Raw genomic sequence first — 47,991 nt, 5'->3', positions numbered from 1 at the left:
GGGGATGGCATGAGCGAGCTTGCGAGCGAATCATCGGGCTCAGTTTCAGACTCATGCCAGCGCCGGAGCGTCAGCGGAGGGGATGGCATGAGCGAGCTTGCGAGCGAATCATCGGGCTCAGTTTCAGACTCATGCCAGCGCCGGAGCGTCAGCGGAGGGGATGGCATGAGCGAGGCGGGCGAGGGGTTGAGTGCCGGTGAGACGTTGTTGCTGGACCGGCTCACGGCGAGCCTGCGCGGCGTCGACCAGATCACCCTGCTGCTCGGCTCCGGCGTGACCGCGGGCGTCATCCCGCGGGTGCACGGCGTCCTGGAGATCGCGGACAGCTTCGCGGCGGGGCGCAACGACGACGGCGCACTCGAACGGGCGCTGGAGCAGGCGCGCGCCGAGCTGGTCGGCGCGCAGCCGATCGACGTCTACCGCGCGTACCGGCGGGTCTTCACGGACTGGGTGTCGGCCGGCGCGTTCGACGTGATCGCGCAGCAGGCCGTCCTGAAGGCGTACGCGGCGCCGGACCCGATGGAGTCGCCGCTGGCGACACACGGCCTCGGCCAGCGCGTGGAGCGCGGGGTCGGCGAGGGCGTCGAGAACGACCGCTTCTCGTGGCAGTTGCCGCGCGGGGTGCAGGCGCTGGGTCACCTGCTGGCCCAGGTGCCGGAGGCCTTCGACCACCGCGTGCTGACCACGAACTTCGACCCGCTGCTGGAGATCGCGATCCGGTCGGCCCGCGGCCGCGCGGTCAGCCTGCCGCTGGACTCGCGCGGCAACTTCGGCGACTCCGGCAGCGCCGACGGCGCGGTCCGGGTCTTCCATCTGCACGGCTTCTGGCGCCCGACCCTGCACGTACGCGGTCCGCGGCTGCTGCACGACCCGGCGCACATCTCGGAGAACAAGCACCTGATCGCCGCCACGGCCGACCTGATCCGCGGCGACACGATCTGTGTGCTCGCCAGCAGCGACTGGTCGGGCATGGTGTCGGCCGCCATCGCCGTGGTCGCCCGGAACCGGCCGGTGCGCGTGCTCTGGGCCCTGAACGAACCCGACGCGGCCACCGCGCTGAGCACCGCCGAGCGCCTGCGCGAGGTGATCGGCGTACCCGTCGAATGCTTCCCGGGTGTCGACTCCGAGCGGCTCTTCCCCGCCCTGGCCGAACGGGCCGAGGTGCCCGTCCCGCCGCGCGCGACCGGTCTGCGGCACCGGGTCCGGCACCACAGCTGGGAGCGGCAGCTCGTCTCGCAGGCCGGCGCCCAGCTGCCGCGCGACGTGCCCGGCCTGCTGTTGCAGCTCGAGCGCCGGTTCGGCTGGATCAACCAGCAGCGCGGCGCCGCCGGGCCGATCCGGCTGCTCTGGCCGGTCCGGCTGCGCTCGCGGGCCTCGGTGATCCACATGGTGCAGGCGTTCGTGGCCGGCGCGCTGGCGCGGCTCGGCGTCGAGGTGCGGGTCTGCATCGACGACGTCGGCTCCCGCGACATCGACGCGGCGGCCGAGTTCCGCGCCGATCTGGACCGCTGGATCGACCACACCGGGCACGGCGCGGTCCGCGAGTTCGTCAGCCTCTCCGAGTTCCTCGATCAGGTGCAGCGGCAGCCGGCGGACGTGTCCCCGGAGTCGCTGCTGCGCCCGACCGACCCGTGGTCGGTGGCGCGCACGTTCTACGGCGAGCACAACCCGTCGCTGTACAGCCTGCTGGCGGCGGTGAAGGCGGTACCGAACGTGACGTCGTGGGACGAGCTGGAGAAGAACGCCTGGCAGATCGTCCAGTCGGTGCTGCGCACGGACGCGAACCGGCTGCTGACGCCGCTGACGCTGTGGCCGTACCTGAACAGCATGCTGCTCGAGAGCGCCACCGGCGACGTCATGACGCTGGGCGGCCGCGACGAGGCGATCCTGTGGGCGCAGTGGCGGCAGACGTTCGGCTTCGGGCCGGGGCATCTCTACAACCCGTACATCAAGAGCCTGAAGCACGACGCGCACATGCTGCGCTGGTCGTCGGAGGAGGAGTTGCGCCGGCATTTGCACCGGACCCGCGACCTGCCGGGCTGGGACGTCGAGGGCAGCTATGTGCCGTGGCTGTTCCAGAACGCGCTGCTGCTGCCCGCGTACCTCAACGACGAACCGGTGCCGGAGACCGCGGACTTCGTGATCGACTCCTGGGCGGCGTTCGTTGCGGCGATCGAGGACGGGCGCCCGGTGCTCGACCTTCTGGCGGCCCGCGTATCGGCCCTCTTTTTGCGCTCCTGAGGGCTTCCCGCCCGCACCCGTCGCCACGATGGCCGGAAGGCGGTAGCGTTTCCGGTATGACCGCCGCGATTCTGGATCGTCCCGTATTCACGAATCCCGTCAGCGACGATGCGGATCTCTGTGTGACCACGCTGGGCCCGGAGCTCACGGCGTACCTGGCCGGTGCCGGCTCGGTGCGCGAGTTCGAGTCCTGGTTCGCGGCAGCACATCTGCCGGACCGGCTGATCCGGCGCCGGCTCGCCGCCGCGGCCGCCCTGGTCAGCGTCTTCGAGGCGGCCAACCAGACCGCCCTGGCCGCCGCCTGGCTCCGCGAGGTCGACCCCGCGGGCTACGTGCCGGCGCGGGTCCTGCGGATGTCCGAGGGGGACGAGGCTAGCGCGAAGGCGCTGCTCGAGGCCGCGATGGCCTGGACCTCCGCCGACAGGTAGGCGCTCTTCACCCCGTTCTCTGCTGTGTGAGGCGCGGCACGGCCGCGGCCTCGCCCGCCGGCACCTCGATCGTGCCCTCACCTCGCCTTGGCCCCGCGCTGCCCGGCTGCCTCGTGCGAACCGATCCAGATCGCGCTCTTCTCCGGTATCCCCGTGGCGGGTGACCCGGCCTTCTCACCATGCGGTTGGGGGTTGACGGCGCCAACCCACCTCGTCCACTATTCCCATCTATCAGATAGAGATGGCAGGGTAGCGCTGCGCCGGACCGAGAGGACATTCCCCCATGTACGTCTCGGCACGTACCGACTACGCCGTCCGCGCCATGCTGGCGGTCGCCGCCGACCATCCCCACCTGGTCAAGGCCGCCACCCTGGCCGCGGCCCAGGAGATTCCCCTCAGCTTTCTGCAGGGCATCCTGCTCGACCTGCGCCGCGCCGGCCTGCTGCACAGCCACCGGGGCGTCGACGGCGGCTACGCCCTGGCCCGCCCGGCCGAGGACATCACCGTCGGCGATGTGGTCCGCGCCGTCGGCGGGGCCCTCACCACGGTCCGGGGCCTGCCCACCACGACCACGACCTACCACGGTGTCGCCACCGGGCTCAAGGACGTCTGGCTCGCGGTGGAGGAGGCCATCAAGGGTGTCGTGAACCACCGCACGCTTGCCGAACTCACCGTCTCCGCGATTCCCACCACCACCTTGACGACGAACTAGGAGTGAGCATGAGCTCCCGCACGATACGTATGCTTGCCCTCGCCGCCACCGCGCTACTCTCCGCCACCGCCCTCACCGCCTGCGGCAAGAGCGACGACGCCGCCGGCTCCGCCTCGGACGAGGCCTCGGCGATCCGGCTCGGCTACTTCCCGAACATCACCCACGCGCCGGCCCTGATCGGGGTCAAGAACGGCCTGTTCCAGCAGTCCCTGGGCAGCACCAAGCTGGAGCCGAAGACCTTCAACGCCGGCCCGGCCGCCATCGAGGCGCTCTTCTCCGGCGCGATCGACGCGACCTACATCGGCCCGAACCCGGCCATCAACGGCTGGGCCACCTCCAAGGGCACCGCGCTGAAGATCATCGCGGGCAGCACCTCCGGCGGCGCCGGCCTGGTCGTCAAGCAGGGCATCAACACCCCGGCCGACCTCAAGGGCAAGAAGATCGCCACCCCGCAGCTCGGCAACACCCAGGACGTCGCGCTGCGCGCCTGGCTGAAGTCGAACGGCCTCAACGCCGACCAGCAGGGCGGCGGCGACGTCTCCGTGCTGCCGCAGGACAACGCGACCGCGCTGCAGGCGTTCGCGCAGGGCGCGATCGACGGCGCCTGGGTGCCCGAGCCCAACCTGAGCCGGCTGATCATCGAGTCCAAGGGCAAGCTGCTGGTCGACGAGAAGACCCTGTGGCCGAACGGTCAGTTCGTGACCACCCACCTGATCGTCAAGCAGGAGTTCCTGAAGAAGTACCCGGCGACGGTGAAGAAGCTGCTGCAGGGCCACCTCGCCGCGATCAAGGCCATCGAGACCGACAACGCGGGCGCGCAGAAGGCCGCCAACGAGCAGCTCGCCGCCCTGTCCGGCAAGCCCCTCAAGGACGAGATCCTGGCCGCCGCGTTCAAGAACCTGACCTTCACCACCGACCCGATCGCCTCGTCGCTGTACACCAGCGCCCAGCACGCCCAGGACGTCGGCCTGCTCAAGCCGGTCGACCTCAAGGGCATCTACGACCTCGGCCCGCTCAACGCGGAGCTCAAGGCCGCCGGCCTGCCCGAGGTCAGCGACGCCGAAGCCTCCTCCTGATCCGTACCCGGCCGGGCCCGCCACGCGGGTCCGGCCGGCCCCACCTGGGAGTTCCCATGAGCATTCTGGAAGCCACGGGCACCCGGACCGACCGGGACGCGGTCGTCCGCCTCGACAGCGTCTCCAAGCAGTACGGCTCCGGCGGAAACGCCCTGCTCGCCCTGGACCGGGTCTCCCTGACCGTGGCCAAGGGCGAGTTCGTGTGTCTGCTGGGCGCCTCCGGCTGCGGCAAGAGCACGCTGCTCTCGCTGGTCGCCGGGCTCGACCAGATCAGCGGCGGCACCCTCGACATCGGCGGCCGGCACGTCTCGCTGATGTTCCAGGAGGCGGCGCTCTTCCCGTGGCTGTCGGTCGCGGGCAACGTGGAGCTGCCCATGCGCCTGCGGGGCGTCGGCCGGGCCGAGCGCCGGAAGCGCGCCGAGGAACTGCTCGAGATCGTCCGGCTCAAGGACTTCGGCCACAAGCGGCCGCACGAGCTCTCCGGTGGCATGCGCCAGCGGGTGGCGCTCGCCCGCGCGCTGGCGCAGAGCGCCGACATCCTGCTGATGGACGAGCCGTTCGGCGCCCTGGACGCGATGACCCGCGACATCCTGCACGACGAGCTCGAGCGGATCTGGCGCGAGCAGCAGCTCACGATCCTGTTCGTCACGCACAACGTGCGCGAAGCGGTCCGGCTCGGCGACCGCGTCATCCTGCTCAGCAGCCGGCCCGGCCGGGTCATCGAGGACTTCGCCATCGAACACGAACGCCCCCGGCGTATCGACTCCCCCGAGATCTCCGGCCAGGCCGGGGAGATCACCGACCGGCTCCGCGCGGAGGTCGCCCGCCATGCCTATTAAGTACCCGTCGGCCCGTGCCGGCCTCGAGGGCATCACCCAGGACGCCCCGTCGCCGGTCGAGCGGGGCAGCGACGCCGCGGCGGACCGGATCACCGGCCTCGACGCCCTCGAGCTCGGCGGTCGCGAGCAGAAGGGCGCGCTCGGCCGCCGGGTCTGGCGGATCGCGTGGCCCAAGCTGCTGGCGATCGCGATCGTCGTGCTGGCGTGGCAGATCGTCGTCTGGGCGCAGTGGAAGCCCGAGTACGTGCTGCCCGGCCCGGGCACGGTCTTCGGCGAGCTGGGCACGCTGATCACGACCGGCGGTTTCTGGGACGGCGTACGCCTGACCATGATCCGGGCCGTGACCGGCTTCGGGCTCGCCGTCGTGATCGGCACGGTCGTCGGCGCCGCGGTCTCGCGCTTCGCGCCGCTGCGGGCGGCGATCGGCTCGCTGATCACCGGCCTGCAGACCATGCCGTCGATCATGTGGTTCCCGCTGGCGATCCTGCTCTTCCAGATCAGCGAGAGCGCGATCATGTTCGTGGTCGTCATCGGCGCCGCGCCGTCGGTGGCGAACGGCCTGATCAGCGGCATCGACTACGTGCCGCGGACCTGGCTGCGGGTCGGGCAGGTGCTGGGCATGAAGGGCTTCGGCAAGTACCGCCACCTGATCCTGCCGGCGTCGCTGCCGTCGTTCATCTCCGGCCTCAAGCAGGGCTGGGCCTTCTCCTGGCGCAGCCTGATGGCCGGCGAGCTGCTGGTCATCGTGCCGGGCGCGCTCTCCATCGGCGTACGCATGCAGCAGGCCCGCGACCTCAGCGAGGCCAGCCTGGTCATCGCGTTCATCATCGTGGTGCTGGTGATCGGCATCCTGATCGACGTGCTCTTCAACGCCGCCGACAACGCCCTGCGCAAGCGCTGGGGCCTGACCGGCAGCTAGAGCGGCCGGACCGACTTCAGTACGTCGTCGATCACGTAGTCGAACTGCTTGTGCGTGCCGGGGATCGATATGTACAGCACCGCCGCGCTCGGCTTGCCGACGTCGATGACCGCCACCGCCGAACGCTCGTCGGTGGCGGTCAGGCCGGCGGCCTGGAAGTGCAGCCGGAACTCGCTCAACCAGGCGGGCCGCCCGCCGAGCCGGGTCTGCTCGTCGCGCAGCGGCTCCATCGTGTTGGGCTGCGGGTAGTACTCCGCCCGCACGTCCGCCGCCACCTGCCGGCCGACGCACTCCAGATCGAAGGTCACCGCGTCGTTGTCACCGACCGGTACCGGCGCCGACAGGATCGAGGCGTGGTAGGAGCCGCCGCTGTACTGCTCCGTCACGAAGTGCTGGCCGACCCGGTAGGGCACCTCGAGCGTGCCGGCCCGCCACGTCGTGTTCCAGGCGACCCAGGGGCTGGGATATCTCCGGTACGAGATGCCCGATTCCTTGTCGGTCGTCCGCTCGCCGGTGGCCGGCGGCGCGGCGCTCGGCGGGACGACCGGAGCGGCGCTGGGCGGCACGGTGGGCGCCGGGCACATCTGGGCCAGCGGCGGCCGTAGGTCGGCCACGGCGGAGGGTTCGCCGCCGAACGGGTCGCCGTCCGAGGTCAGCACGACGGTCAGGATGACGGCCAGGCCGGCCGCGAGGATCCCGCCCGCGATGCCGCCGAAGATCAACATCTGCCGCCGGCGCCGTCGCGGTCCGTCTCCGCCGGGCGACTCCGGCGGGGCGGGCGGCGGCGGGACCAGCGGGGGTACGCCCGGAGCGGTCACGGTGCCCGAACCCCACGGGCCACCCGGCCGCGACCAGGCGACGGGTGTCTGGGTGTTCTCGGACATCACACCAGTGAACACCACCGATGCGCGCCGCGGGTCACCGACCGAGCGCGGCCCCCGCCTGCGGCTCATAGGTCCGCACCACCGTGGCACCGGCGTCGCGGCCGCCCGCGGGCACATACCAGGGTGCGAAGGCGACGATCAACACCAGACCGAGCCCCAGAACGGCCAGCGCGACCACGATTCCCAGCTCACGCCGGGCGGACACGGTCTGCATGCGGAGCCTCCCAGGGAGTGCCGATTTTCGGCGCAGTCATCTCTAAGACGCCGCGAACGCCAAATCGGTTGCACTCACCCAGCCAAGCTTCACCTAACCCCGGTACCGTAACCCGATGGAAATCGTTTATCCCCCCGTCGTCGGAACCGCCAAGGCGATGTTCCGCATACTCGACCTGCGGATCCAGGTCGAGGGAGCGGAGCACATCCCCGCAACCGGCGGGGCTGTGCTGGCGAGCAACCACGTCAGCTATCTCGATTTCATCTTCTGCGGTCTCGGCGCCCAGCCGGCCAAGCGACTGGTCCGCTTCATGGCCAAGAAGTCGGTCTTCACCCACAAGATCAGCGGTCCGCTGATGCGCGGAATGCACCACATCCCGGTGGACCGCAAGGCGGGCACCGCCGCGTTCCAGGAGGCCGAGACCGCGCTGCGGAACGGCGAGGTGGTCGGCGTCTTCCCCGAGGCGACGATCAGCGAGTCGTTCACGGTCAAGGCGCTGAAGTCGGGCGCCGCGCGGCTGGCCGCGGCCGCCTCGGTGCCCCTGATCCCGATGGCGGTGTGGGGGCCGCACCGGCTCTGGACCAAGGGCCACAAGAAGGAGCTGACGAAGCGGCACGTCCCGGTCATCATCGCGATCGGCGCGCCGATCGAGCCGGCACCGGACGGCAACCCCGACACGACCACGGCCGTGCTGCGCAAGCGGCTCAGCGCGCTGCTGGACTCGGCGCAGCGGGCATACCCGGAGAAGCCGTCGGGTCCGGACGACACCTGGTGGCTGCCGGCGCACCTCGGCGGCACGGCCCCGCGGCCGGAAGAGATCGGCGACGCCGCACCCGCAGGCGCCTGACCTGCGCTTGTGCCCGGTCGGCACGTTACCGCCGACCGGGCAGGGGTGCCCGGACCGGACAAACCGGGCCGGAAACGTCAACGGCGCCGATCCCCGAGGGGGACCGGCGCCGTTGGTCAGCGCAGGGCTGAGATCAGAGCGGCCGGATGTTGGCGGCCTGCGGGCCCTTCTGGCCCTGGGTCACCTCGAACTCGACACGCTGGTTCTCGTCCAGGCTGCGGTAGCCGGAAGTCTGAATGGCGGAGAAGTGGGCGAAGACGTCGGCACCGCCGTCGTCCGGGGTGATGAACCCGAAGCCCTTGTCCGCGTTAAACCACTTCACTACGCCGGTAACCATGCTCGTCTCCTCGACGGTCGATCGTTCCCGACCATTATGGACGGGAACGAGGTAGTAAGACCCGCACTTCGCGGGACTCGTGTCGCCGTACTGATCGCCCGTACCGGAGAAACCCGGGTTACGACAAAGAGCGCCTGGGGCAGAATCCCCACAGGCGCTCCTAGGTACTTGGGAACCAAACTGACAACGCGATGGAGCCTAGCACGACGGAGGGGGTCGGCCGGTGATAGGCGTGCAAGTGGCACAGCAGCTCAGGGACGCGGGGTTGATCTGGAAACCGGGGCCCGGCGACCGCTTCGCGATCCCCGACCGTGACCTGGACGATGCCGTCTTCGTGCTCAGCGAGATGACGATCGAGGTCTACCACGGCCGGGAGGGCCGGCTGATCGCCTTCAACGGCACCACGGAGTGGGCGCTCGACGACGTGGAGCTGGACGAGGCGCTCTGGCTGCCCCACGAGGGGCAGCTGCGCGAGCTGCTGGGCGGGACGCTGCGGGCCCTGCGCCGGGAGGAAACGGGCTGGGAAGTGGAGATCACCCTCCTGGGCGAGGACCGCACCTTCAGGGCCCGTACGCCGGAGGAGGCCTACGCGCGTGCCCTTCTGTACCTGCTTTCGGCCGCCACGTCCTGATCAGCCCGCGGGCTCCGGCACGTCCTCGATCAGAGACGTCAGACCTTCGGCGTCCGGCAGGTCGGCCGGGCGGACGGTGACGCCGTCGCGCACGTAGTGGAAGCCCGCCCGGACCCGCGAGACCTCCACGCCGGCGAGGGCTGCCCAGGCGATCCGGTAGGCCGCGAGCTGCACCGCCGCCGCGGCCGCGTCCGCGCCGGTGGGCCGGCGGCCGGTCTTCCAGTCGATGACGTCGAACCGGCCGCCCGGCTCGGCGAAGACGGCATCGATCCGGCCCCGCACCACCACGCCCGCCACCGTGGTCGCGAACGGCACCTCGACCTCGACCGGGGTCCGGTCGGCCCACTCGCCGGCCAGGAACGCCTCCTGCAGCGCCGCCAGCTCCTCGTCGGCGGCCGCATCGTCGTCGGCCGCGCCGGGCAGCTCGTCGAGGTCCAGGAGCCGCACCGAGCCGTAGCGCTGCTCGAGCCAGGCGTGGAAGGCCGTGCCGCGCCGGGCGTGCGGCGCGGGACGCTGCGGCAGCGGGCGGCGCAGCGACCGCGCCAGGGCCTGCGGATCACGCCGCAGCACCACGAGCTGGGAGACCGAGATGTGCGGCGGCAGGGACACCTCGAGGGGACCGTCGCGCCGGGCCCGCTCGTCGCGCTCCGCGAGCAGGATCGTCGCCTCCCGTCGCCACCGCGCCAGGTCCGGATCATCGAACCCCGCCGGACCGGGACTGTCGCCCGCGTCCGGGCCGATCCGGGCCGCATCCGGGGCAGTCCGGGCCGCGTCCTCGGCCGCGCGGCCGGTGCGTGGGTGGCGGGGCACCGGCGGATCGCCCTCGGTCGGCAGCCCGACCAGGTCGGCGGCCAGTCCGGCCCGGGCGGCGACCTCGGCGTCCGCCGCCGCCAGCTCCACGAAGGCGTCGGCCGTCGCGGCCTCCGGGCTGGCGATCATGCGCCGGATCAGGTCCGCCGCGGCCGCCATCGCCGGCCGCCGGGCGCCCAGCGGGTCCGACGGCCACTCCGCCGTCGCCACCAGCTCCGCGCTCGGGTTGGCCGCGTCCCCCGCCGGCTCCGGCTCCCACTGCTCGACCACCCCGGCGCCCGCCAGGCAGGTGCCCCGGATCTCCTCCAGGAAGACCGAAGGCCCGCGGGCCTTCTTGACGCCGTCGCCCCACCAGTAGCCCGAGCAGAGCAGCAGCCGCCTCGGCCGGGTCACCGCCACGTAGGCCAGGCGGCGCTCCTCGCGCTCGTCGTGCTCCCGCCAGGCCCGGCCGAAGGCGGCGAGCGCCCCCGCCACGTCCTTCTGGTCCTCGGCCCGCGACAGATCCAGCTCGGGAAGCCCGTCGGCGTCGCCCCGCAGCGGGAACGGCAGCACCCCGATACCCATCAGGAAGTGGTCCGACCCACGGGTCATCCCCGGCCAGACGCCCTTGGTCAGGCCCGCGACGGACACCACGTCCCACTCCAGGCCCTTCGCGGCGTGCGCGGTCAGCACCTGCACCGCGCCCTCGACCACGTCCACCTGGCCCGGGGTCAGCCCGCGTTCCTCCTCCTCGGCCGCCGTCAGGAAGGCCAGGAAGCCCGCCAGGGTGCCGCCGCCGGTGTCGCCCGCGTACCGCGCCGCGACGTCGCCCAGCATGTCCAGGTGGCCGCGGGCCAGGCCCGCGTCGCCGGCGCCCCAGCCGCGTACGGCCACCTCGACGTCGAGGCCGACGGTGCGCTCGATGTCCGCGACCAGGTCGGGCAGCGGCTGGTCCAGGCGGTGCCGCAGCTCGGCCAGCTCCCGGCTGTACGCCCGCAGCCGCGCGTAGCCCTCCTGCGAGTACTGCTGCGGCGCACCCAGGTCGGCCATGGCTTCGACCAGGGTGGCGTCGTCGAGCCGGTCCGCGACGATGTCCTCGGGCTGCTCCCCCGTGGTCCCGGCGACCCGGGCCGCGGCGATGGACCGGGCGCGCCGGTGCAGGGCGACGAGGTCGCGCGGCCCGATCCGCCACCGGGCCCCGGTCAGCAGCCGCAGCAGCGCCGCACCGTCCGTCGGGTCGGCGAGGACCCGCAGCGTGCAGACGACGTCGCGTACCTCCGGGGTGTCCAGCAGGCCGCCGAGGCCGACCACCTCGACCGGCAGGCCACGCGAGCGCAGCGCCTCCTCGATCGCCGGGATCTGGCTGCGGACCCGGACCAGGACCGCGCTGGTGGGTCGCTTCTCGATCGGGATGTCGCCGGGCAGGGCGGCGGGCAGCCCGGCGGCCGCGCGCCAGGCGGCGAGCATGGAATCGGCGATCCAGGCGGCCTCGTCCGCGTACGTGTGCAGCAGCGCGCACGCGACCGTGCGCCCGCCCACCCGGTCGGCCACCCGCCGCGCCGGGATCAGCTCGGCCACCCGGGCGCCGGCGGCCCGCAGCGGCCGGGAGAGCGCGTTGGCGACCTGGAGGATCTCCGGCCGGTTGCGCCAGCTGCGGGTCAGGTTGAGCACCCAGGCCTCGCGGCCCTGCGGCCCGGTGAACTCCGCCGGGAAACGGTCGAGGGTGCCGGCCGAGGCGCCTCGCCAGCCGTAGATGGACTGGCACGGGTCGCCGACCGCGGTGACCGGATGCCCGCCGCCGAAAAGCGCGTTGAGCAGCACGACCTGGGCGTGGCTGGTGTCCTGGTACTCGTCGAGCAGCACGATCTTGAAGCGGCCACGCTCGATGACGCCGACCTCGGGATGATCGCGGGCGACCCGGGCCGCGCGGGCCATCTGGTCGCCGAAGTCCATCGCCTCGATCGCGAGTTTGCGCTGGTCGTAGAGGCGGACCAGGGGAAGCAGGGTGAGCCGGTGCCGCTGGCGCAGGAGCATGTCGCCGACGTCCTTGTAGACCCGGCCCGGCAGCGCCTGCACCTCGGCGTAGAAGCGGCCGGTCCAGGCGGCGAGGTCGTCGGGGGTGACCAGGTGCTCGGCGAGTTCGCCGGAGAGGGCGAGGACGTCGTCGGTGACCGTGCCGGGCGCCCGGTTCAGCCCGGTCATCTCGCCCGTGTAGGACCGCACCAGCGAGTCGACGATCTGCCAGCGGGCGGCCTCGGTGAGCAGCCGGGCGGACGGCTCGTAGCCCGCGCGCAGCCCGTGCTCGGTGACCACGCGGGCCGCGTACGAGTGGTACGTGGCGACCGTCGGCTCGCCCGCGAGGGCGTCCTGCCGGCCCAGGCGGCGGACGAGCTGACCGAGCCGGGTGCGTACCCGGTGGGCCAGCTCCCCCGCGGCCTTGCGGGTGAAGGTGAGGCCGAGGATCTCGTCCGGATGGGCGTACCCGTTGGCGACCAGCCAGACCACCCGCGACGCCATGGTCTCGGTCTTGCCGGAGCCGGCGCCGGCGACCACCAGGACCGGCTCGACCGGGGCGGCGATGATCGCGGCCTGCTCCGGGGTCGGCGCGTGCAGGCGCAGCAGCCTTGCCAGCTCGAGCGGGGTGTAGCGCGGGCCGGAGTCGGCCCGGCGGCGGGGCTGTGCGGGGCGGTCGGCGAAGAGACTCGGCTGGGTCACGGCTCGACGACCTGCCGCCCCTGCCCGGAGATCGGGCAGCTGGTCCGGACCGGGCAGACCCGGCACTTCGAGTTGGCGACGGCCGAGAAGGTGGCCGCGGCCATGGTGTCGGCGGTGCGGCGGACCATCGCGTACGCCCAGTTCGGGTCGGTGGCCTCGGCGAGCGGGAGTTGCATCTGCTCGCGGGCCTCCTTGGTCGGGCCGAGCTGGACCAGGGCGGCGCCGCCGCTCTCGTCGCCGAACTCCCGGAACGCGCCGGCGTCGACCGCGGCCTGGTAGCCCGCCAGCTGGGCGTGCTCCTCGACGTCGCCGGCGGAGACGGTGGTGGTCTTGCCGGTCTTGAGGTCGATGACGACGAGGCGGCCCTGCTCGTCCACCTCGAGCCGGTCGACGCGGCCGGTGAGCTGGATCGGCCGGGCCGGATCGTCGAGCCGCACGGTGAACTCGTGCTCGATGGCGAGCAGCCGGCGCGGATTGCGGGCGAGCCAGCGCAGCAGCTTGTCGACCATGCCCTGGGCCCGCTCCTGCTCGGGGCCGGCCAGCCAGCGGGCGGCGAGCTCGATGGCGTCGAAGCGCGCGGCGACGTACTCGACGAGCCGCTCGCGGTCGGCGTTCGCGTCCTCGGCGAGCATCGCCGCGGCGTGCACCAGGTTGCCGACGCCCTGCGCAGGGCCGGCCGGCGCGGCTCCGCCGTGACGTTCCAGCAGCCAGCGCAGGCTGCAGCGCAGGGCGCTCTCCATCGAGGAGGGCGTCACCTTGACGGGCTCGCCCTCCTGCGCCAGCGGCCGGTCGTCGGAGAGCTGCCGCAGGCCCCACCACTCGTCGGGATGCGCGCCCGGCACGCCAGCGGCGGCGAGCCGGGCCAGCTCGGCCGCGGCGGCATGCCGCCGCTCGGGCGTCGCATCCGGCGCGACGACGGCGGTGCGGAGCTCGGCGACCAGCGCGGAGAGGGTGAGGGCCCGGGGCGGCCGTCCCATCGGGAGTTCGAGCTCGTCGTCGACGACCGCGTCGGGAACCGCGTCCGGGCCGTTCGGCGGGGTCTCCCCCGCGCCGGGATCGCCGGGGCCCGTCGCACTCGCGCCGCCGGGACCATCGGGGCCGCGGGGCCCGGGCACGCGGCCGCCGGGCCGATCGCCGGCCTCGCCGGGGCCGGGCTGATCGGGGCCGGGCTGATCGGCAGGGGCGGGCTGATCGGCAGGGGCGGGCTGATCGGCAGGGGCGGGCTGATCGGCAGGGGCGGGCTGATCAGAGGGGCCGGGCTGGTCCCATGGGTCCGGGTCGGGTTCGGTGGGGCCCGGGTCGTCCGGGTCTGTGTGGCCCGGATCCGGCGGGTTGTCGGGGCCGGGGCCGCCGCGCCCGTCCGGCAGGCCGAGTTCGGCCAGGAAGCGGCTCGGCTGCTCCTCGCCGTCGGAGCCGCCGACGCTGGCCGAGGCCACCGCCGTCACGATCAGGCGCTGCCGGGCCCGGGTCGCGGCCACGTAGAAGAGCCGGCGTTCCTCGTCCAGCAGCGCCGAGGTCTGCCCGACCACCGCCGCCGCGCCGGACGCCGCCCGTCCGGCCAGGTAGTCGACCAGGCGTTCCGAGCCGAGCAGGCTGCCCCGCAGCCGAAGGTCGGGCCAGATGCCCTCCTGGACTCCGGCCAGCACGACCACGTCCCACTCGAGGCCCTTGGCGGCGTGCGCGGTCAGCAGGCGCACGGCCTCGCCGCGGTCGGCGCTCGGCGCGATCGAGTCGGCCGGCAGGTCCTGGCCGAGGACGTGGTCGAGGAAGACCTCGGTGCGCGCGCCGGGCAGCCGGTCCACGAAGCGGGCGGCCGCGTCGAAGAGCACCACGATCGCGTCCAGGTCGCGGTCGGCCGCCTCCGCACGCCACTGCCGGGCCCGGCCGCCCTCGCCGCCGGGCTCGACCGGTGCGCCGCGGGTGCTGAGGCCGTACCAGCGTTCGGCGAGGCCGCTGGCCCGCCAGACCGACCAGAGCACCTGCTCGGCGGTCGCGCCGGGCACGGCCGCGGCCTCCCGCGCGGTGGCGATGAGCCGGGCGATGGTCTGCGCGGGCACGGCCCAGCGGCGTTCCACGACGGCGAGCCCGGCCGGATCGCGGAGCGAGTCCAGGAGCAGGTCGCCGGACGGGCGGCGGTCGCCGGCGGCCAGGGCGAGCGCCCGCAACCCCTGCCGCAGCCGCCGCTCGGCCAGCGGATCGGCGCCGCCCAGCGGCGAGTGCAGCAGCGCGACGGAGGCCTCCTCGTCGAGGACGTCGGGCTCGAGCGCGCAGCGCAGCAGGAGCAGCAGCGGCGCGACGGCGGGCTGCAGATGCAGCGGAAGATCCTCCGAATGGGTGACGGTCGGCACGCCGGACGCGGCGAGCGCCCGCTGCATGGAGGGCAGTTGCAGCGTCGTCGACCGCAGCACGACCGCCATCCGCGACCACGGCACGCCGTGCAGCAGATGCGCCTCCCGCAGCGCGTGTGCGACGTAGGAGGCCTCGCTGGTTGGCGACCTGAACGTCCGCACGACGGCCCCGGCCACCACGTGCTCCCCACCGTCGACGGAAGCCACCGGCGAAGCGGCGTCCACGGCGACCTCAGACCCGGCGGGCGGCGCGGCACGCGGACCGGCGGCCGGCCCAGCAGGCGAACCGGTGGGCGGCGCGGCGGGCGGCGGGTGCAGGTGGCGGTGGCGGGTCGCGCCGCGCATCCGCCGGGAGACCCGCCCGGTCGCGCCGAGCAGCGCCGGCTCGGCCCGGTAGCTCGTGTGCAGCGTGACGACCTCGGCCAGCGCCCCCGACGCGGTCCGGAAGCGCTGCGGGAAGGCGCTCACCGCCTGCGGGTCGGCGCCGCGGAAGCCGTAGACCGACGAGTCCGGGTCGCCGAACGCCACCAGTGGCGTGCCGCCCCCCGCCACCAGGGACAACAGCTCGATCTGCGCCGGGTCGGTGTCGGCCAGCTCGTCCACGTACACATACGCCAGGCGGCGGCGCTCGGCCGTGAGCAGCTCCGGATCGTCGGCCAGCAGGCCGGACGCCGCCCGCACCAGCTCCGCCGGGTCGTAGGCCGTCGACCCGCGGGTGGTCGCGTCGCGCAGCGCGAGCACGGCGACGTATTCGCGCAGGAAGCGGGCCGCCGCCGGCCAGTCGTCGCGGCCCAGCCGCTCGCCGAGCCGGGCCAGCTCGACCGGGCCGATCCCGCGCTCGGCCGCCCGCTGCATGAGGTCGCGCAGCTGCTGGGCGAACGCCCGGGTCGGCAGCGCCGGCCGCAGCGCCTCGGGCCAGCGCACGGCGTCCTCGATCTCGGGATCGCCGACCGCCTCGAGCAGCTCGCGGATGATGAGGTCCTGCTCGGGGCCGGTCAGCAGCCGCGGCGAGGGCTCACCGCGCTCGGCCGCGGCCCGCCTGAGCAGCCCGAACGCGTAAGCGTGGAAGGTGCGCACCAGGGGCTCGTGGAAGCTCGACCCGGCGATCCGGGCCTCGATCCGGTCCCGCAGGGCCGTCGCGCCGCGGCGGCCGAAGGTGAGCACCAGGATGCGTTCCGGGTCGACGCCGGAGGCGATCCGCTGCGCCACCGACTCGACTAGCACCGTCGTCTTGCCCGTGCCCGGCCCGCCCACCACGAGCAGCGGGCCGTCGGCGTGCTCGACCACGTAGCGCTGGAGCGGGTCGTCGCGCAGCGCCACCGCGGGGGCGGCGGCACGGCGGACGAGCCGGTACGCCGGCCGGCGAACCGCCCCGGGAGTCGAGGTCACGGCACCAATGAGACCACGCGGGTATGACGGATACCGATCAGGGCGTGCCTATGGAAGCGCGGGTGCGTACCGGCATCGGCAGCCGCCGCACCCCGGGTTGGCCGTGGCCCGCCGGGTCCAGCAGCAGCTCGACCGCCTGCCAGCCGAGCTGGTAATGCGGCAGCGAGATGCTGGTCAGCTGCGGGCGTAGCCAGGCGGCCAGGTCCGAGTCGTCGAACGACAGCACCGATACGTCGCCGGGGATGTCGAGGCCCGCCTCGCGCAGCGCCTGGTAGGTGCCCAGGGCCACCCGGTCGTTGAGGCAGATCAGCACCTTCGGCGGCGGCCCGGCGGCCAGGGCCCTCGTGACCGCCTCGTACGCCGAGTCCGGCCACCAGTCGCATTCGATCGTCCCGGACAGCCGGGTGCCCGCCGCCGCGAGGCCCTCGCGGATCCCGGCCAGGCGCTCGCGGCCGGCGAAGACGTGGCGTGCCGGGGTCCCGACCAGGTGGATGCCGTCGCGGTGGCCGTGTTCGACGACCAGCTCGGCCGCGCTGCAGCCGGCCGCGGCCTCGTCGGGGATGACCGAGTGGTACGCCGGTTTCGCGGCCCGGGTCAAACAGTTGAGCAGCACCACCGGGTGGCCCTTGAGCAGCTTCGGCACGCGCACGTAGCGGGTGAACATGCTCGCGTACACGAACGCGTCGACCTGCCGGTCCAGGAAGTCGGAGATCAGCCTCTCCTCGACGACCGCGTCACCCTCGGTCTCGCCGATGAAGAGCAGGTGGCCGTGCGCGACGGCGGCGGCGAGGCCGCCGTGGATCGCGCGGCCGGCGTACGGGTCGGACGCGAGCGTGTCGGAGACCAGCGCGATGGTCTTGGTGACCTTCGTGCGCAGGCTCCGGGCCATGAGGTTGGGCCGGTAGTCCAGCTCCTGGGCCGCGCGGAGCACCCGTTGCCGGGCGTCCTCGGAGATTCGCATGTCCACGTGGCGTCCGGCGAGGACGAACGACGCCGTGCTGCGGGACACGCCGGCCCGTTGTGCGACCTGGAGCAGGGTCGCCCGTTGCGGGGGCATGGGAGGAATTCTTCCACGCGCCGGCGAACGGACGGTCGTCGATCCGCGCCTTGAGCGAAACGTGAGCGGCGGTCAGGCCCGCGCGTCGACCGCGTCCAGGGCGGCCTCGACCGAGTCGACCACGACCAGCTGGGCCAGGGCGGGACGGCGGACGAACTCCGTTTCCGCCAGCCGGCCGAGCCAGCTCAGCAGGCCGTCGTAGAAGCCGGACGTGTTCAGCAGGACGATCGGCTTGTGGTGCAGGTCCAGGGTCGCCGTCGTCCAGACCTCGAAGAGCTCGTCCAGTGTGCCCAGTCCGCCGGGCAGCGTGATGAACGCGTCCGAGCGGTCGATCATGATGTTCTTGCGCGCGCCCATGTCCGTGGTCACGATCAGCTCGTCCGCCGCCGTGTCCGCGACCTCGAGATCCACCAGGCTCTGCGGGATCACGCCCAGGGTGTGTGCTCCCGAGGCCCGGGCGGCGTCGGCGACGGCGCCCATCATGCCGACGCGGCCGCCGCCGGACACCAGGGAGTGGCCGCGGGGGCCCAGCGCCTTGCCGAGCTGGGTGGCGAGCTCGAGCCAGCGCCGATCGAGATCGCTGGAGGATGCGCAGAAGACGCAGACGGCCGCCACGTCACCGGGTTCCGTCTTCGGCCTGTGAAACCACGTCCGCGCCCACGATGATCTGCACGGCCTCCTCCACGTCGTCGGTCACCCTGATCAGGTCCATGTCGTTCGGGCCGACCTTGCCGTCGGTGAGCAGCCGCCCCTTGATCCAGTCGAGCAGCCCGCCCCAGTACTCGGAGCCCATCAGGATCACCGGGAAGCGGGTGACCTTGCGGGTCTGCACCAGCGTGACCGCCTCGAAGAGCTCGTCAAGGGTGCCGAAGCCGCCGGGCAGCACGACGAACGCCTGCGCGTACTTCACGAACATGGTCTTGCGGACGAAGAAGTAACGGAAGTCGATGCCGATGTCGACCCAGCCGTTGAGGCCCTGCTCGAACGGCAACTCGATGCCCAGCCCGACGGACATCCCGCCGGCCTCGGTCGCGCCGCGGTTCGCCGCCTCCATCACGCCCGGGCCGCCGCCGGTGATCACCGCGTACCCGGCCTCGGCCAGGGCCGCGCCGAGGTCGGCGGCGAGCTGACACTCGGGGCTTTCGGGGCTGCTGCGCGCCGAACCGAAGACGCTCACCGCGGGCGGCAGGTCCGCGAGGGTGTCGAAGCCCTCGACGAACTCCGACAGGATGCGCAGTGCCCGCCAGGCGTCCTTGGTCTTCCACTCGCTGCGGTGGTGTGAGTCCAGCAGCTTCTCGTCGGCGGTGCTCAGCGGCATCGTTTCATGCCGGAGCGTGACGGCACCGCGATGACGCTCCGGGGGTACGCGCCTGCGACCGTTGGTGCTGTCCGTCATGGCACCCACCGTAGTGCGGACGGTCCGTAACCGGTGAATAACCGGTTGGGTTTCGGCAAGAGGATTGCGACGTCGCGGCCTTTTTGCCAGATTGAAACAACGGACGGTAGCTCTGGAGCGTCTGTACAGTTACGAACCCGCACGGCGCAGACACGGCGCCCGGACTTCGGCCGGGCATCTGGGCAGAGGAGCCACCGTGATGAACCGTTACGAGCGCATGAAGATGCAGCGCCGCATGCAGCGGCGCATCCGGCTGGTGGTCGAGGAACGGCGCATGGCGCTGGCCCTGCCTCCGCCGGCGGTCGAGGCCGCGCTCGACCCGGAGGCCACGGTGGAGATACCGCGCCCGGTCGCCGACCCGGTCTGACCCGCGGGTTCCGGCCGGTCATTCGTACGCGGTCAGCCATCGGTGCAGCGTGGCGGCACCGTCCCGGATCTTGCCGATCTCCACGTGCTCGTCCGGGGCGTGCGCCAGCAGCGGATCTCCGGGGCCGTAGTTGAGCGCCGGGATGCCCAGCGCCGCGAAGCGCGACACGTCCGTCCAGCCCAGCTTCGCGGCCGGCTCCGAGCCGACCGCGGCCAGGAACTCCCGGGCCGGAGCCGCGGTCAGCCCGGGCATCGCCCCGGGTGCCGAGTCGGTCACCTCGAGATCGAAGCCCGCGAATACCTCGTGCACGTGCTCCACCGCCTGCCGCTCCGTACGGTCCGGGGCGAAGCGCAGGTTGACCTCGATCGCACACTCGTCCGGCACCACGTTCCCCGCCACGCCGCCGGCGATCCGGACCGCGTTGAGTCCCTCACGATAAGTACAGCCATCGAGGACGACCGTGCGCGGACGGTAGTCCGCGAGGCGCCGCAGCACCTCGCCGGCCGCGTGAATCGCGTTCACCCCGCGCCAGGCGCGGGCGGTGTGCGCCCGGCGGCCGGTGGTGCGCACCGACGCCCGCAGCGTGCCCTGGCAGCCGGCCTCGACCACGCCGTAGGTGGGTTCGAGCAGAACCGCGAAGTCGGCCTCGAGCCACTCGGGGTGCTCCTGCGAGACGAGATGCAGCCCGTTGAACCGCGACTCGATCTCCTCCGCCTCGTAGAAGAGGTAGGTGAGGTCGTAGCCGGGCTCGGGCAGCGTCGCCGCCAGGTGCAGGGCCAGCGCGACGCCCGACTTCATGTCGGAGGTGCCGCAGCCGTAGATCAGATCGTCGACCACGGTCGACGGGAAGTTGTCGTTGAGCGGGACGGTGTCCAGGTGCCCGGCGAGCACGACCCGCTGCTCGCGGCCCAGGCTCGTCCGGGCCATCACGGTGTTGCCGTGGCGCTCGGTGCTCAGGTGCGGAAGCTGCCGCAACACGTCCTCGACGTGGCCGGCGATGACCTTCTCGTCTCGGGAGACGGACTCGATGTCGACAAGCGCGCGGGTCAGCACGACGGGGTCGACGAGCACGTCAGGGGTCAGCGGGTTGGCCATGAGCCGCACAGTACCGCCCGAACGTGAAGCCCGACCGTGGTACGCGGAGCGAGACGGAACGGACACGGGCCGTGGTTTCCCATTAGGATCCTTCGGGCCGGTGATGGGAGGCGCACACCATGCAGGTCGATACGGCACCGCTCCGGGCGGCCGCCACAAGGCTCCGGGACGAGGTCGCCGAACAGCTCAGACGCGCAGGCATCCAGGCCGGCGGCCCCGAGCGCGACTTCCGGGTCTCGGGCGCATTCGACACGTACACGACGCCGGGCCCGTACCGGGCCGCGGTCGCCGCGTGGGGCAAGGAGCTGGAGGTCCTCGCCGAGGCCGCGCGGCAGCTGGCCGACGCCCTCGACGCGGCTGCCGCCGGCTACGACGCCGCCGACGCGCGCGGCGCCGGGCGACTGGCCGGCACCAGATGAGCGACGACCTGGACCGGCTGCAGGACGCCCAGGACGACATCCACGAGGCGTACGGGATCTGGGGCGCGAACGAGCTCGCCGACGCGTGCCGGGCGGCCGCCGCGGTGCCCGGCTTCGGCGGGGACGCCGGCGAGCTGCGCGCGATCGCGGGCTACTGCGACACCGTCGCGCAGACCGTCGAGCAGGCCCTGGCCGCCGCGGATCCCCTGGTCCGGGACGGCATCAGCCGGGTCTGGGCGGGCGATACCCACGTCGGCGCGGACGCGGCGCTGCGGGCGCTGACCGACGACATGTTCCGGGCGTTGACGGCGTTCCGCACGATCGGCGACCTGCTGCGGCGGCACGCCGAGCCGGTGGAGGGCGAGGGGCCGGACCGCGCCGGCGCCGCCGCGCTGGCGGAGATCGCGACGACCGTCTACTCGATGACCTGGGGCGCACCGCCCAACCTGGAGGATGAGGGCGAGGCGCTGCGCCACCAGCACGCCGGCGCGATCAGCGCGATCGACGACCGGGTGGGGCGGCACATCGCCGTGCGCGACGCGGCGGAGGACCTCGCGACCGCGCTGCACGAGATCGAGGCGCAGGCCCGGACCGGGAGGCTGAGCGACTCGCCGCTGTCCGCGGTGGACGAGGTGGTGATCGCGGGGGCGGGCTGGACGCGGGCGGCCGGGGCGGGAACGCCGGTGCTGACGGCGGCGATGGACGAGCGCGCGGCGGCGGCCCTGTCGGCGATGAGCGACGCCGACCGGGAACGGATGACCGGCCTGCTGGCGGCGGCGCGCTCCCCGCAGCACCGGGCGTACCTGCTGAAGACGCTGGCGGCGGGGTACCCGGTGGATCAGGTGGCGGGCTTCGACCGGTTGATCGCGGGCCACGGCGACGACCCGGCCTGGCTGGACGAGCACCTGAGCCCGCTGTCGATGGACGGGGAACCCGTACCGGGCAGGGACTTCACGACCTTCGGGGCCGCCGAGTGGGAGCAGGGCGGCTATCCGACCTGCGTGGTGGCGTCGACCGTGACGGCCCGGGCCGAGATCGATCCGCCGTACGCGCTGCGGCTCACCACCGGCGGCCACCCGGGCGATCCGGCCTTCGACAACCCGGCGGCCTTCGCGGACCGGCTGCGCGAGGAGCAGGCGCAGATCTACGACGACGGCCGCAGCTGGTTCCAGGAGCACTTCGGCGGCGACGGGATGACCTCCGGCCAGTCGGCGGCCGTCGCGAACGAGGAGCTCGCCCCGCGCGTCGGCGCCGGCTACGACGACGTCGCGCTCGCCGACACCGCGGCCCGCGCGGCGACGGTGCCCTCGATCGAGCGAGCGGTCGACGAGGGTTACCCCGTCCCGCTCTTCACTAGCGAGAACGGCGAGACGCACCAGCTGATGGTGATCGGCCACTCGGGCGGGAACCTGCAGCTCTACAACCCGTGGGGCTACACCTACTGGATCACGGAACGGGAGTTCGTCGCGGGGCAGGTGAACGGCGTCGATCCCGACATACCGAGCACGCCCAGCTCGGTCCGGCTTCCGGAGAGGGCACGATGACGACCCGCGCGAGTCTCGTGAACGACGAGCAGCTGGCGAGCGTGGAGGTCGCCGCGCTGTTGGCGGACGGCATCCGCCGCACTGGCCCCGCCGGCCGGATCGTCGGCGCGTGCGCGGTCCCGGCGGCGGTGCAGGCCGGCCTGCTGGGGGTGCGGCCGCGGTCGCTGAGCTTCCTGGCCGAGCTCGTGCGCCGGGGCGGCGCCGCCTACGCGGCGCGGCTGCCGGAGCCGCTGCCGACCCCGGAGCAGTCGGCGCTGGTCCGGCCCTGGCTCGCGATCGCCGGCGGGGCGGCCGGCGCCGACGAGCCGTTCGCGCGCTGGCTCGAGGCCGTCGCGGCGATCATCGACGCCCGCGGCGGCGGGCGGTGAGTGCCGCGGTGCGGGTCCTAGTAGGGTTCGCGGTGTGAGTACCGCGATCTCGACCTCGCCCGCCTGGGGCATCGGCCTCGCCACCGTCACCGCAGAGGGGCAGGTCCTCGACACCTGGTTCCCGACCGGTTTCCTCGGCCTCGGCTCCGCCGCGGCGGAGCCGCCGACGCTCCCCGCCGGTCTCGTCGGCCCGAAGGCGCTCACCGGCCTGTCGACCGTCGAGGTCCGGGTCGAGGTCGGCTCGCTTGCCGACCCGATCAAGGACGCCTCGGACGCGTACCTGCGGCTGCACCTGTTGTCGCACCGGCTGGTGCGGCCGAACGAGCAGAACCTCGACGGCATCTTCGGCATGTTGGCGAACGTGGCCTGGACCTCGGCCGGGCCGTGCCCGCCGGACCGGGTGGACGAGCTGCGCCTCATCGAGCGCGCCGCCGGCCGGCACCTCTCGGTCTTCGGCGTCGACAAGTTCCCGCGGATGACCGACTACGTCACCCCGTCGGGCGTGCGGATCGCCGACGCCGACCGGGTCCGCCTCGGCGCGCACCTGGCCGCCGGCACGACGGTCATGCACGAGGGCTTCTGCAACTTCAACGCCGGCACGCTGGGCACCTCGATGGTCGAGGGCCGCATCGTGCAGGGTGTGGTCGTCGGCGACAGCTCCGACGTCGGCGCGGGCTCGTCGATCATGGGAACGCTCTCCGGCGGCGGCAAGGACAAGGTCTCGATCGGCGAGCGCAGCCTGCTCGGCGCCAACGCCGGCATCGGCATCTCGCTCGGCGACGACTGCGTGGTCGAGGCCGGTTGCTACATCACCGCGGGGTCCAAGCTGACGCTTCCGGACGGCCGGGTCGTCAAGGCCCGCGAGCTGTCGGGGGTCAACGGCCTGCTGTTCTGGCGCAACTCGGTGACCGGCGCGCTCGAGGCTCGGCCCCGCAAGGGCACCGGCATCGAGCTCAACGCCGCCCTGCACGCCAACGACTAAGCCGGGCGCAGCGCCTCTGCGGCGGCGGCCTTGACCGCCTCGGTCAGGGCCGTGAGCATCACCGACTCCATGCGCCAGTACTGCCAGTAGAGCGGCACGTCCAGGTGCCGGCCCGGTGCCAGCTCCCGGACCCGGCCGGCGGCGATGTCGTCGCGGGCCAGCCGCTCCGGCACCATGCCCCAGCCCAGGCCCAGCCGGATCGCGTCGACGAAGGCGGCCGCCGCCGGCACGTAGTGGATCGGCGGGTCCGGCCGGCGGTGGGTCTGTGCCGCCAGGAAGCGGTGCTGCAGACGGTCCTTGCGGTTGAGGACGATCATCGGCGAGGTGGCGAAGTCCTCGAAAGCGCCGGGTGCGGCCACCGCCAGGTAGCGCATCACGCCCAGCTTCTCCGCCCGGCAGCCCTGCACCGCCACGTGTTGTGCGGTCACCGCGGCCATGGCGGTGCCCGCGCGCAGCAGGTCCGCCGTGTGGTCCTGGTCGTCCTGGTGCAGGTCGAAGCTCAGGGCCAGGGCGGGCGGGACCGCGGCCAGGGCGGGCAGGAACCAGGTGTGCAGCGAGTCGGCGTTGACGACCACGGCCATCCGGGTACGTCCGCCGCCCGCCGGCGCGCCCCGGGCCGCGTCCAGCGCCTCTCGTTCCAGGAGGGCGACCTGGCCCGCCAGCCGCACGAGCGCCTGTCCCGCCTCGGTGGCCTCGCAGGGCCGGGTGCGCCGGACCAGGACCTGGCCGACCGCCTGCTCGAGGGCCTTGATCCGCTGACTCACCGCGGACGGGGTCACGTGCAGCGCCCGGGCGGCGGCCTCGAAGCCGCCCTCCTCGATCACCGCCTGGAAGGTGGCGAGCTGGATCGCGTCCAACAGAATCCCTAATGCTAATGAAGAATCATTAGCTGGAGTACATCACGCCGCACCCCTAGCGTCGAGGAGTGCTCACCTCCGCGCTGGCCGGCTTCGCCGCCTCCGCCGTGCTCATCATCGCCATCGGCGCGCAGAACGCCTTCGTGCTGCGGCAGGGGCTGCGCCGGGAACACGTGATCCCGGTCGTCGTGACCTGCGCCGTCTCGGACCTGCTGCTGATCGCGGCCGGGATCGCCGGGCTCGGCGCGGCCGTGTCCGCGCGGCCGGCGGCCGTGACGGTCGTCCGCTGGGTCGGCGCCGCGTTCCTGCTGGCCTACGCGGCGCTGGCCGCGCGGCGCGCCTGGCGCCCGAGCGCGCTGCGGCCCACCGACCGGGCGCCGGCGACGCTGCGGGCGACGCTGCTGACCTGCCTCGCGCTGACCTACCTGAATCCGCACGTCTACCTGGACACGGTCCTGCTGCTCGGCACGGTGGCACAGCAGCAGGAGAGCCGCTGGCTGTTCGGTACCGGCGCGGCGGTGGCGAGCGGCGCGTGGTTCGCGGCGCTGGGCCTCGGTGCGCACCGGCTGTCGCCGGTGCTGTCCCGGCCGGCGGCGTGGCGGGCGCTGGACGGCCTGATCGCCGTCGTCATGGCGGCCATAGCGATCACGCTGATCGCCTAGGGGTGTCTCGCGGATGACGCGCCGGATCCGCGAAGGATCTCGGAGATCGGCACGGACTGATGAGATCATCGGGCCGTCGCACCCGCCGAGTGACCTGGGCCGACGTGGCTGCTCGCGGGAGGGCGCTGGGATGCGGAAAACGATCATGGCGGCGGCGCTGGCCGCGGCATTGGTGGCCGGTACGGGCGTGCCGGTGCGGGCGGACCCACCCGATCGGCCGTCGCCGGCCGCGCCCGGCGGGTGGTCCCGCACCGGTGACGTGCTCGCCTGGCGGGCGCCCGCGCGCGTGCCGATGGGCGACGCAGCGGTGGAGTTCCTGGCGGGCGACCGGCCGCTCGGCCGCCCCACCGCGGCGGCCGACGGCCGGACGTTCCGGCTGCGGATCGATGCCGGCGGCCGCCTGGACGACCTGCGGGTCCGCGCCGGCGGCAGGCGCCTGGACGTGATCACCGAGCCGGCGGGCGACCGGTTCGCCGCCGCCGCTCCGCCCGCGCCGCTCCCGCCGAACCCGGCCGACCCCGGCGTCAAGGGGCCACACGCGACGGTCACCGGTGAGTACTCCCTGAGCGGCGTCCGGCTCCCGGGCCTACCGCGGAAGGTCGAGATGCAGGCCGTCGTCGTCGCGCCGAAGGGCACGTCCGGCCGGCGGCCGCTCGCCCTGTTCCTGCACGGCCGCCACTCGACCTGCTACCGCGGCAGCGATCCGGACGGGGTCACGGACTCCTGGCCGTGCGCGCCGGGCCATCGGCCGATCCCGAGCTACCGCGGCTATCTGCAGGCTCAGGAGCTGCTCGCCTCCCAGGGCTACGTGACCGTCTCCATCTCCGCGAACGGCATCAACGGGCAGGACGACAGCGCCGACGACGGCGGCGCGCAGGCCCGATCGTCACTCGTGCGGCTGCACCTGGCCCGCTGGGCCGGGTGGGCCGGCGCCGGACGCGCGAACGCCCCGGCGATCGTCCGGGCCGCACCCCGCGCCGAGATGTCGAAGGTCTTCCTGATGGGCCACTCCCGCGGCGGCGAGGGCGTGAGCCGCGCCGCGATGGACTCGCTCGCCCCGCCACCGGCCACCCAGGACGGATACCACGGCAGGGTCCGCTGGACCATCCGCGGCATGCTCCTGATCGGCCCGACCGTCTTCGGCCACAATCCCGTGCCGGACGTGCCCTCCGCGACCATCCTCCCCGGTTGTGACCGGGACGTCGCCGACCTGCAGGGCCAGGCCTACATCGACGGCACCCGCGGGGTCGGCGCCGGCCGGGCGCTGCACAGCGCCCTGTACGTGATCGGCGCGAACCACAACTTCTTCAACGCCGAGTGGACGCCCGGACAGTCGGCGGCGCCCTCCCGGGACGACTTCGATGCCGGCGACGACCCGGTCTGCTCGGCCGGGCGGGCGGCGCGGCTCACGGCACGCCAGGAGCAGAGCACCGGCGCGACCTACATCGCCGCGGCGGCCCGGCTCATCGTCGGTGGTGACGACCGGGTGCGGCCGCTGCTCGACGGCTCCGGCGTACGGGCGAGGTCGGCCGACCCGGCCCGGGTGCTCAGCCACGCCATCGGCGCCGGGCGTACGCCGGCGATCCTGCCGGCACCCGGCGTGCGCGTCACCGGCGGCCGGATCTGCGCCCAGGTCGGCCGGGCAGGCATGCGGTCCTGCCTGGACCGGCAGCGGTGGACGGCCGGTTCCCCGCACTTCGTGCCGTACCGCGACGTCCGCCCGGAGGCCGGGCGCTACGCCCTCGAACTGGCCTGGTCGTCGGCCGGCACCCCGGTGACCGTGCAGCCGGCGTCGCCGGCCGACCTGACCGGCTCGCGGGCGCTCGCGCTTCGGCTGATCGTCCGGCCGAACACCACCGGAACGCGGCTCGGCGTCGCGGTCGTCGATCCGGGCGGCGCACGCACCACCCTCGGCGACATCAGCCTGAACGGCCTGCCCGGGAGCGCCGGGACGAGGGCCTGGGCGCAGGAGGTCCGGGTGCCGCTCGGCGGCTTCCGGGGCCGGGTCGCGAGGTTCGAGTTCACCCCGCGTACGGCGATCGGGGAGGCGGTGCTCCTCGACGCGTGGGGCTGGCGCCCCGGCACACCGCAGGCCCGGGCGGTGCCGGTGCCGCGCCTCGACCTCGGCGAGATCCGCGGCTTCGAGGGCGACGCGGGCGTACGCGTCCACCAGATCCCGGCCACGGTGACCGGGCGCGGCCACGGCCGGGTGCGGCTCTTCCTCACCAGCCAGGCCGGCGGGGCGTCCGAGGTGACGTCGTGGGTGGCGACCGTGCGCCCCGGCACGCGGGTGATCCCGGTGCCGGTGAGCGTGCGGGGCGACACCCGCTTCGGCTGGGACCGGGAGTACACCCTCGACGCCAAGGCGGTGCGCAACACGCTGATCGGCGACGACCAGGGCGAGTTCCACGTCACCGACGACGACCCGGCACCCGTTGTCACCGTCACCCCGGTCGCGACCACCGTCGCGGAGGGCGGGACGCTGACCTGGAGCGTGCGCCTGTCGGCCACCGCGGACCGGGAGATCTACGTGTTCGGCCGCGTCATCGCGCCGGCCAGGACGCCGGAGCTGTCCTCGATCGACGTGCCCGCGCGGTGGTACTCGGACGCGACCTTCGGCGGGTCACCGCTGCCCGCCCGGCCGCTGTCGAGCGCCTGCGTCGGGCTGTACGTGCTCATCCCGGCCGGCCGGGTGACCGGCTTGCTGACCGTGCCCACCGTGCCCGACGCGGTGGCCGAGCCGGCCGAGTACGTCCGCCTCGACGCGACCGCCTCGGGCCGCTCGGGCCTGCGGACCGTCGGCCGTTTCCAGGGCACGGCCACCGGTTGAGCCGCTTTGCCAACGGCGCCCGGGTCACGCACGATGGCACCGGCGCTTGACCCTCGAGCAGGTCGAGGCGGCAGGGTTCGGGGTGTGGAGAGCAGGATGCACGGCATCGGGGAGATCGCGCGGGCCAGCGGGCTGAGCGTCAGCGCGCTGCGGTTCTACGACGGCGCCGGGGTGCTGGTGCCGGCCGAGGTCGACCCGGCGAACGGCTACCGCCGCTACAGCGACGACCAGGTCCGGGCGGCCCGCCTGGTGGCGGGCCTGCGCCGGGTCGGCATGCCGGTCGCGGACATCACCCGCGCGGTGTCGGAGCTGACCGACCCTCCCGCGGTGCGCAAGCTGCTCGACGAGCACCTGCGCCGGCTGGAGGACGGCCTCGCCGATGCCCGCCGTGAGCTCTCCCGCGTCCATGCCCTGCTGGATCTTCAGGAGACCACCTTGACCAGGATCACCCTGCCCGCCGCCGCACTCGCCGCCGCGCTCGACGCGGTCCGCTTCGCCGCCTCCACCGACCCCGACCTGCCGATCCTCGGCGGCGTGCTGCTCGAGACCGAGGCCGCCGCGCTGCGGATGGTGACGACCGACCGCTACCGCCTGGCCGTCGCCGAGGCCGCCGCCGGGGTCTCCGGGCCGCCGGCCCGGCTGGTGGCCCCGCTGCCGTTCGTCGACGAGCTGCGCGCGCTGCTCGCCGGTGGCGGGGAGGTCGTGCTCGCGCTGAGCCCCGCCGCGATCGGCGCGGACGTCGCCGGGCGCCGCCTCGAGACGGCCCCGCTGGAGGTTGAGTTCCCCGATCACCGCCGCCTGGTGGGCCTCCCCGCGCCTGGCGTTCGGCGGGTCACCGTCGACGTGCCGGCGCTGCGCGCGGCGGTGGACGCGGTACCGGCGGTGTCCCGCGAGCACGACGGCAGGCCGTTCGACCTCACCATCCTGGCGGTGGACCCCGCCGGCGCGCTGCGGGTCGCGCGGGAGCACGAGTGGGCGGCCGACGAGCAGGCACACGTCGCGGTCAACCGCGAGTTCCTGCTGCAGGCCCTGGACGCGGGCGGAGCCGGTCAGCTCGTCCTGGAACTGGACGGGCCGATCAAGCCGCTGGCGGTGCGCGGCGCCGATTCCTTCTCGATCCTGATGCCGGTCCGCCGCTGACCGGCCTGACAGCGGTGTTCGCAGGGATAAGACTGGCACCGTGGATGACATCGCCGCTCGCCGCGCCGCCTGTACCGACTCCTTTCTCGGCAACGGGCTGATCCGGCCGCCGGAGCTGCTCGCGGGGATCGATCCCGACGCCGCGGCGGACATGTACGGCGAGGGCGGCGTCGTCGCCGAACTCGAACGGCATGTCGCCGCGGTGCTCGGGAAGCCGGCCGCCGTGTTCCTGCCCAGCGGCACGATGGCGCAGGGCGCCACCCTGCGGGTGCACGCGGACCGGCGTACCACCCGCACGATCGTCTGGCATCCCTACTGTCACCTCGACCGGCACGAGGGCCAGGCCCATTCGCGGCTGCACCAGCTGATCGGGCGGCCGGTCGGCGACCCCGAGCGACTGATCAGCCTCGACGACCTGTCCGAGGTCTCGGAGCCGGTCGCGGCGCTGCTGCTCGAGCTGCCGCAGCGCGACCTCGGCGGCGCGTTGCCGGCCTGGGAGGACCTCGTCGCACAGACGTCGTGGGCCCGCGACCGGGGCGCGGCCGTGCACCTCGACGGCGCCCGGCTGTGGGAGGCCACCGCCGGATACGAACGGTCGCCCGCCGAGGTGGCCGCGCTCTTCGACACCGTCTACGTCTCGTTCTACAAGGGCATCGGTGCCCTGCCCGGCTGCTGCGTCGCCGGCTCGGAGCAGGACGTCGCCCAGGTGCGGGAGTGGCGGGGAAGGCTCGGCGGCACGTTGTTCGCCATGTGGCCGGCGTCGTCGTCGGCGCTCGGGCTGCTCGACGGCGCGCTCGCCGAGATGCCCGCCCGGCTGCGGCACGCGCGGGCCATCGCGGCCGCGCTGGCCGACGTGCCGGAGGTCCGGGTCGTGCCCGATCCGCCGCAGACGCCGATGATGCACCTGCTGCTCTCGGTGCCCGCCGAGCGCTACCGGGCGAACGCGAAACGCTTCGCCGAGGAGACCGGGCTGTGGGTGTGGCCGAGCGTGGCCGAGACCGGCGACCCGGCGGTGGTGCGGTGCGAGCTGGCGGTCGGGCGCGCGACCCTGCGCCACAAGCCGGAGGCGATCGCCGAGATCCTGGCCGGCCTCTGCCTCTGAACGGGCACCCACGGGAGGGGTCGCTCGCGGGTGGGCAGGTATTTGCGGCCGGGACTCGTAGAGTGAGGCTTGTGACTGACGACACCTTTCCGCTCGGTGACCGCTCGGTACGACGCATCGGCTTCGGCGCGATGCAGCTCGCCGGACCTGGCGCGTTCGGGCCACCACGCGACCGCGACGCCGCCCTCGACGTGCTCCGCAAGGCCGTGGAGCTCGGCGTCAACCACATCGACACGGCTCAGTACTACGGGCCGGACTACGTCAACGACCTGATCCGGGACGCGCTGTCCCCGTACCCGGATGATCTCGTCCTGGTGAGCAAGGTCGGTGCCGCCCGGGACGAGGCCGGGCGCTGGCTACCGGCGATGCGGCCCGAGCAGCTGCGGGCCGGCGTGCACGACAACCTGCGCTCGCTGGGTGTCGACCGGCTCGACGCCGTCAACCTGCGGCTGATGGACGGCGGCCAGGACTTCGACGCCGAGCTGGAGACGATGATCGCCCTGCGCGACGAGGGCCTGATCGCCGGCATCGGCCTGAGCAACGTGTCCCGCGAGCAACTGGTGCACGCGGTACAGCGCACCGAGATCGTCTGCGTGCAGAACGCGCTGAACCTCATCGAGCGCCAGTCCATGTCGCTGCTGCGCGAGTGCCAGGAACTCGGCATCGCGTTCGTGCCGTTCTTCCCGCTCGGCTCGGCGTTCGGCGGCGTGAACCGGGTGCTCACCCACCCCGACCTGATGGACACCGCGGATCGCCTGGAGGCGCTGCCGTCCCAGGTGGCGCTGGCCTGGCTGCTCGACCTGGCCCCGAACGTGCTGCTGATCCCCGGCACGTCCACGCTCGGCCATCTGGTCGACAACATGACCACCCGCCGGGTCCACCTGGACGACGACGCCCGCAAGGTCCTGGACGCGATCACGCTCTGATCCCGCCGGCGGTCCTCAGTCCCGCGGCGGGCCCGGCGTGACCGCCGGCACGGACGAGATCAGGTCCGCCATCACCTGTGCCGCCAGCGCGTGCGGGTCCGGAGGCGCCGGGTAGCGGGCCGCGATCTCCTGGTTCAGCGCGTCGAGCCGCTCCGGCAGCACGACGAGGAAGTCGTCCAGCCCGCGCTGCACCGGCCGCTTCAGGAACGGCGCGACCAGCCCGACCAGCGGCCTCAGCCAGCCGACCCCGCGGGCGGCCGCGCTGGTGGTCACGGTCCAGCGGCCCGGCTCGGCCCGGGCCATCCCGAGCTCGGCGACGGCCCTGCCCCGCGGGTGGGTCACCGTCGCGACCAGCTGCGGTTCCCCGTTCTCGTACGGCGGCAGCCGGCTCGTGTCGATCTGCACCCGCGCGCTGACCATGCCGCTGAGCAGCCCGTGTGATCCCAGCCAGTCGGGCACCTGAAGCAGCACGTCGATCGGCCCGGACGAGAACTCGACCCGCGCCCGGGTGCCTGTGAGGTCGTGGTGGACGGTGAAGCACGTCCGGTCGCGGTCATCGGACTCGAGCGTGATCGCATAGGTGTGCCAGGTCGTCGCCACCCGCCCGGTGGCGCGCGCCACGGCGACCCGGCCGCGTTCCCACTCGGCCGCGGCGAGGGTGTCGGCGTCCTCCAGGCGGGCGGCGACCAGCGCCTCCTCCGGGGTCGGTTCGGGCACGTCGTCCTCGCGGAGCATCAGCCGGTAGGCGGCTCCCGGATGCGGATGCAGGCCGCCGACCACCCGCAGGCCGTCGTGCGGCTTCTCGGTGACGGGGTGCAACACCACCCCGTCGGTGAACGTAAGCGAGCGCCACTGTGCGATCAGCGGCGGTAGCGCGGCCACGAACGGTCTCGCATCGATCGCTGCGACATCCGTTCGACCGCCGAGACGCACCATGTCCGGATCGTAGACCGAGGCGAACCCGGTCGCGCCCTGCGGAGCCGCCCGGTTACCGTCGGGCATGAGTTCTCCACGGCAGTACGACCAGCTCGTCGGCGAGGCCGTGGGCGTTCCGGTCACCGGTTGGGAATTCGCCTGGCTGGACGGCCGCGCGGTGGGCTCGGACCCGTCCTGGTCCTATCCGGACCTGGCCCGGCCGCTGCTGCGCCGGGCCGGCAGCCTGCTGGACCTCGACACCGGCGGCGGTGAACTGCTGGTCGAGCTCGCGCCCCTGCCCGCGCACTCCGTGGCGGTCGAGGGCTGGGCGCCGAACGTGGCGGTGGCACGGGACCGGCTGGCCCCGTTCGGGGTGGCCGTGGTCACCGAGCTGCCCGGCGGCGAGGAGGAGTTCGACGTCGTGCTGAGCCGGCATGGGCGGCTGCCCGCGGAGGACGTCGCGCGCCTGCTCAAGCACGGTGGCACGGTGCTGAGCCAGCAGGTCGGCAGCGACGACCTGGCCGACCTGAACGCGGAGCTGGGCGCACCTCCGCCGTACGCGACGAGCTGGACGGCGACGGGCGCGGTCGCGGCGCTGCGGGCGGCGGGGCTGCGGGTGACGGACGTGCGCGAGGAGCGGCCGCCGCTGACCTTCCACGACATCGGCGCTCTGGTCTATCAGCTGCGGGCCGTGCCGTGGCAGGTCCGGGATTTCACTCCGGAGCGGTACGACCGCGCCCTGCGCCGGATCGACGCGACCATCCGGACGCAGGGCCACTACACGGTGACCGCTCACCGATTCCTCGTCCAGGCGATACGCGATTAGCGCACGTCACACCCCGGAACATCGACGAATGGTCACAAAATGATTGCCTAACATCGATGCGGCGGCGGTTTTTTGTAGGTAGTGTCCGGCATGAACCGACCACTCGGGGGAGGGCCATGGCTACCTTCAGTCGTGAAACATCCCAAGACACCCTGCAACACGTAACCCAGGCAGCCGAGCACATCACCGGCATCTGCTTCAAGACCGGACCACCGAGCCGGATCGGCGTCGAACTGGAATGGACCGTCCATCGAGACGGGGCACCGGCGGTCTATGTCGAGGCCGCCGAATTGCGTTCAGCCCTCGGCACTCACGCACCACCCGCACTAGGCAGCACCCACCCCGGTGATCCGTTACCCGGCGGTGGCACGGTGACCGTCGAGCCCGGCGGCCAGGTCGAGATCTCATCGGCACCGGCCGGCTCCCTCACCGAATTGCACGAAGCCCTCAGCACCGACCACGCGCGGCTCAGCGCCCTGCTGGCACGCTCCGGCCTGGTTCTCGGCGAGCACGGCCTGGATCCGCACCGGCCGCCGAGACGCATCCTGCACACCCCGCGGTACGCGGCGATGCAGCGGCGGTTCGACGCCGCCGGCCGGCACGGCCACACCATGATGTGCAGCACCGCCGGCCTGCAGGTCTGCCTCGACGCCGGCCCCGCGGACCGATTACCCCAGCGCTGGAACGCCCTGCACGAGGTAGGGCCCGCGATGCTGGCCGCGTTCGCCACCTCGGGGCGCCATGCCGGGCGCGACACCGGCTGGGCGTCGGCCCGGATGGCCACCTGGTACGGCATCGACCCGCGCCGCACCCGGCCGGCCGACGGTCCGGGCGACCCGGCCACCGGCTGGGCCCGCTACGCGCTCGCCGCGCCGCTGCTCTGCGTGCGGCGCGACGCGGATCGGTGGGACGTGCCGCCCGAGGTCACGTTCGCCGACTGGATCGACGGGGCGCTGCCTGGCCCGCCGGTCGTCGGCGACCTCGACTACCACCTCAGCACGCTGTTCCCGCCGGTACGCCCACGCGGCTACCTGGAGGTCCGCTATCTCGACGCGCAGCCGGGTGGGGAGTGGATCGCCCCGGTCGCCGTCCTGGCGGCCCTGGTCGCCGACGACGCGATCACCGACGCGGCCCGCGCTGTCGCGGCGCCCACGGCCGGGCGCTGGGTGCCCGCCGCCCGGCACGGCCTGGCCGACCCGGTCATCCGCGCCTGCGCCACCGAGCTCTTGGATCTCGCCTGCCGCCACCTCGACGGCACCGGCCTGTCGCCGGTCGTCCGTGACGTGGTGACCGACATCGTCGATCGGCGCCTGGATCGCGCCGGTATCAGGAAGGACCCGCACCGATGACCCAGGATCTCCGTCTCGCAGTCGCCGCCGAAATGGAGCGTGCGCGCGCGCGAACGGCCCTGCTGACCGATGCCGTCGACGACCCGGATCTCGTCCAGCAGCACTCGCCGCTGATGTCGCCCCTGGTCTGGGACCTCGCGCACGTCGCCAACCAGGAAGAGCTCTGGCTGGTCCGGGACGTCGGCGGCCGGGAGCCGGTGCGCCGCGACATCGACGAGCTGTACGACGCCTTCAAGCACCCGCGCGGTGACCGCCCGGCGCTGCCGCTGCTCGGCCCTGCCGAGGCCCGCGCCTACGTCGGCCAGGTACGGGACAAGGCCCTCGACGTGCTCGACCGGGTCCGGCTCGACGAACGGCCGCTGGTCGCGGACGGCTTCGCCTTCGGCATGATCATCCAGCACGAGCAGCAGCACGACGAGACCATGCTCGCCACCCACCAGCTGCGCGCCGGCGCGCCCGTGCTCGACGCCGACCCGCCCCCGGCCGCCCGGCTCGGCGTCTCCGGCGAGGTGCTGATACCCGGTGGCCCGTTCACGATGGGCACCGACACCGAGGCGTGGGCTCTGGACAACGAACGCCCGGCGCACACCGTCGACGTGCCCGCGTTCCTCATCGACGCGGCGCCGGTGACCAACCTCCGCTACGCGGAGTTCATCGCCGACGGCGGGTACGACGATCCGCGCTGGTGGAGCGGGCCCGGCTGGGCCCACCGGCAGGCCGCCGGGCTGACCGCGCCGATGCACTGGCGGCGCGACGGCGACGGCTGGGCGTACACGAGGTTCGGGCGCACGGAGCGGATCGTCGCCGACGAGCCGGTGGTGCACGTCTGCTACTTCGAGGCGGAGGCGTTCGCGGCGTGGGCCGGCCGCCGGCTGCCCAGCGAGGCCGAGTGGGAGAAGGCCGCCCGCTTCGACCCGGCGAACGGCCGGTCCCGGCGCTACCCGTGGGGTGACGACCCACCGGAGCCGCGGCACGCCAACCTCGGGCAGCGCCATCTGTCACCCGCGCCGGTCGGCGCCTACCCGGACGGCGCGTCGCCGCTCGGCGTGCACCAGCTCATCGGCGACGTCTGGGAGTGGACCGGATCGGGCTTCGACGGCTATCCCGGCTTCGCCGTGTTCCCCTACGCGGAGTATTCGCAGGTCTTCTTCGGCGGCGACTACAAGGTGCTGCGCGGCGGATCGTTCGGCACCGACGCGGCCGCCTGCCGCGGAACGTTCCGCAACTGGGACCACCCGGTCCGGCGGCAGATCTTCAGCGGGTTCCGTTGCGCCCGGGACGCCGGTCCCGGCGCTTGCTGATGTGCCGCCACCTGGCCTATCTCGGACCAGACGTACCGCTCTCGCACCTGCTGTTCGAGGCGCCGCACGCCCTCGTCCGGCAGGCGTGGGCGCCGCGCGACATGCGTGGCGGCGGGACCATCAACGCCGACGGCTTCGGCGTGGGCTGGTATCCGGGCCACGACGCCGCGCCGGTGCGCTACCGCAGCGCCGCGCCGATGTGGTCCGACGCCGCGCTGCCGGCGCTGGCCGCGCACACCGCCGCGGCGTGCCTGCTCGCCGCGGTCCGGTCGGCGACGGTCGGCATGCCGGTCGTGGAGACCGCGGCGGCGCCGTTCGCCGAGGGCCCGTGGCTGTTCAGCCACAACGGGGTCGTCGCCGGGTGGCCCGACTCGCTCGGCGGGCTCGCCGGGCTCCTGCCGGTACGCGACCTGGTCACCCTCGACGCACCCACCGACGCCGCCCTGCTCTGGGCCCTGACCCGGCACCGGCTCCGCGCCGGGGCGGCGCCGGGCGAGGCCGTCGCCGCGACCGTCGCGGAGGTCTCGGCCGCCGCGCCCGGCTCGCGGCTCAACCTGCTGCTCACCGACGGCCGGCAGATCGCCGCCAGCGCCGCCGGGCATGCCCTGTCCGTACGGGCGGACGCCGCGTCCGTACTGGTCAGCTCCGAACCCATCGATCCCGGACCGGCCTGGCAAGCCGTGCCGGACGGCCACCTGCTCGTTGCCACGCCGTCCACGCTGGACATCACCGCCCTAGGGAGATCATGACCCCGCTGGAGATCCATCTCGACGATCAATACCTCGCCCGGACGCTGCGCACCGACGTGGCCACCGGCCTGACCGCGACGCCCAAGTGGCTGCCGCCCAAGTGGTTCTACGACGCCCGGGGCAGTGAACTGTTCGAGGACATCACCCGGCTGGCCGAGTACTACCCGACCCGGACCGAGCGGGCGATCCTCGCGGCCCGGGCCGCCGAGATCGCCCGGATCACCGACGCGAAGGCGCTGGTGGAGCTCGGCTCCGGCTCGTCGGAGAAGACGTGCCTGCTGCTGGACGCGCTGCTCGAGCACGGCACGCTCGGCGCGTTCACCCCGCTCGACGTCTCGTCGGCCGCCCTCGGCGACGCCGTCGACCGGCTCACCGCCCGCTACCCCGGCCTGGCCGTACGCGGGGTCGTCGGTGACCTCACCCGTCACCTGGCGCACATCCCGGACGGCGACAACCGGATGGTCGCGTTCCTCGGCGGTACCGTCGGCAACCTCGTGCCCGCCGAACGCACGGAGTTCCTGGACGCGCTGCGTGCCGTCCTGCGCACCGGCGAGTGGTTGTTGCTCGGCACCGACCTGGTCAAGGACCCGGAGATCGTGGTGCCGGCGTACGACGACGCGGCCGGGGTCACCGCCGACTTCAACCGCAACGTGCTCCGGGTGGTGAACCGGCAGCTGGGCGCGGACTTCGACGTGGACGCCTTCGCGCACGTCGCGCTCTGGGACGCCGAGCACGAGTGGATCGAGATGCGGCTCAGGGCCACCTCGGCGCAGCGGGTGTACATCCGCGACCTCGACCTGACCGTGGAGTTCGCGGACTCCGAGGAGTTGCGCACCGAGATCTCGGCGAAGTTCCGCCGCGCCGCGCTGGAGGCGGAGCTCGCCGCGGCGGGCTTCGCGCTGCGGCACTTCTGGACCGATCCCGCCGGGCTGTTCGCGGTGTCCCTGGCACAGGCCGACTAGCCGGCCGATCGCGGCCGGGCCGGTCTGCGGAGCCGGATCCGGCCCGGCCGCGAACGAGCGGGCGGGCGTGAGGATGTGCCGAAAGAGGCTAGAAGTTTTTGCTTCTTTCGCCGATGACGCATCGGAGCGACGCTCACGAAACTGGACAGATGCCACCTCAACGGCCCGACCCATGGTACGACCCGCAGCGGCGGCACCGGCACCGGATCCGCGGGCGGGACAAGGCCGAGTTCATCATCGCCACCCTGCTGCTCGCGGGCCTGCTCGTCCTCCTGGCGGTCAGCGTGGCCCGGGACACCCCGCACGCGCCCGGGTCCCCGCCCAGCCTGTCGCCGCCGTAGTCCTACGCGGCGAACGCCCGGATCGACCTGCCATCCGTGGTGAACAGGCGCCCGCCCGCCACCACGACGTGATCGACCGCCGCGCCGAACCGGCGGCCGGGCGCCGCGGTCCCGCCGCTCACCGGCGACACGATCGCGAGCGCGCGGCCGCCGGTCGCGTACAGCAGCCCGCCCGCGCGGACCGGCCGGCCCGGCTCGGCAAGCGCCCGCCTCCACAGCCTGCGGCCGTCGGCCACCCCGTACGCCGCCAGCCCCGGGCCCGCGGCGAAGACCCGCCGCCCGTCGCAGGAGAGGCTCTCCACGGTGGACCGGACCGACCACACGACCTTCCCGGTCCGCGAGTCGACCGCGCTGAAGCCGGCGTCCCCGCGGGCCAGGAACCGGTCCCCGGCCGGTGTCGAGCTCAGCGCTGACCAGGCCCGCCCCGAACGCCAGCCGACCGCGCCGCTGCGCAGCGACACCGCCTGGGTGCCGAAGGTGCCGTTCGTGCTCGCCAGCAGCACCCGGGCGGACGCCACGACCTCGCCGGCCAGGTCGGCGGAGTTGCGGGTCCACAGCCTCCCGCCGTCGGAGACCCGGTACGCGACCACCTGATTGCGGTCCTCGTCGCAGACGTGGCAGAAGCCGTGCGTCACCAGCACCCCGGAGCCCGCCACCAGCTTGTCGACCGTGCCGCTCTGCCGGGACCGCCAGACCGGCCGGCCGGTGCCCAGGTCCAGCGCGGTGATCGTGCCCTCGTAGTCGCTCTGCGAGTGGCAGCTCGTCTCGGTCGCGATCACCAGGCCGTCCACGACGGCCAGCGTCTTGCCGAGGTAGCTGAAGCCGGTCTCCAGCCACAGCCGACGCCCGGTCCGCACCTCCCGGGCGCCGACGCCGCCGTTCTCGAACATGATCACGCGCCCGCCGGCGACCAGCGGCGGCTCCGGCGTCGTCTCGCAGCCCTCCAGGCCGGGCCGCGGCGTCGCCGTCCAGCGCAGCCGCAGGTCGCCGACCGTGCCCAGGTTGAGCGCCGACTCGTACGGGTTGTAGGCGGTGTTGCCGGGCCCGTGCCCGTCCTGCGTCCAGGCGGAGACAGGGACCGCCGCCCGCGCGGGCACTACGGCGACGGCCGTCATGATGGCGGCGACGCCCAGCACGGCGCCCGCCAGCCGCTTCCTCGTGTTCACACGCACCACTATCGGACCCGGGAACCGGGCGCAGGCGGCTTCGCCCGAACGCCACCCGACTCGCGCCCTCGCCGCGTGGCCGCATCCGTAACTAGGGTGCAGGCATGACGCGAGTGTTCGGCGAGGTCGCCGCGATCTACGACGAGGCGCGCCAGGGCTACCCGGACGATCTGCTCGCCGCCGTCACCGGCTACCACGGCGGAGTGCCCGCCTCGGTCGCCGACGTCGGCGCCGGCACGGGCAAGGGCACGGGACTGCTGCTCAGGCTCGGCGTGCCGGTGACGGCCGTGGAGCCGGACCCCCGGATGGCCGCGGTGCTGACGCGCAAGTTCCCGCAGGTCGAGGTGGCGAACGCGGCCTTCGAGGACTGGACGCCACCGCCGGGCGGCGTCGGCCTGCTCGCCTGCGCGACGGCCTGGCACTGGATGGACGAGCGGACCCGCGAGCGGCGCGCCCGCACGGCCCTCGTGCCGCGCGGCACGCTGGCGGTCTTCCACAACAGTCACGGGTACGCCGTACCGCGCCAGAAGGACGCCATCGACGCCATCCACCAGGCGATCGACCCGACCCCGACGGTGGACGACCGCGAGGTCGCCTGGGCCCGCGGTGGCATCGAGCGGAGCGGCCTGTTCGCGGACGTCGAGGTGCACGAGTGGCACCGTCACCCGGTGCTGACCACGGAGCAGTACCTGCGGCTGCTCCAGACGTTCTCGACGTTCCGCAACCACTCGGCGCGGGACCGGAAGACGGTGGTCGCCAACCTGAGCGCGGCGATCGACGGCTTCGGCGGCGCCGTGGAGATGGACATCCACACCGTGCTGGTGCTGGCCCGCGCCGCCTGAGCCGCGCGGGTTATCGTTGACCGCGGCCCCCGCCGTCCGGTGCACGCCCCCGGACCGCGGACCTTCCCGGATCTGACAGAACCGTCGGCCGGATGCCTCTTTCAGGTGACGACATCGTCGTTCAGCCGACCCCGTTAGGGATCAGACGAAGAAAAATGCGTGTCGCGAGGAAATAAATCGCCTCCGGAAACCTCGCGTCAGCCCTATGCGAACGGCGCTGAAAGGACCGCCGGGCGGGTCCGATCCGTTTACCCGACTTGAGATCATGCGGTGGCACTGCTAGGCGCGGCATCCTGCCAGGCGGACAAGGGCGATGCCGCGTTACCGCAGGTCGGTCGACCCTCGATCCTGGACGTTCCCCGTCAGCCGATCGGATTAGGCCCGTCGGCGCGACCCGGCTGTATCGCGGTATCGGAGAGGGCGAACGGAAGCACTATCGCGGCACCGCGGCGAATCCGCCATCTTTGTCGCAGCGCCGGATCGCCGCGCCGGCTCGGCGCCACACCCAATCGACAGAGACGCCCGGCATCGACTTTCCCGCGACATTGCGGAGGTCGCAGCCGGGCCGTTCCAGGAGGACCACCATGGGCAAGACCACCAAGCGCACCGCCACCATCGCGACAGCCGTCGTCCTCTCGGTGGGCGCCGGGACCGCGGCCTTCGCTTTTGCCAGTGGATGGTTCCAGGGCGGTGGCACGGCGAGCGCCACGTCGGCCACCATCCAGAACGTGACCACGACGGTCACCATCCCGAGCAACAACCACCTGTTCCCCGGAAAGTCGGTAAACCTCACCGGCGACATCACGAACCCCAACGAGTTCAAGGTCAAGATCAACAGCGTCTCCATCACAGGCGTCACGTCGACCAAGGACGGCGGCAGCAACACCGGCTGCGTCACCAACACGGCCGACCTCTCCGCGGTCCTGACCGGCAGCGCGCCGGAGCTCAACGCCGGGCAGACGTTGAACAACAGGACGTTCGGCACCCTCACGATGGGCCAGAACGCGGCGGCCGCCTGCGCTGGCAGCACGATCACCGCGACCCTGACCTTCGCCGGCGAACTCATTCCCTGATGCACCGCGGCGGGGTGGGCGACCGGTTCCACCCCGCCGCCACGTCGTGGCACGGACGGGATGAGGAGACCATGAAGAGATGGCAGCAGGCACTCGCCGCGGCGGCGGTCCTCGCGGGGCTGATTGCCGCGACCTCGCCGTCCGGCGGTGGCACGGATGAGCAGCCGATGGTCATCGCCTCGATGCACGGCGGCAACCGTGCCGAGCCGGTCTATCTCATCCTTCGTGGACAGTTGAGCGGGCTCTACCCGGGAGCGGTGAAACAGATCAAGGTGACCCTGGTCAACGACAGCCGCTACCCGGTCAAGCTCCACCGGCTGACCGGGAAGCCGGTGACGTCGTCGCGACGGGAGTGCCGCCTCACGCCGGCCAACCTGCGCGTGCTCGACTACCGGGGACGCCTGCCGGTGACCATCCGGCCGCACACCCGGCACACGCTCGCCGGGTCGCTTCCCGTCGCGATGCCGACCGGGGCGACGCCCAAGTGCTCGAACACGCACTTCACGATCCTCGTCTCCGGCGCCGGCAGCAGGCGGCACCGATGAGGCGGCCGAAGCGGACCGTCCTGGCGCTCGGGGTCGCCCTCACCCTGGCGATCGGCGGCACCCTGGCGGCCAACGCGACCTGGTCGATCCCGGGCAGGTCCACACCGGTGAAGCTCACGGCGGCGCAGATGCCGCGCGGTCCCAAGCCGGACGTCACCAAGGAGGGCGGCTCGGCGGTCGTCACGTGGTCGGCGCAGGAGATCGTGCCCGGCGTGGCGATGCGCGGCTACATCGTCACCCGGTACGACGCCGACGACGAGTCGTCGCACGAGGCGTTCGCGGCGATCCCGGGCACGACCCTCACCGACGCCGACGTGCCGGCCGGGAAGTTCTACTGGACGGTCACGCCGAAGTTCGCGGCCTGGACCGGCGAGGAGAGCAAGAAGAGCGAGAACGTGAAGTTCTCCGCTCCGGCCGGCTCCGCCCGGACCGCCGTGGTCGCCGTCCCGTCCGCTACCGGCCCGGTCGCGCCGACCGCCGCCGCTACCCAGACGGCCGGTGGCGGGGATGAGACGGCAGACCCGCCACCGGCCCCGGCCGCCACCACCGAGGCGCCCGCGGAGACCGTCCCGGTCCCGGCGCCGGTCGTGACCACCACGCCGCCGCCGACGGCGACCTCCGCGCCCGCACCGGACGTGAACACCCCGCCGAAGGGCGGCGGCAAGAAGTAGGCACCCCGAGTTCCCGTAGCCCTCAGCGTCGATAAAGGCGTCGGGGGCTACGTGCGCGTCTCTCACTCTCCGTCACCGTGCAACACGGACGGATTAGGCCGTACTGACGGTCGGGATTCCCTGTATTCCTGAACACAACGGACGGTCGTCCGATGCCGGGCGGCCCCGCCGTGGGTCATGGTTTTCGAGCAGTCAACGAACTCACAGAAGAGACCGCCGACGGCGGATCCACATATGAGCGGCGCTCGGAAAAGGGCGGGCGGCGGGGACAGTGACCGTCGCAAGTTTGGTTTACCGGGCCCGTGGTGCTAGCGGCGACGCGTTTCCACTTGAGCTCGGTTTAGCGCGTTACCGCAGGTCAAGCGCGTGCCGGCTTTCACATTCCGGCGTACCTCGTGCGGGTTAAGCCGGACAGACCCTCCTGTCCGATTTATGCGCGGGCAACGGCGGACGGATTCCCGATCACGGGGACGCACATTTTCCGGAAATGTAGTAGACGCTCCGGTTTTCGCCACCGCACCACCGCAGGAGGAAGCTCCGAATGCGCAAGCTCAGCAGACGGCCAGCCGCCGCTTCACGCACGATCGGCGCCGCCGAGGTCTCGCGGTGATCCGCGACCTGCCGGCCGCGCGCGAGGTGCATACCCGGCGTGACGGCACGTCCTGGCGCGACGGCGACGGGGAGGCGTCCGAGGGCGTGCACGCCACACCGGAGAGGACGATCGAGGTGGATCTCGACGACGAGCCCACCGCCGACCTGCGCGGCCGCCGCCGCGGCTGGCTGCACCGGCTCGATGCGCGTACCCGATCGATCCTGACCGGGGCCGCGGCCGCGGCCGTGATCGTCAATGCCGGCGCGGTCTGGGCCTACTGGCGCATCACCGACTCCGAGACGGGCCGGGCCACCGCCGGAACCGTCGTGGAGATGAACCTGCGCGCCCGCTCGGACCTGAACAAGGCGCTCGAGCCCGGCGGCACCGGAAACCTGACCGTGACGGTCACAAACGACAACGACTTCCCGATCCGAATCACCTCGGTGTCACCGGGCCAGGGCAACGTGATCGCGGACGACGAGCACCGCGAGGCCGGCTGCGCGAACACCGGCGTGATCGTCGCGCAGAACTCGGTGAAGGTGCGGTGGGAGGTCCCCCGCAACACCGTCGGCGCGTTCACCATTCCCGACGGCCTCGCGATGGGTCCCGACTCCGACAAGGCCTGCGCCGGCGCCACCTTCGTGGTCCCGGTGCTGGTGTCCGGCCTGGCCGGGCGCTGAGGCCGGCCATCACGGCGGCGGCGGCGATTGCGCGCCGCCTCCGCCGCACCTGATGCCCACCGGGCGACCATCGGGTTGCCCGGGCGGCGCCTCCGCCGGTAACAGAGCGTGGGCCTGGCAGTGCGCCGGAGTGAAATCGTAGCGCCGAAATGCAAGTTGCACTACGCCCGCAGGCTATCCACATTGCGCAGCGTGCCTGCGGCGGCCGGATGGCGCTCGATCAGCGGGATCACGGGCAGCGGCGGCATCGGGCTGCCGGCCACCGAGTCGTAGAGGTGTGCGCGGGCGCGTTCGATCGCGACGCCCGCGATCTCCTCGTCCCTCGAGGCCTTGCCGATGCCCTCGGCCATCACCCGCGAGGTCGCCTCCGCGTACCGGCGGACGTCCTTGAGGATCTGCTCGTAGCCGATCGCCGCCTCGTGTTCGCGGCCGCGGGCCTCCCGCGCCTCCGACCGCTCGTACGCGTTGCCGTGCGAGACGAACTTCAGGCCGACCGCCGCGCAGTCCAGGGCGATCAGCAGCAGCGCGATGCCGAGGTAGAAGGCGCCGATGCCCCAGAAGTCGGTCTTCACCAGGTACCACATCGCCTGCGTGCGGGCGCCGAAGCCGGCGTCCGCCCGGATCACCGTCGCGTTTAGCGACCGCGCACTGGCGATCTTGGCGGTCAGGTCCGCCTGCTCGGCGGCGCGCGCGGTCCGGGCGGCCTTCTGGGTGTCCTGCAGGCGGGCGGCCTGCGCGTCCAGCTTCGTGGCCTGGTCGTCGAGGTGGCGGGACCGCTGCACCAGGGTGTCGCAGAAGCCGCCGGGCGGGCAGCCGGTCCTGCGGGACGCGCCCTTGCCCTCCGAGTCGGCGATGGCCTGCTCGTACAGCTTGCGGGCGTCCCTGCGCTTCTCGGCCGCCCGCGTGTTCAACGCCTGCACCAGGCCGTCCTCGGCCACCGTCTGGTCCTTCAGCTCGCGCAGCCGGTCGTCGTACGCGGCGATCGCCCCGCTGCCCTCGGCCGCGCTGATCTGCTCGTTGTGCACCTCGTTGAGCCGCGCGTCGATCTCCGCCTGGTAGCGGGCCAGCATCAGGGGCTCCGTGATGATCACCGCGAAGAGCAGGGCCAGGGCGATGCGGCCGGCGTACAGGCCGATCGTGGGGCGGCGCAGCAGGTCCTTGGGGTCGGGTGACTCCAGGCGTTCGTAGTTGATCGCCACCCGCCCGACCACGGCACGGTCGTACGCGACCACCCCGATCGCCACCAGCGGGCCGACCAGCCACCGCCACCACGGGTGCGAGTAGTTCGAGCTGGCGTCGACGAAGGCCGCACCGCCGACGGTCGCGTACACGAAGTAGAGCACGATGAAGACGCCGATGGAGTTGTAGAGCACCCGATCGGAGTGGGTCGTCACGCTGTCCGGGTTCACGTTGGCGATCCGGTGCAGGACGCGACGGGCCATGGTGCCGAGTCTCGCCCATCGCAGCGGCGTGTGCGGCCGAAACGGGTGGATCACGCGGCACCGCGGGCCTCGGTACCGCCGCCTCCGGACCCGGCGTGGCGGGATCCCGGAGGGCTAGGACGAGCCCTGTGCCGGTTTCAGCGCCGTCGGCTCGGTGATGGTCACCCGGACGATCACCGCGGCCTGCACCGTCTGCCGCTGCGGGTCGACGTCGAGCTCGAGATCGGCCTCCGGCGCACCACCGAACGCGGCCATCCGCATCATCGGCTGCGCACCGCCGCCCGTGCCCTCGTCGAGGATCTCCACCAGCCGGTCCACCTCGGCGCCGACGGCCTCGGCGTACTCGCGGGCGCGGCCCAGCGCGTCGGCGATCGCCGCGCGCCGCACCTCGGCACCCGCCCGGCTGCCCGGCCGCAGCTGCCACCACGGCCCGGAGACCGAGACCTGGTCCTGATCGGCCAGGCGCAGCAGCAGCTCGCCGAGGACCCCGAAGTCGGTGACGGTGACCGTGGTCGTGACGCTCCCCGAGTACGCTGCGACGCGCTCGCCGCCGCCGCGCTTGAGCTCGGGACGCACCTGCACCCCGCTGGTCTCGCGGCGCTCGATGGCGTCCGCGAACCCGTCGAGGTGGCCGCGCAGCGCGGCGGCCCGCTCGGTGAGCCGGGTCAGCGCGGTCTGCCGGTCCCGGTCGCGGGCGGACGCGGTCACGGAGAAGACCGCCAGCTCGGGCGGCACCTCGCGGGTCGCCTCACCGCGAACGACGATCATCGGTTGCTCGGCCATGCCCCGACGCTACCCGCCGGCCCGGCGCGACCGGACGATCAGAAACACCGCGACCGGCACCGCCGCCAGCAGCAGCACCAGCCCCGCACCCACGATGACCAGCGGCGGAATGCCGTCGCCGTCGTCGTCGGCCGGCGTTGCCACGGCAACGGCCGCCGGGGCGTCCGTCGCCGGCGGCGCGGCACTGGCGCTGGGCCTGGGCTGCGCCGCGGTGAGCGCCGCGAGCAGATTCAGCTGGCCGTTGCCGTAGTAGTCGTCCCGGCCCTTCGCGCCGCGGTCGATCGCGGTGCCGATGAGCCGGTCCACCACCTCGGCGGCGGAGAGGTCCGGGTACCTCGCCCTGATCAGCGCGGCCGAGCCGGCGACGATGGCGGCCGCACCACTGGTGCCGTTGCCCAGCACGTACTTGTTGTCGGGGGCCGGCCCCGGGATCTCCACACCCGGGGCGACCAGGTCGACCTGCCTGCCGTGGTTGGAGAACTTCGCGATCTTGTTCTTGCGGTCCACGGCACCGACGGTGAGAACCTCCGGGTAGGCACCCGGATACTCGAGCTCGTTGTCCGTGTCGCCGTCGTTGCCGGGAGTGCCGATCAGCACCACGTCGGCCGCGGCCGCCTCCCGGACCGCCGCGCGCAGGCTCTCGGAGTCCCGCGTCGCGAACGCCATGTTGATCACCTTGGCGCCGTTCGCCACCGCGTACCGGATGCCCTGCGCGACGAAGTAGGTGTCGTTGATCGGCCGGATCGGCATGATCTTGGCCCGCGGGGCGATGCCCAGCACGCCACGGTCGCCGTCATGGCCGCGCCCGGCGATGACGCCGGCCATCCCGGTGCCGTGGCCGACGCTGTCGAGGTTGCCGGCCGGCTTGTTCTGCACCACCTGCCGGCCCGGCAGGACGGCGCCCCGCAGATCGGGATGGGTGGCGTCCACGCCGGTGTCCAGCAGCGCGACGATGACGCCGTCGCCCTTGGTGATCCGCTGAGCCTCGCCGACCTTCAGCGGTCCCAGGTACCACTGCTGGTCCCTGATGCCCTCGGCGCGGGCCGGCGCCGCCGGCCCGAGCACGACGGCGATCGCGGCGAGGCCGGCGAGGGCCCGCCGCAGGATCCTGCCCGGCATCGTCACCCGCGCCAGCCGATCACGTTCGGCCCGGGGTCGTGCCGCGCGTTGTCCGGCGCCGGTGCGATCACCGGGTCGACGCCCACCGCGACCTCCCACGGGTTGTCGGGATCGAAGGGCGGCGGCCCGTCGCCACCCGAACGCCGGCCGCCGCGGGCGCCGCCCGCCGTCGCCGGTGTACCCGGGCCCGTCCGCGCCGCGCCGACCGGCTCATCCGGGAGCCAGGCAGGCCGGGGCGGCCGGACCGGCTCACCCTGACGGCCCGACACGCGGGCCGCAGCCGCACGCGCGGCACCGCCGCGCCCTGCCCCGCCGCCGAGGCCCGCGCCGCCCGCGTGCGTTGCTCCCGCCGCGCCGCCGCGGCCCGCGCCGGCCACCGTCTCGCCGATGACCGCGCCGGAGGGCAGCGCGCGCTGCCCGGCCGCCGCCGGCAGGACACCGGGGCGGGCGCCGCGGCCGACCCCGCCGATGCCGCCGGCGCCGAGCCCGGTCACGCCGCCGCCAGTGCCGCCGAGGCCTCGCGGACCCGCGCCGGTGCCATGCGGTCCCGCGCCGCCGCCGGTACCGGTGCCGCGCGGGCCGCCGATACCGCCGATGCCGGGGCCGACGATCGGGCCCGGCGGCACGATGCCGCCGCCACCGCCGGCCGGGGGAACGACGACCGGGCCGGGGGCGGGCGGGGCGACCGGGGGCGGGGTGACCTGCGGCGGGTTGATGACCCCGGCCAGCCCGGGCCCGCCGATCAGGCCGCCACCGGTCGCGGGACCCGGGCCGGAGCCGGCACCGTCCGGCACGATCGGGTCGTGTCCGGGCAGCGGCGGCACCGGGTCGTGCGGCACGGGCACGACGGTCCCGCCCCGGCCGGAGGACGAAACGCCGGCGCCGGTGCCCGCGGTGGTGTCGCCCCGGGCATCGGTCGGCTCCCAGCGCGGGTCCTTCGGATCCAGCGCATAGGGGTCCGGAACCTTCAGCCGGGCCACGTTGTCCTGCACGATCTGCTCGGCGGTGATCATGTGCTGCCGGGCCTGCCGGTCGAGCTCCTCCTCGGCGTTGTCCCACCACGCCGGCACCAGGTCATCGCTCTTCGCCTTGTACTGCTCCCAGAGCGGCCGGATGTCGTTCTTCGCCTGGCGCAGCGCCTCGAGGATGTTGGCCAGGCCGGTCGCGGTGTCGTCGGCGTCGGTCCGCGCCTGGTCCATCCGGGCGAGCAGCATGTCGAGCTCCTCGACGAACGCCGCCGAGCTGGTGTTCTGCTCGGGGGGCCAGGCCGCCACGAGCGCCTCGCGGGCCTTGAGCAGCAGGCTCCGCTGATCCTTGACCGCGCCCGCGATCTCGCCCCAGGCCGCCACCTGCCGCCAGGCCTCGGGATCGTCCTCTCTCATGACCATCGACCACAGCCGCGGGGTATTGAACGACCCCCAGGCCGTGCACCAACTACTCGTCAGCACAGGCTCGCTCATGCCGTCCCCTCCGCTAGCGCTCCGGCGACGACATGAGTCTTGGACTGAGCTGATGATTCGC

46 protein-coding genes are annotated in these 47,991 nt (G+C 73.3%); 29 read left to right on the top strand and 17 right to left on the bottom strand.

Annotated features, from left to right (window positions below):
• Positions 1 to 165: 165 nt before the first annotated feature.
• From AB0B58_RS08095 to AB0B58_RS08070, 6 genes are all read left to right on the top strand, one after another.
• Positions 166 to 2,241 (top strand): SIR2 family protein, encoded by a 2,076-nt coding sequence (locus AB0B58_RS08095; protein ID WP_360219435.1) that lies wholly within the window; start codon positions 166 to 168, stop codon positions 2,239 to 2,241.
• A 56-nt stretch (positions 2,242 to 2,297) separates the two neighbouring features.
• A complete protein-coding gene (locus AB0B58_RS08090; protein ID WP_360219432.1) occupies positions 2,298 to 2,669 on the top strand; it encodes a hypothetical protein in 372 nt (123 codons plus the stop codon).
• A gap of 283 nt (positions 2,670 to 2,952) precedes the next feature.
• Positions 2,953 to 3,381 (top strand): Rrf2 family transcriptional regulator, encoded by a 429-nt coding sequence (locus AB0B58_RS08085; RefSeq protein WP_360219429.1) that lies wholly within the window; start codon positions 2,953 to 2,955, stop codon positions 3,379 to 3,381.
• Between the two features lie 8 nt (positions 3,382 to 3,389).
• Positions 3,390 to 4,457: an ABC transporter substrate-binding protein gene (locus AB0B58_RS08080; RefSeq protein ID WP_360219426.1), complete on the top strand. Its 1,068-nt coding sequence runs from the start codon at positions 3,390 to 3,392 to the stop codon at positions 4,455 to 4,457.
• A 56-nt stretch (positions 4,458 to 4,513) separates the two neighbouring features.
• Entirely contained in the window at positions 4,514 to 5,296 is a 783-nt protein-coding gene (locus AB0B58_RS08075) for an ABC transporter ATP-binding protein (protein WP_360219423.1), read from the top strand.
• Complete coding sequence (locus AB0B58_RS08070; protein WP_360219420.1) at positions 5,286 to 6,215, top strand: ABC transporter permease; 930 nt, start codon at positions 5,286 to 5,288, stop codon at positions 6,213 to 6,215. The genes AB0B58_RS08075 and AB0B58_RS08070 overlap by 11 nt, the downstream gene beginning before the upstream one ends.
• Here the strand turns inward: AB0B58_RS08070 and AB0B58_RS08065 are convergent.
• Entirely contained in the window at positions 6,212 to 7,099 is an 888-nt protein-coding gene (locus AB0B58_RS08065; RefSeq protein WP_360219417.1) for a hypothetical protein, read from the bottom strand. The two genes, AB0B58_RS08070 and AB0B58_RS08065, sit on opposite strands and share 4 nt — an antisense overlap.
• A 34-nt stretch (positions 7,100 to 7,133) precedes the next feature.
• The gene (locus tag AB0B58_RS08060) at positions 7,134 to 7,313 is read right to left on the bottom strand and encodes a hypothetical protein (protein WP_360219414.1); all 180 of its coding nucleotides are present in this window, start codon (positions 7,311 to 7,313) and stop codon (positions 7,134 to 7,136) included.
• Positions 7,314 to 7,428: 115 nt separating this feature from the next.
• On the opposite strand from AB0B58_RS08060, the gene AB0B58_RS08055 reads away from it, so the two are divergent.
• Positions 7,429 to 8,160 carry a lysophospholipid acyltransferase family protein gene (locus tag AB0B58_RS08055; protein WP_360219411.1) on the top strand — a complete coding sequence of 244 codons (732 nt, stop codon included), beginning with the start codon at positions 7,429 to 7,431 and terminating at the stop codon, positions 8,158 to 8,160.
• Positions 8,161 to 8,293: 133 nt separating this feature from the next.
• Here AB0B58_RS08055 and AB0B58_RS08050 read toward each other — a convergent pair whose 3' ends face one another.
• Positions 8,294 to 8,497, bottom strand: a complete 204-nt coding sequence (locus tag AB0B58_RS08050; protein ID WP_015625344.1) for a cold-shock protein — start codon at positions 8,495 to 8,497, stop codon at positions 8,294 to 8,296.
• A 232-nt stretch (positions 8,498 to 8,729) separates the two neighbouring features.
• Here AB0B58_RS08050 and AB0B58_RS08045 point away from each other — a divergent pair, with 232 nt between their 5' ends.
• Entirely contained in the window at positions 8,730 to 9,128 is a 399-nt protein-coding gene (locus tag AB0B58_RS08045; RefSeq protein ID WP_360219406.1) for a pilus assembly protein CpaE, read from the top strand.
• On the opposite strand, the gene AB0B58_RS08040 is transcribed toward AB0B58_RS08045, so the two are convergent.
• The 5 genes from AB0B58_RS08040 to AB0B58_RS08020 all read right to left on the bottom strand — a co-directional run bounded on the left by AB0B58_RS08040 (position 9,129) and on the right by AB0B58_RS08020 (position 18,822).
• Positions 9,129 to 12,632 carry a UvrD-helicase domain-containing protein gene (locus AB0B58_RS08040; RefSeq protein WP_360219403.1) on the bottom strand — a complete coding sequence of 1,168 codons (3,504 nt, stop codon included), beginning with the start codon at positions 12,630 to 12,632 and terminating at the stop codon, positions 9,129 to 9,131. It lies immediately after the preceding gene.
• Entirely contained in the window at positions 12,629 to 16,369 is a 3,741-nt protein-coding gene (locus AB0B58_RS08035; protein ID WP_360219400.1) for an ATP-dependent DNA helicase, read from the bottom strand. The genes AB0B58_RS08040 and AB0B58_RS08035 overlap by 4 nt, the downstream gene beginning before the upstream one ends.
• A gap of 37 nt (positions 16,370 to 16,406) precedes the next feature.
• Positions 16,407 to 17,426 carry a LacI family DNA-binding transcriptional regulator gene (locus AB0B58_RS08030; RefSeq protein ID WP_360219397.1) on the bottom strand — a complete coding sequence of 340 codons (1,020 nt, stop codon included), beginning with the start codon at positions 17,424 to 17,426 and terminating at the stop codon, positions 16,407 to 16,409.
• 72 nt (positions 17,427 to 17,498) lie between these two features.
• The gene (locus tag AB0B58_RS08025) at positions 17,499 to 18,041 is read right to left on the bottom strand and encodes a TIGR00730 family Rossman fold protein (protein WP_360219394.1); all 543 of its coding nucleotides are present in this window, start codon (positions 18,039 to 18,041) and stop codon (positions 17,499 to 17,501) included.
• A gap of 1 nt (position 18,042) precedes the next feature.
• Positions 18,043 to 18,822: a TIGR00730 family Rossman fold protein gene (locus tag AB0B58_RS08020; RefSeq protein WP_360219391.1), complete on the bottom strand. Its 780-nt coding sequence runs from the start codon at positions 18,820 to 18,822 to the stop codon at positions 18,043 to 18,045.
• Positions 18,823 to 19,021: 199 nt separating this feature from the next.
• Between AB0B58_RS08020 and AB0B58_RS08015 the strand changes: the two genes are divergently transcribed.
• The gene (locus tag AB0B58_RS08015) at positions 19,022 to 19,189 is read left to right on the top strand and encodes a hypothetical protein (RefSeq protein ID WP_360219388.1); all 168 of its coding nucleotides are present in this window, start codon (positions 19,022 to 19,024) and stop codon (positions 19,187 to 19,189) included.
• An 18-nt stretch (positions 19,190 to 19,207) separates the two neighbouring features.
• Here the strand turns inward: AB0B58_RS08015 and dapE are convergent, their stop codons facing one another.
• Positions 19,208 to 20,284 carry a succinyl-diaminopimelate desuccinylase gene (gene dapE / locus AB0B58_RS08010; RefSeq protein ID WP_360219385.1) on the bottom strand — a complete coding sequence of 359 codons (1,077 nt, stop codon included), beginning with the start codon at positions 20,282 to 20,284 and terminating at the stop codon, positions 19,208 to 19,210.
• Positions 20,285 to 20,403: 119 nt separating this feature from the next.
• Here dapE and AB0B58_RS08005 point away from each other — a divergent pair, with 119 nt between their 5' ends.
• From AB0B58_RS08005 to dapD, 4 genes are read left to right on the top strand one after another with little or no spacing between them, the layout of a single operon-like run.
• Positions 20,404 to 20,703: a type VII secretion target gene (locus tag AB0B58_RS08005; protein WP_360219382.1), complete on the top strand. Its 300-nt coding sequence runs from the start codon at positions 20,404 to 20,406 to the stop codon at positions 20,701 to 20,703.
• Entirely contained in the window at positions 20,700 to 22,247 is a 1,548-nt protein-coding gene (locus AB0B58_RS08000) for a hypothetical protein (protein ID WP_360219379.1), read from the top strand. The genes AB0B58_RS08005 and AB0B58_RS08000 overlap by 4 nt, the downstream gene beginning before the upstream one ends.
• Complete coding sequence (locus tag AB0B58_RS07995) at positions 22,244 to 22,615, top strand: hypothetical protein (protein ID WP_360219376.1); 372 nt, start codon at positions 22,244 to 22,246, stop codon at positions 22,613 to 22,615. Before AB0B58_RS08000 ends, AB0B58_RS07995 begins: the two co-directional genes overlap by 4 nt.
• 34 nt (positions 22,616 to 22,649) lie before the next feature.
• On the top strand, positions 22,650 to 23,597 hold the full coding sequence (gene dapD, locus AB0B58_RS07990; RefSeq protein WP_360219374.1) for a 2,3,4,5-tetrahydropyridine-2,6-dicarboxylate N-succinyltransferase: 948 nt from the start codon (positions 22,650 to 22,652) through the stop codon (positions 23,595 to 23,597).
• Here the strand turns inward: dapD and AB0B58_RS07985 are convergent.
• Positions 23,594 to 24,457 carry a LysR family transcriptional regulator ArgP gene (locus AB0B58_RS07985; RefSeq protein WP_360219891.1) on the bottom strand — a complete coding sequence of 288 codons (864 nt, stop codon included), beginning with the start codon at positions 24,455 to 24,457 and terminating at the stop codon, positions 23,594 to 23,596. The two genes, dapD and AB0B58_RS07985, sit on opposite strands and share 4 nt — an antisense overlap.
• 65 nt (positions 24,458 to 24,522) lie before the next feature.
• On the opposite strand from AB0B58_RS07985, the gene AB0B58_RS07980 reads away from it, so the two are divergent.
• The 5 genes from AB0B58_RS07980 (at position 24,523) to AB0B58_RS07960 (ending at position 31,114) form a co-directional block, all read left to right on the top strand.
• Complete coding sequence (locus AB0B58_RS07980; RefSeq protein WP_360219372.1) at positions 24,523 to 25,116, top strand: LysE family transporter; 594 nt, start codon at positions 24,523 to 24,525, stop codon at positions 25,114 to 25,116.
• 130 nt (positions 25,117 to 25,246) lie between these two features.
• Positions 25,247 to 27,946, top strand: a complete 2,700-nt coding sequence (locus tag AB0B58_RS07975) for a hypothetical protein (RefSeq protein WP_360219369.1) — start codon at positions 25,247 to 25,249, stop codon at positions 27,944 to 27,946.
• Between the two features lie 96 nt (positions 27,947 to 28,042).
• Complete coding sequence (locus AB0B58_RS07970) at positions 28,043 to 29,086, top strand: MerR family transcriptional regulator (protein ID WP_360219888.1); 1,044 nt, start codon at positions 28,043 to 28,045, stop codon at positions 29,084 to 29,086.
• A gap of 40 nt (positions 29,087 to 29,126) precedes the next feature.
• Positions 29,127 to 30,188, top strand: a complete 1,062-nt coding sequence (locus AB0B58_RS07965; protein ID WP_360219366.1) for a beta-eliminating lyase-related protein — start codon at positions 29,127 to 29,129, stop codon at positions 30,186 to 30,188.
• A gap of 71 nt (positions 30,189 to 30,259) precedes the next feature.
• Positions 30,260 to 31,114, top strand: coding sequence for an oxidoreductase (locus AB0B58_RS07960; RefSeq protein WP_360219363.1), 855 nt, complete (start codon positions 30,260 to 30,262; stop codon positions 31,112 to 31,114).
• A gap of 15 nt (positions 31,115 to 31,129) precedes the next feature.
• On the opposite strand, the gene AB0B58_RS07955 is transcribed toward AB0B58_RS07960, so the two are convergent.
• Positions 31,130 to 32,116: a hypothetical protein gene (locus tag AB0B58_RS07955; RefSeq protein WP_360219360.1), complete on the bottom strand. Its 987-nt coding sequence runs from the start codon at positions 32,114 to 32,116 to the stop codon at positions 31,130 to 31,132.
• On the opposite strand from AB0B58_RS07955, the gene AB0B58_RS07950 reads away from it, so the two are divergent.
• From AB0B58_RS07950 to AB0B58_RS07925, 6 genes are all read left to right on the top strand, one after another.
• Entirely contained in the window at positions 32,115 to 32,855 is a 741-nt protein-coding gene (locus tag AB0B58_RS07950) for a methyltransferase domain-containing protein (RefSeq protein ID WP_360219357.1), read from the top strand. The two genes, AB0B58_RS07955 and AB0B58_RS07950, sit on opposite strands and share 2 nt — an antisense overlap.
• Before the next feature lie 116 nt (positions 32,856 to 32,971).
• Positions 32,972 to 34,204 (top strand): ergothioneine biosynthesis glutamate--cysteine ligase EgtA, encoded by a 1,233-nt coding sequence (gene egtA, locus AB0B58_RS07945; protein WP_360219354.1) that lies wholly within the window; start codon positions 32,972 to 32,974, stop codon positions 34,202 to 34,204.
• A complete protein-coding gene (egtB, locus tag AB0B58_RS07940) occupies positions 34,201 to 35,505 on the top strand; it encodes an ergothioneine biosynthesis protein EgtB (protein ID WP_360219351.1) in 1,305 nt (434 codons plus the stop codon). Before egtA ends, egtB begins: the two co-directional genes overlap by 4 nt.
• Positions 35,505 to 36,254, top strand: a complete 750-nt coding sequence (gene egtC / locus AB0B58_RS07935) for an ergothioneine biosynthesis protein EgtC (RefSeq protein ID WP_360219348.1) — start codon at positions 35,505 to 35,507, stop codon at positions 36,252 to 36,254. The genes egtB and egtC overlap by 1 nt, the downstream gene beginning before the upstream one ends.
• The gene (gene egtD / locus AB0B58_RS07930; protein ID WP_360219345.1) at positions 36,251 to 37,216 is read left to right on the top strand and encodes an L-histidine N(alpha)-methyltransferase; all 966 of its coding nucleotides are present in this window, start codon (positions 36,251 to 36,253) and stop codon (positions 37,214 to 37,216) included. Before egtC ends, egtD begins: the two co-directional genes overlap by 4 nt.
• Before the next feature lie 149 nt (positions 37,217 to 37,365).
• Positions 37,366 to 37,557 carry a hypothetical protein gene (locus tag AB0B58_RS07925; protein ID WP_360219342.1) on the top strand — a complete coding sequence of 64 codons (192 nt, stop codon included), beginning with the start codon at positions 37,366 to 37,368 and terminating at the stop codon, positions 37,555 to 37,557.
• 2 nt (positions 37,558 to 37,559) lie between these two features.
• Here AB0B58_RS07925 and AB0B58_RS07920 read toward each other — a convergent pair whose 3' ends face one another.
• Positions 37,560 to 38,723, bottom strand: coding sequence for a PQQ-binding-like beta-propeller repeat protein (locus AB0B58_RS07920; RefSeq protein WP_360219339.1), 1,164 nt, complete (start codon positions 38,721 to 38,723; stop codon positions 37,560 to 37,562).
• A gap of 104 nt (positions 38,724 to 38,827) precedes the next feature.
• On the opposite strand from AB0B58_RS07920, the gene AB0B58_RS07915 reads away from it, so the two are divergent.
• On the top strand, positions 38,828 to 39,565 hold the full coding sequence (locus AB0B58_RS07915) for a class I SAM-dependent methyltransferase (protein ID WP_360219336.1): 738 nt from the start codon (positions 38,828 to 38,830) through the stop codon (positions 39,563 to 39,565).
• A gap of 433 nt (positions 39,566 to 39,998) precedes the next feature.
• On the opposite strand, the gene AB0B58_RS07910 is transcribed toward AB0B58_RS07915, so the two are convergent.
• Positions 39,999 to 40,301 carry a hypothetical protein gene (locus AB0B58_RS07910; protein WP_360219333.1) on the bottom strand — a complete coding sequence of 101 codons (303 nt, stop codon included), beginning with the start codon at positions 40,299 to 40,301 and terminating at the stop codon, positions 39,999 to 40,001.
• Here AB0B58_RS07910 and AB0B58_RS07905 point away from each other — a divergent pair.
• The 4 genes from AB0B58_RS07905 to AB0B58_RS07890 all read left to right on the top strand — a co-directional run bounded on the left by AB0B58_RS07905 (position 40,294) and on the right by AB0B58_RS07890 (position 43,126).
• On the top strand, positions 40,294 to 40,638 hold the full coding sequence (locus AB0B58_RS07905; RefSeq protein ID WP_360219330.1) for a hypothetical protein: 345 nt from the start codon (positions 40,294 to 40,296) through the stop codon (positions 40,636 to 40,638). The genes AB0B58_RS07910 and AB0B58_RS07905 overlap by 8 nt on opposite strands.
• A 71-nt stretch (positions 40,639 to 40,709) precedes the next feature.
• On the top strand, positions 40,710 to 41,183 hold the full coding sequence (locus tag AB0B58_RS07900; RefSeq protein ID WP_360219327.1) for a hypothetical protein: 474 nt from the start codon (positions 40,710 to 40,712) through the stop codon (positions 41,181 to 41,183).
• Positions 41,180 to 41,854, top strand: coding sequence for a hypothetical protein (locus tag AB0B58_RS07895; RefSeq protein ID WP_360219324.1), 675 nt, complete (start codon positions 41,180 to 41,182; stop codon positions 41,852 to 41,854). Before AB0B58_RS07900 ends, AB0B58_RS07895 begins: the two co-directional genes overlap by 4 nt.
• Positions 41,855 to 42,460: 606 nt before the next feature.
• Positions 42,461 to 43,126, top strand: coding sequence for a hypothetical protein (locus tag AB0B58_RS07890; protein ID WP_360219321.1), 666 nt, complete (start codon positions 42,461 to 42,463; stop codon positions 43,124 to 43,126).
• A 161-nt stretch (positions 43,127 to 43,287) separates the two neighbouring features.
• Here AB0B58_RS07890 and AB0B58_RS07885 read toward each other — a convergent pair whose 3' ends face one another.
• The 4 genes from AB0B58_RS07885 to AB0B58_RS07870 all read right to left on the bottom strand — a co-directional run bounded on the left by AB0B58_RS07885 (position 43,288) and on the right by AB0B58_RS07870 (position 47,930).
• Positions 43,288 to 44,568 (bottom strand): DUF4407 domain-containing protein, encoded by a 1,281-nt coding sequence (locus AB0B58_RS07885; protein ID WP_360219318.1) that lies wholly within the window; start codon positions 44,566 to 44,568, stop codon positions 43,288 to 43,290.
• Between the two features lie 114 nt (positions 44,569 to 44,682).
• A complete protein-coding gene (locus tag AB0B58_RS07880) occupies positions 44,683 to 45,351 on the bottom strand; it encodes an SIMPL domain-containing protein (protein WP_360219315.1) in 669 nt (222 codons plus the stop codon).
• A 9-nt stretch (positions 45,352 to 45,360) separates the two neighbouring features.
• Positions 45,361 to 46,470: a S8 family serine peptidase gene (locus tag AB0B58_RS07875; protein ID WP_360219312.1), complete on the bottom strand. Its 1,110-nt coding sequence runs from the start codon at positions 46,468 to 46,470 to the stop codon at positions 45,361 to 45,363.
• 2 nt (positions 46,471 to 46,472) lie between these two features.
• Positions 46,473 to 47,930: a hypothetical protein gene (locus AB0B58_RS07870; protein ID WP_360219309.1), complete on the bottom strand. Its 1,458-nt coding sequence runs from the start codon at positions 47,928 to 47,930 to the stop codon at positions 46,473 to 46,475.
• Positions 47,931 to 47,991: the final 61 nt, after the last annotated feature.

Origin of the sequence: Actinoplanes sp. NPDC049118 (genome assembly GCF_040648555.1) — a bacterium.
In the GTDB taxonomy this organism is placed as follows: Bacteria; Actinomycetota; Actinomycetes; order Mycobacteriales; family Micromonosporaceae; genus Actinoplanes.
The sequence above is the reverse complement of the archived record's forward strand: the minus strand, read 5'-3'. Positions and strand labels throughout refer to the sequence as shown.

Bases quoted from the DNA above. Each gene is read 5' to 3' on its own strand.
- AB0B58_RS08095 (WP_360219435.1), top strand. From the start codon at position 166: ATGAGCGAGGCGGGCGAGGGGTTGAGTGCCGGTGAGACGTTGTTGCTG.
- AB0B58_RS08090 (WP_360219432.1), top strand. From the start codon at position 2,298: ATGACCGCCGCGATTCTGGATCGTCCCGTATTCACGAATCCCGTCAGC.
- AB0B58_RS08085 (WP_360219429.1), top strand. From the start codon at position 2,953: ATGTACGTCTCGGCACGTACCGACTACGCCGTCCGCGCCATGCTGGCG.
- AB0B58_RS08080 (WP_360219426.1), top strand. From the start codon at position 3,390: ATGAGCTCCCGCACGATACGTATGCTTGCCCTCGCCGCCACCGCGCTA.
- AB0B58_RS08075 (WP_360219423.1), top strand. From the start codon at position 4,514: ATGAGCATTCTGGAAGCCACGGGCACCCGGACCGACCGGGACGCGGTC.
- AB0B58_RS08070 (WP_360219420.1), top strand. From the start codon at position 5,286: ATGCCTATTAAGTACCCGTCGGCCCGTGCCGGCCTCGAGGGCATCACC.
- AB0B58_RS08065 (WP_360219417.1), bottom strand. From the start codon at position 7,099: ATGTCCGAGAACACCCAGACACCCGTCGCCTGGTCGCGGCCGGGTGGC.
- AB0B58_RS08060 (WP_360219414.1), bottom strand. From the start codon at position 7,313: ATGCAGACCGTGTCCGCCCGGCGTGAGCTGGGAATCGTGGTCGCGCTG.
- AB0B58_RS08055 (WP_360219411.1), top strand. From the start codon at position 7,429: ATGGAAATCGTTTATCCCCCCGTCGTCGGAACCGCCAAGGCGATGTTC.
- AB0B58_RS08050 (WP_015625344.1), bottom strand. From the start codon at position 8,497: ATGGTTACCGGCGTAGTGAAGTGGTTTAACGCGGACAAGGGCTTCGGG.
- AB0B58_RS08030 (WP_360219397.1), bottom strand. From the start codon at position 17,426: ATGCCCCCGCAACGGGCGACCCTGCTCCAGGTCGCACAACGGGCCGGC.
- AB0B58_RS08020 (WP_360219391.1), bottom strand. From the start codon at position 18,822: ATGACGGACAGCACCAACGGTCGCAGGCGCGTACCCCCGGAGCGTCAT.
- AB0B58_RS08015 (WP_360219388.1), top strand. From the start codon at position 19,022: ATGAACCGTTACGAGCGCATGAAGATGCAGCGCCGCATGCAGCGGCGC.
- dapE (WP_360219385.1), bottom strand. From the start codon at position 20,284: ATGGCCAACCCGCTGACCCCTGACGTGCTCGTCGACCCCGTCGTGCTG.
- AB0B58_RS08005 (WP_360219382.1), top strand. From the start codon at position 20,404: ATGCAGGTCGATACGGCACCGCTCCGGGCGGCCGCCACAAGGCTCCGG.
- AB0B58_RS08000 (WP_360219379.1), top strand. From the start codon at position 20,700: ATGAGCGACGACCTGGACCGGCTGCAGGACGCCCAGGACGACATCCAC.
- AB0B58_RS07995 (WP_360219376.1), top strand. From the start codon at position 22,244: ATGACGACCCGCGCGAGTCTCGTGAACGACGAGCAGCTGGCGAGCGTG.
- AB0B58_RS07975 (WP_360219369.1), top strand. From the start codon at position 25,247: ATGCGGAAAACGATCATGGCGGCGGCGCTGGCCGCGGCATTGGTGGCC.
- AB0B58_RS07970 (WP_360219888.1), top strand. From the start codon at position 28,043: ATGCACGGCATCGGGGAGATCGCGCGGGCCAGCGGGCTGAGCGTCAGC.
- AB0B58_RS07950 (WP_360219357.1), top strand. From the start codon at position 32,115: ATGAGTTCTCCACGGCAGTACGACCAGCTCGTCGGCGAGGCCGTGGGC.
- AB0B58_RS07955 (WP_360219360.1), bottom strand. From the start codon at position 32,116: ATGCCCGACGGTAACCGGGCGGCTCCGCAGGGCGCGACCGGGTTCGCC.
- egtA (WP_360219354.1), top strand. From the start codon at position 32,972: ATGGCTACCTTCAGTCGTGAAACATCCCAAGACACCCTGCAACACGTA.
- egtB (WP_360219351.1), top strand. From the start codon at position 34,201: ATGACCCAGGATCTCCGTCTCGCAGTCGCCGCCGAAATGGAGCGTGCG.
- egtC (WP_360219348.1), top strand. From the start codon at position 35,505: ATGTGCCGCCACCTGGCCTATCTCGGACCAGACGTACCGCTCTCGCAC.
- egtD (WP_360219345.1), top strand. From the start codon at position 36,251: ATGACCCCGCTGGAGATCCATCTCGACGATCAATACCTCGCCCGGACG.
- AB0B58_RS07925 (WP_360219342.1), top strand. From the start codon at position 37,366: ATGCCACCTCAACGGCCCGACCCATGGTACGACCCGCAGCGGCGGCAC.
- AB0B58_RS07915 (WP_360219336.1), top strand. From the start codon at position 38,828: ATGACGCGAGTGTTCGGCGAGGTCGCCGCGATCTACGACGAGGCGCGC.
- AB0B58_RS07900 (WP_360219327.1), top strand. From the start codon at position 40,710: ATGAAGAGATGGCAGCAGGCACTCGCCGCGGCGGCGGTCCTCGCGGGG.
- AB0B58_RS07895 (WP_360219324.1), top strand. From the start codon at position 41,180: ATGAGGCGGCCGAAGCGGACCGTCCTGGCGCTCGGGGTCGCCCTCACC.
- AB0B58_RS07885 (WP_360219318.1), bottom strand. From the start codon at position 44,568: ATGGCCCGTCGCGTCCTGCACCGGATCGCCAACGTGAACCCGGACAGC.
- AB0B58_RS07880 (WP_360219315.1), bottom strand. From the start codon at position 45,351: ATGGCCGAGCAACCGATGATCGTCGTTCGCGGTGAGGCGACCCGCGAG.
- AB0B58_RS07875 (WP_360219312.1), bottom strand. From the start codon at position 46,470: ATGCCGGGCAGGATCCTGCGGCGGGCCCTCGCCGGCCTCGCCGCGATC.
- AB0B58_RS07870 (WP_360219309.1), bottom strand. From the start codon at position 47,930: ATGAGCGAGCCTGTGCTGACGAGTAGTTGGTGCACGGCCTGGGGGTCG.